Below are 53,894 nucleotides of genomic sequence, written 5' to 3' on the forward strand. Positions count from 1 at the left end.
CAAACCAGCCATGACATGAAGGCAAAAGGCCGCCAACTTCGTCTGCCTCACGGCCAAACCGGAAACAACCAAACCTTCAAAAACAAAACCCGCCGAAAAAATCGACGGGTTTGTCAGCGGTCTGAACCGGGCAAAGTGCCCGGTTTTTTCATGCCCGAACCAATCGCCTGGCCTCGAGAATGGTTCGCCATTGACCGGCCCGGCACGAATTCTTACTATCTGCCGATCGATGGAGGAAGGTAAGAATGGCAAGGGCAACCCTCTCCGCAAAATTCCAGATCTCCATTCCCAAGGAAGTGCGCGAACAGCAGCACTGGTCCGCCGGACAGGAATTCGTCTTCATACCCAAGGGAAAAGGCGTGCTCCTCATCCCTGTCCCTGAACTGACAGATCTCAAGGGCATGGCCAAAGGCGCGGACCCAAGCGACTACCGCGACCGGAAAGACCGGCTTTGATGCGTGTCGTCGATAGCACCGCCTGGATCGAATGGCTGACCCAGGGCCCCGCTGCCGAACGCCTTCAGGCCGAGATGCCCGACCGAGCCAACTGCATCGTCCCCACTATCGTCCAGCTCGAACTCGCCAAGTGGCTGGAACGCGAACACCGCGAAGAAGCCGTCGATTCCTTCTTCGCCTATACCACCACCTGCGTCGTAGTCCCTCTCAACACGACGCTTGCCCGCCGCGCCGCCGAAGTTTCCGCGAGGCGCAAACTCGCCCTCGCGGACGCCATTATCTATGCGACCTCCGAACTGCACGATGCCGACGTGCTGACACTCGACGCCCATTTCAAAGGTCTGGAGCGCGTGGTCTATCTCGAGAAGAACCCATGACAACCTCCTTCTACGACGACAATGCCGAGACCTACGCCACGCGCGACCGGAAACCACCAACGGCAAGGCTCGACTCCTTCCTCGCCGCCCTTCCCGAAGAGGCGCGCATTCTCGAACTCGGCTGCGGCGGCGGACAGGACTGCGCCTACATGCTGTCCAGGGGTTTCGACGTCACGCCGACAGACGGCTCGGCCGAGCTTGCCCGGCAGGCCGAGAAGCTGGTCGGCAGGCCGGTGAAGGTCATGCGCTTCGAGGAGCTTGCCGCGCGCGAGGAATTCGACGGGATCTGGGCCGAGGCGAGCCTGCTGCATGTGCCCCGCACCGATCTCCCCGCCATCCTCGCCCTCATCCGCAACGCCTTGAAGAAAGGCGGCATCTTCCACGCGAGCTTCAAGGCCGGCACCGCCGAAGGCCATGACGGTTTCGGGCGTTATTACAACTATCCTTCGAGCGAATGGCTGCAGGAACTGCTCGTTGCCGGCGGCTGGAGAAACGTCACCATCAACGAAGCCGATGGCGGCGGTTATGACAACAAGCCGACCCGCTGGCTGCATCTTGCCGCTCGTAAATGAAAAAGCCGGAGCTTTCGCGGCAACCTACACCACCACGATGATTAAGCCAGCCGCACTATCCCAGAGGCTCTTCAACGCGCCAAGGCAACCGCCGCAATTCTTCGATTTCATCCAGCAGACGGTCGATCTGCCATTGCTCTCCTGTAGGTATCGCCTCCACCAATTCGATCACTGCGTTTTCGACAGTGGTGCCGGTCACCCAATCAAGGACAAAACGGCGTTTTTCGGCTGCGATATCCTCCCAGAAACCGTTGCCTCGGTAGAGACCCTTTAGATCGGCGCGGGCAAGCTGCAGAAATGCATTCGGAGTCGGCTGCCGTACCCACAGGCCGAGGCAGGACTCAATTTGAAGATCGAGCCTTGCCATCGCCAGTATCCAATCCCAGGCCGACGGATCGAAATCCGGGTCCTGCAGTCTCTTGAAGGCCCAAGCCGCATAGACAACATTCGCGACCGCCGTCTGTTCGGCAACAGGCCACTGCTTCCAATCGCTTAGGGCAAGTTTTGAAGCGATAGCAGGCGGTTCGAAGCCGTAGGAGCAGGGAGAAATGACGGACAGATGAAGGATTCGGGGCAGGAAATGCTTGAATTCATCAGCCGAACCTACCGTGGTCATCGCACTTGCCGCGTATGGTCCGAGCGCTTCGGCGCTCAACTCCCGCAGGGGCGCCGATTTCAGGTCGGAGAGAATTTTCTCTGGGTCGCGCAGAGGCGAAGCATCCAGCGACTGCGGAAACGGATAGTTCTGAAACGCTGAATAGAGAGACCAGAGCCCCTCTTCCAGATCCTGCCTCGCAGACCTCACAATTGCTTCAAACACATCAACCCCATCGAAGTCCATCCTCAGACGGACACTCCAATAGCAAAAAGGCCGGAGCTTTCGCCCCGGCCTCTCGTAATCACGTCGTCAAAACCGCTTGGTTGACCGACTTGTCGACCAGCTCGTTCTTGCCGATTCCCCGCATCGCCGCAGGCGTGCAGCAAAGAGATGACGGGGGTCGGCAAGCCGCTTAGTTGACCGACTTGTCGACCAGCTTGTTCTTGCCGATCCACGGCATCATGCCGCGCAGCTTGGCGCCGACCTCTTCGATCTGGTGAGCGTCGTTGACGCGGCGGATACCCTTGAAGCGGGCCGCGCCCGACTTGTATTCCTGCATCCATTCGGAGGTGAACTTGCCGGTCTGGATGTCCTTCAGGACGCGCTTCATTTCGGCCTTGGTCTCGGCGGTAATGATGCGCGGACCGGAAACGTATTCGCCCCACTCGGCCGTGTTCGAGATCGAGTAGTTCATGTTGGCGATGCCGCCTTCATAGATCAGGTCGACGATCAGCTTCACTTCGTGCAGGCATTCGAAATAGGCCATTTCCGGTGCGTAACCGGCTTCGGTCAGCGTTTCGAAACCGGCGCGGATGAGCTCGACGAGACCGCCGCACAGAACGACCTGTTCGCCGAAGAGGTCGGTTTCGCACTCTTCGCGGAAGTTGGTTTCGATGATGCCCGAACGGCCGCCGCCGACGCCGCAGGCGTAGGAGAGAGCGAGCTCAAGCGCGTTGCCGGATGCGTTCTGGTGAACGGCAACGAGGCAGGGAACGCCGCCGCCCTTCTGGTATTCGCCGCGAACCGTGTGGCCCGGGCCCTTCGGGGCGATCATGACGACATCGACCGAAGCCTTCGGCTCGATGAGGCCGAAATGCACGTTGAGGCCGTGGGCGAAGGCGATCGCTGCGCCGTCGCGGATGTTCGGGGCGATGTCGGCCTTGTAGATATCGGCCTGCAACTCGTCCGGGGTTGCCATCATCATCAGGTCGGCCCAGGCGGCAGCTTCGGCAACCGTCTTGACCTGGAAGCCGTCGGCTTCGGCCTTCTTGACGGTCGGCGAACCGGCCTTGAGCGCGATGACGACGTTCTGGGCGCCGGAATCCTTGAGGTTCAGCGCGTGAGCGCGACCCTGCGAACCGTAGCCGATGACGGCGACCTTCTTCGACTTGATGAGGTTGAGATCGGCATCACGATCGTAATAGACGCGCATTGAAATTCCTTCCCTTTTGCTTGTCTTGTTCACTTCAAAAAACGGGTCAGCCGAGGATCGGCATCTCCGCCAGAACCTTGTCCGTGCCGTAGAGGCGCAGGAAGGCGGTCACCGCCTTCTCGGCCTGACGCGCGGTATCCTTGAGGCCGGGCTCGCCGAGCAGCATGCGCACATGCAGGTCGGAAACGATGAGGCCGTAAAGCGTATGATAGGCCTCGTCCGCATCGTGGAAACGCAGCAGCCCTGCCCTTTTGCCCGCGTCGATCAGCGCCATGGCGCGGCGGTCGATCTGCCGGCGGCCGCGCTCCAGCAGGAGCTTGCCGAGCTTGGAGCCGTCGCGATGCGCCTCATGTGCGCTGGCATGGCCGATCGCCAGCCGGTTCAGCGCCAGCGACACGTCGCCGGCCAGAACCTCCAGCAGGTCGCGCGCGAAGATGACGAGATGGTCGTGCAGGCTCGTATAGGTCAGCCGCTCGCCGCTGCGCTCGAAGGTGCGCACCTTGCTTGCCTGATAGGCGATCATCGCCGACAGCAGGCCGTCACGGTCGCCGAACCACTTGTAGAGGCTCTCCTTGGAGCAATTCGCGGCGCGCGCGACGCCCGAAGTCGTCAGCGCCTTCTCCCCGCCATCGACGAGAAGCTGCAGCGCCTGCTCCAGAACGGCGTTCTGGCGTGGCGAAAACTCGCTCGGCTCTGCGACATCGACTGACACGGTCTCAACTCCCCATTTACGTACCGTACGGTACGGTTCGTGGCGTTTATGCGCCAGATCGCAGGCTCCCGTCAAGAAGCATCCTGAGATTTTTTCATCTCATATGAAACAGCGGAATTCGGCTGTTCGAAGGCGGGCGGATAGGCCAGCATCGCCAGCAAGGAGAATCGCCCATGAAGAAATCCGCGCCCGCCGCCGCCCTGTCGCTTGCCCTCGCCTTTCCGGCGCTTGCCTTTCCGGCCCTTGCCGCCGAGACGCGCTGCGGCTGGATCCAGAACCCGACGCCTGCCAACTGGTGGCTGGACGACGCGCAGAACACCTGGACGATCATGACGCAGGGAAGCGACGACGAGCCCGAGGGCATGGACCTGATACCCGATATTTCCGAGCACGATTATGTGCGCACCAACGGCAATTACGGCTATGCCTGCGCCTGCATGAGCGTCGAGACGGACGGCAGGGAGCGCATTACGCGCATCCTCTCCTTCCGCCAGCTGACGCTTGCGAAATGCCGCAGCGACAAGGCCCTGAAATTTCCCGGCTGATTATTCCGCCGCAATCGCATCCCGCGCGCCGTCCACGTCGCGCGCCGGCGAGGCGCCGTAGAGGCGGCTATATTCGCGGCTGAACTGCGACGGGCTCTGGTAGCCGACGCGGTGGCCGGCCGTGCCCGCATCCAGCCGCTCCACCAGCATCAGCCTTCGCGCCTCGTGCAGGCGAAGCTGCTTCTGATACTGCATCGGCGTCATCGCCGTCACCGACTTGAAGTGATGGTGGAAGGAGGACACGCTCATGTTGACATGGTCGGCCAGTTCCTCGATGCGCAGCGGCCGGGCGAAATTCTCCTTCAGCCAGGCCACCGCCCGCGCGATCCTGTTGCTGTGGCTGTCGGCGGTGGCGATATTGATCAGCCGCTCCCCGTCGGGGCCGGTCAGGATCCGGTAGAGGATTTCCTGCTCGATCAGCGGCGCCATGGCCGGAATGTCTTTCGGACGATCGAGCAAGCGCAGGAGCCGCACGGCAGCATCCAGAAGCTCCGGCGGCGCGACGTTGACGGTCATGCCGCGCTGCCCGTCCGTATGGGCGGCGGGGCGCGGAATGTCGATTCTGCTCAGGAGTTCCAGCAGCTTTTCGGAATCGATCGCCAGCCCGAGACAGAGATGCGGCACCTCGGGGCTTGCCTCGGCGATGCGCCAGGCGACCGGCAGATCGAGCGAGGTCAGAAGATAGTCGCCGGTGCCGTAGCTGATTGTCTCCTCCCCGAGGCGAAGGCTCTTGGCGCCTTGCAGGACAAAGGCAAAGCAGGGCTTGTAGCTGCTGTGCAGCGGATCGCTGGGATTGGAGCGGCGGCTGATGTGAAGATTGCCGATCGATGTCCGGAATTCGCCGTCGCCGGGCGCAAAGCGCATCGCGATATCGACGATTTCCCGGTAGGGATTGAAAGGCAATGTCATGCGGCAACTCTTTCTGTCTGGCGTCAGCGATACCGCCTTTATTTAGAGGCGCTTTTCCGTTTCGCAAACAGGCGCCAGGCTCACATTTGCAGGATCGTGCAAAAAGCTGAGAGTATCGCTCTAACGCTGCGGCAGCGTTCGGCGCAATAGTCCGGCCATCCACTCGCCTCCCCAACTCCCACACATCGAAAAGGATGGTTCCCATGCCTATCGCTAGAGGCTACGCCGCGACTGACGCTTCCAAGCCGCTGACGCCCTTCACCTTCGAGCGCCGCAATCCGAACCCGGATGACGTCGTCATCGAAATCAAGTTTGCCGGCATCTGCCATTCGGACATCCACACCGTCCGCAACGAGTGGAAGAACGCCGTCTATCCCATCGTTCCGGGCCATGAAATCGCCGGCATCGTCACGGCTGTCGGTTCCGAAGTCACCAAGTTCAAGGTCGGCGACCGCGTCGGCGTCGGCTGCTTCGTCGATTCCTGCGTCGGCTGCGCCACCCGCGATCTCGACCGCGAACAGTACATGCCGGGTCTCGTCGGCACCTACAACGAGTTCGAAGCCGATGGCGTCACCCGCACCCAGGGCGGCTATTCCGACTCGATCGTCGTCAAGGAAGGTTACGTCATGTCCATCCCGGACAACCTTCCGCTCGACGCTTCCGCGCCCCTGCTCTGCGCCGGCATCACCCTCTATTCACCGCTGCGCCACTGGAATGCCGGCCCCGGCAAGAAGGTCGCGATCGTCGGCATGGGCGGCCTCGGCCATATGGGCGTCAAGCTCGGTGCGGCCATGGGTGCCGATATCACCGTGCTCTCGCAGACGCTCTCCAAGAAGGAAGACGGCCTGAAGCTCGGCGCCAAGGAATATTACGCCACCAACGACCCGGAAACCTTCACGAAGCTGCGCGGCGCCTTCGACCTCGTCATCTGCACCGTCAGCGCCGAGATCGACTGGAATGCCTATCTCGGCCTCGTGAAGGTGGACGGCGCCTTCGTGGTGGTCGGCGTTCCCGAAAACCCGATCCCGGTCCACGCCTTCTCGCTGGTTCCCGGCCGCAAGAGCATTTCCGGCTCGATGATCGGCTCGATCAAGGAAACCCAGGAAATGCTCGATTTCTGCGGCAAGCACAACATCGTCGCCGAGATCGAGACGATCAACATCCAGCAGGTCAACGAAGCCTATGAGCGCGTGCTGAAGAGCGACGTGCGCTACCGCTTCGTCATCGACATCGCCTCGCTGGCGGCCTGACGGAACAGGAAGGCGGCTTTCGGGCCGCCTTTTTCATGTATGGATAGGGCCTGACGGCGACGGCATCGTCAGCGCCGTTGACCCCGGCGCGGCCGAACAGGGGCGCCCCGCCCGGCCGCATGCGGCAGCCTGCAATCCCCCGCTCCACGCATTCCCGTGAGGGCTGCAGCGCAGGGCGGATCACTACCTGCTCCCCGCAGATAGCGAAATCGCCGAAGTGTATCCGGCACGCCCGACAAGTAACCAGCCGGATAAATATCCTGTTTGCGACTCAATATGTCGCTGAGACATATTTTGGCACCTCGAAGCCAATGTATGTTCACAAAACTTCATAAAGCAGTTCATAATATGCGGATGAAACCAAAGTATCCGTAGCAGCATCCGGCTCCGTTCGCGCGGCAGGCCGTCGATTTCGCATATCTGCACTTGAGGAAAACCGATGCCCGGAACGACGATCTGCGCGTCCGTCGTTCTTTTACTTTCCGGCGTGGCCTGCGGGGACATTGCCGCAACAGGCGCGACACCTGATGAAAAAGGGGACTTCATCATGAACATCTCGAAAAGCACCGGCGGTTTGATGCTTGCCATGGCCATGCTGGCCGCCGCAGGCTCCGGCCATGCGGATGTCGCGAAGATCGGCATCCTCTCCTGCGACGTCTCGAAGGGCGTCGGAGAGATCCTGAGCCGCAAGCAGTCGCTCAATTGCCAGTTCAAGCCCGATGGCGGACAGCCCGAAAATTATGCCGGCAGCATCGATGAATACGGCATCGAACTCGGCAAGGTCGATCAGGGCCATCTGATCTGGGCTGTCGCATCGGCAATGCGCGGCGTCCCGAAAGGCGCGCTTGCCGGCAAATATGTCGGTGTCGGCGCGGGCGCATCCGTGGGGGTCGGCGTCGGGGCCAATGCGCTCGTCGGCGGCAACAACCGGTCGTTTTCGCTGCAGCCGCTTTCCGTTGACGGCCAAACCGGCCTCAACATCGCAACCGGCGTGCTTCAAGTCACCCTGACCGCCGCCAGATAGCAACCGGGACGTCAACCTCATCCGCCATGGCGGGAGAAACGGCGGCTCCCGGCCCTTGCCTTCGATCAACGGCACACTGTCAATCCAGCAAGGATGTCATCGATGATACCAACGCAAAGATTCAGCCTGCTTCTGGCAGGCACGCTCGCATTGCTCGGCGGCAACGCTCTCGCGCAGGATGCAGCCGTCAGGCCGCATATTCCCCTCGAAAAGACCATCGGCGAGGTGAGCCGGCAGGGGCCGGCGGCATCGTTGCTGGTCGTGAACGCGGATGGCGCAAGGCTTGAAGGCAACACGCTGACCCTGACCGGCGTTTCCGCCAACGCCATCATCTTCGCCGATCGCCCCGTGCGGGCAGCGGGCCATCTGGCCACCGCCGAACTCGTCAGGCAGTGGGCCGAAGGTCCCGACAGTTTCGACAAGGATCCGCCGAACGCCACCATCTCCGTTCTCGGCGGCGGTTCCAGCATCGCGGATGCCGTCGTCACGCTGAAGTCTCCGAAACTCGACGGCACGACGCTGACGTTCGACGTGTCGGTGCTGGAGGGCAGCCTTGCCGGCGCATCCGGACCGGCTGCCGTCTTCATCGATCATTGGCACGGCTGGAACAATGCCGGCTGGTACGGCATGGGGCTTGCGACGGGCGCCGCCCTGGGCCTGGCCGCGACGCGACGCCCCGCCTATGCAGTGCCGGCCTATCCCCCGCCCTATTATCCGCCGGTCGCGGCAAACCCCTGCCCTCCCGGCTACTGGCTTGGCCCCTGGGGACATTGCCGCGACACGCCCTATCACGGGCGCCTGCCGAACGGCGAATGGCAGTAAGGGCGCGGATGGGGGCCGGAACGCCCAGGCAAAGGCCCTGCATCCGCGTCTGCATCTAGCCGTCGTCGCGCATCGTCTCGCGCTGGGTGATCAGCCGGGCGCTGTGCTGGCCGCTCATATAGATCCAGAGCCAGTTCCAGGCGACGGCGAAGCGCGAGCGCGTGCCGATCAGGAAGTAGATATGGGCAAGGCCCCAGATCCACCAGGCGAGCCAGCCCTTGAGCTTGAAACGGCCGAAATCGATGATCGCCGCGCTCTTGCCGATCGTCGCCAGGCTGCCCTGATGCCAGTATCTGAACGGCCCCGGCGCCGGCTTGCCGGAGATACGGGCGCGGATCACCTTCGCCGCATAGGCGCCCTGCTGCTTGGCGGCCGGCGCGATGCCCGGCACCGGCTTGCCGCTCTCCTGGGTGACGGAAGCCGTATCGCCGATCACGAAGACATCGGGCAGGCCGGGTGCCGTCAGATCCTTTTCGACGATGGCGCGCCCTGCCCGGTCGGCGGCCACGCCCAGCCAGCGCGCCGCATGCGATGCCTGCACGCCCGCCGCCCAGACGATGGTCCGGCTCGCAATGAACCTGTCGCCGACCGTCACGCCGTCGGCCGTGCATTGCGTCACCGGCGTTCCCGTCAGCACCTCGACGCCGAGCTTTTCCAGCGCCTTCTGCGCATAGGCCGAAAGCGCCTCGGCAAAGGCCGGCAGCACGCGCGGACCTGCCTCGATCAGCACGACGCGGGTCTTGCGCGTATCGATATTGCGGAATTCCTTGGGCAGCGTGAAATGCGCAAGCTCGGCGATGATACCGGCAAGCTCGACACCGGTCGGGCCGGCGCCGACAATGGAGAAGGTCAGCAGCGCATCACGCACGGCCGGATCGCTTTCCACTTCCGCCCGCTCGAAGGCAAGCAGCACGCGCCGGCGGATCGTCGTCGCGTCCTCCAGCGTCTTCAGGCCGGGCGCCACCGGCTCCCATTCGTCATGGCCGAAATAGGCGTGTGTGGCGCCGGTCGCCAGAACCAGCGTATCGTAGTTCAGCACCATGCCGCTGCGCAGCGAAACGGTCTTGGCGCGCGCATCGACGCCGTTGACCTCGCCAAGCAGGGTCGTCACCTCGGGCCGGTCGGCATAGAGATGGCGGATCGGCCAGGCGATCTCCGAGGTGGAAAGGATGGTCGTTGCCACCTGATAGAGAAGCGGCTGGAAGAGATGGTGGTTGCGCCGGTCGACGAGCGTGATCTTCACGCCCGCCCCTTTCAACCCCTTGACGAGCTGCAGCCCGCCGAAACCGCCGCCGACAACGACGACATGATGTTCGCTCATGACCCACCCCTTTCGCGCCATTTCGCTGCATCAAATGTCGCCTTTCGCAGGCAGGATTCAACCGCCGTTTCGGCATAGCACCCCACAATGTCAGGCATAGGAAACGGGAATGGACAGACCCTGTTTCAAAAGCTCCATGGAAATCGAGGCCGAGACGTCGAAAAGCTCGATCTTGCGCACGATCCGCTTGTAGATGACGTCGTAATGCTCGACGCGCGGCAGCACGATCTTCAGGATATAGTCGTAATTGCCCGTCAGCCGGTGCGCCTCGACGATCTCGGGAATATCGCTGATCGCCCGCCGAAAACTCTCGGTCCACTCGTCGGAATGATGCGCGGTCTTGACGAGCGCAAAGACGGTCGTCGGCACGCCCATGCGCTCGCGGTCGAGCACGACGATGCGCCGGGCGATGTATCCGGTCTCCTCCAGCCGCTGGATGCGCCGCGAGCAGGCCGAGACGGAGAGCGCCACCTGTTCTGCAAGGTCGGTCACGGAGATGCCTGCATCCTCCTGCAGGATATCCAGAATCCGCCTGTCGCGATCGTCGATCATATCCAGCCTGCGCCGAATTTTTGCGAGAAATAGAAAACCTATGCAAACCAATAGCACATTTTGACAGGAAAGCACAAACAACGCAAACACATTGCGCCCGATCTGCGGCATCATTCCCGCATTCGAAACTGTCAGGGGGGAGCGACCATCCATGAAAACCATCGGCCTGATCGGCGGCATGAGCTTTGAAAGCTCGGCGGTCTACTATCGTCTCATCAACGAAATGGTGCGCGAGCGGCTGGGCGGCCTCGCCTCTGCCGAGCTCACCATGCATTCGGTGAATTTCGAGGAGATCGTTGCCCTGCAGAAGGCCGGCGCCTGGGATATGGCTGCCTCGCGCCTTGGCGATGTCGCGCTGCGCCTGCAGATTTCCGGCGCCCATTGCATGCTGATCTGCACCAACACCATGCACCTGATCGCGCCCGAGGTTGCCGCCCGCATTTCCGTGCCGCTGATCCACATCATCGACGAAACGGCAAGGACCATCCATGAGGCCGGCTGCAAGCGCCCGCTTCTGCTCGCCACGCGCTACACGATGGAACACGGCTTCTATGCCGACCGCATGAAAAGCCTCGGCCTCGAGATCATGGTGCCGGAAGCGGCCGACCGCACGACCGTTCACGACATCATCTTCAGCGAACTCTGCGCCGGCAAGGTGCTCGACAGTTCGCGCCAGAAACTCATGGCCGTGATCGAGCGCGCCCGTGAAAAGGGCGCCGACAGCATCATTCTCGGTTGCACCGAGATCTGCCTGATCCTCGATCCCGATCGCCTTCCCCTGCCCGGCTTCGACACGACCGCGATCCATGCCCGCGCCGCCGTCGATTTCGCGCTGGAGGGAGAACTGACCAAGGTCAAGGAAGATGCAGCCTGAGTCATCAATTTAGTTGACTCAGTCAATCAAAAACGACAGAGTCTTGTTAGAACGCCATGCGTCCATTCTGACGCATGGCGTTCCAACTCTTTGAATCTGCGCATCAGGCTTACCGAAAATCGAAACCGATTCTCGGGCCGATGCTGTAGGAGACCCTGCCGTGACCGATCCTGCCCTCATCGAATCCGCCCGCGAATTCAACCGCTTCTACACGAACTTCCTCGGCCTGCTGAACAAGGCCTATCTCGATACGCCGTTTACGCTGACGGACGCGCGCGTGCTCTTCGAGATCGGCGCTCATGATGGCGTCAATGCCGGCGCGCTCGCCCGCGACCTGCAGCTCGACCCGGCCTATCTGAGCCGCATCCTCAAGCGTTTCCGCGAAGAAGAGCTCATCGAAGCCAGACCCGACCCCGCCGACCAGCGCAGCCAGATCCTTACTGTCACCGGCAAGGGACGCAGCCAGTTCGAGGAATTCGGCCACCGCGCCAATGCCCAGATCGCCGCCCGCTTCGACACGCTTGCCGATGGCGAGCCGGAAGCCGCCGTCGATGCCATGCGCACGATCCGGGCGATCCTCGATCCGCAGGCAAAACCGGCGGCCGCCGTCATCCGCCCGCATCGGGCCGGCGATATCGGCTGGATCGTCCAGAGCCAGGGCCGCTTCTATGCCGAGGAATACGGCTGGGATCTGCGCTTCGAGGGGCTGGTCGCCGAAGTTGCCGGAAAATTCCTCGCCAATTTCGACCCCGCGATGGAATATTGCTGGATCGCCGAGCGCGGCGGCATCAATCTCGGCTCGGTGCTGATCACCAATGGCGGCGACGGCATCGCCAAGCTCCGCCTTCTCTATGTCGACAAGGCCGCCCGCGGTCTCGGGCTCGGCAAACAGCTGGTCGACGAATGCATCGCCTTTTCCCGCCGCAAGGGATACAGGCAGATCTCGCTCTGGACGAACGACTTCCTCCACACCGCCCGCGCCATCTATCAGAAGGCCGGCTTCCGGCTTGTCTCCGAAGAGAGACATCGCATGTTCGGGCCGGAAGCCAACGGCCAGACCTGGGTGCTCGATCTCTGATCTTGCGGCGTCGCAGAAATTTTACTTGATTTGGAAATGGTCATTCCCTAATTAGGCGCCATGACCGTTGACGCCCTGACACCCGATGCAAAGACCCGCAGCCGCGGCCGCCCGCGCGAGTTCGATATGGACGCCGCCCTCGATGCGGCGTTGCGCGTCTTTTCCGAGCGCGGCTACCACGCCGCCTCGATCAGCGAGCTGACCGAGGCCATGGGCCTTGCCTCCGGCAGTGTCTACAAGGCCTTCAAGGACAAGAGCGGCATCTTCCTTGCCGCCTTCAAGCGCTATCGCCAGCTCGGCCGCGGCCGGCTGGAAGCAAGGGTCGCCGCTGCCGCGACCGGCCGCGACAAGGTCTTCCAGATGGTGATGTATTACGCCGAACTGTCCCACGGCGAGGCCGGCCTCAAGGGCTGTCTCGTCGTCGGCGGCGCAAACGATCTCTCGCTGCTGGACGAAGAAGCCGCGGCACATGTGGCCGCCGCCTTTTCCGCCGACGAGAAGCTGATGGCCGATCTCATCCGCATCGGCCAGGCCGACGGCACGATCCCGTCGACAGTGGATGCCGATGCCACCGCCCTTACCTTTCTCTGCCTGACCAAGGGCCTGCGCGTCATCGGGAGGACGGGACGCGGCGAGAAGGAGATGATCGCTGCGGCCGAGGCGGCCATGCGGCTCGTGACCTGACGAGCGAGATACCGTCATCCGGTCAGGGATCGGGCGGCGGCAGACGAATATTTGCATTCAATCCTCCCAATCATTGCCCTCTGGAGTTTCCGATGAGCGTTTCAGCCACCACGCCGGATACGGCCTTGCCCCGCGCCCTGTCCCCCTGGCTAACCTTCCTTTTTGCAGCCTCCTGCGGCTTCGTCGCCGCCAATCTCTATTACGGCCAGCCGCTGGCAGGCCCGATCAGCACCGATCTCGGCTTCACGCCGGCCGCAACCGGCCTCATCGTCACGCTGACGCAGATCGGCTATGGCCTCGGCCTGCTGCTGCTCGTGCCGCTGGCCGACCTCTTCGAAAACCGCCGCCTCATCCTGACGCTGATCGCAGCCTCCGCGCTGGCGCTGATCGGCGCCGCCTTCTCCTCGACGCCGGGCATGTTCCTGACAGCCTCGCTCTGCATCGGCCTCGCCTCGGTCGCAGCCCAGGTTCTCGTCCCCTTCGCCGCCAGCATGGCGCCGGATGCGACGCGCGGCCAGGTCGTCGGCAATGTCATGAGCGGCCTGCTTTGCGGCATCATGCTCGCCCGCCCCTTCGCGAGCCTCGTTGCCGAGGCCTCGTCCTGGCACATGGTCTACTACCTCACCGCCGCCGTCATGATCGCGCTCGGCATCGTGCTGCGCGCCAACCTGCCGGTCCGCGTCCCCCACACGAAGCTGCGTTACGGTGAACTGCTGGCCTCGATGGGCCATCTGGCGCTGAACTCGCGCGTGCTGCAGCGCCGCGCCCTCTATCAGGCCGGCATGTTCGGCGCTTTCAGCCTGTTCTGGACGACGGCGCCGCTGCTGCTCGCTAGCCCCGCCTTCGGCATGTCGCAGAACGGCATCGCGCTGTTTGCCCTTGCCGGTGCTGCCGGCGCCGTGGCCTCGCCGATCGCCGGCCGCCTCGCCGACCGCGGCATGACGAAGGTCGCCTCCACGCTTGCCATGCTGCTCGCCATGGGCTCCTTCCTCGTCAGCCATTTCGCCACCGACGGCTCGCTGACGGCGCTCGTTCTCCTGACGGCCGCCGCGATCCTGCTCGATTTCGGCGTGACGACCAACCTCGTCTGCGGCCAGCGCGCCATCTACGGGCTCAGCCCGGAACATCGCGGCCGCCTGAACGGCCTCTTCATGGCAACCTTCTTCACCGGCGGCGCCATCGGCTCCGCGCTCGGCGGCTGGGCCTATGCGACCGGCGGCTGGACGATGGCGGCCTGGATCGGCTTCTGCTTCCCGGCCCTCGCCTTCCTGTTCTTCCTGACGGAAGGCCGCGAGAAGTAACGCGCTCGGGATCAGGCGGCGTCCCGCCCGCCTGATCCTCTTCCCCGCTCTGCCCTATTGCTCCACGTCGAAACGCAGCCGCGCGGCGCGAACCTCGTCATGGTTGGCTTCCGCCCAGTTCAGAAGCTGCGACAGAACCGTGTAGAGCGAGCGGCCGAGATCGGTCATCCGGTATTCCACGCTCGGCGGCTTCGTCGGAAAAACCTCCCGCTCGATATAGCCGTCCCGCTGCAGGTCGCGCAGCGATTGCGTCAGCATGCGCTGGGAAATATCCGGGATCATCCGGCGCAATTCACCGAAACGGTAGGGCTGCTTGGCAAGCGCTTCGAGAAGCAGCGTCGACCACTTGCCGCCGATCTGCTGCAGCACGTCCCGCACCGGGCAATTGGTAAAATCCAGGCTCGCAAGGTCGATCTCGCGCCGCGCGCCCTGCGCTCTCGCTTTCAGAGTGACGATGGTTCCGGCCATGAGCTGGTTCCTTTTTGGTAACGAACTCCCGAAAAACTGCCTTCTTTACAGCCCCAGGTCAATTCCTATTCTAGCGTTAGTCTCTTTTTGAGACCACCTATCAACGCTAGAGGAAACCATGAGCGAAACCATTCTCGTCACCGGCGCCGCAGGCCAGCTCGGTCAGCGTGTCATCCATCACCTGATCGAAAGCTACAGGGTCGCCCCGGCAAACATCATTGCCGCAACCCGCAGCCCGGAGAAGCTCGCCACGCTCGCCGCCATTGGCGTCGTGACCCGCAAGGCGGATTTTGACGATGCCGCCGGTCTCGAAGCCGCCTTTGCCGGCGTCGATCGCCTGCTCATCATCAGCACGGATTCGCTCGATACGCCCGGCAAGCGCCTGGCCCAGCACAAGGCTGCCGTTGCCGCCGCCGTCAGGGCCAGGGTGAAGCACATCACCTACACGTCCATGCCCTCGCCCGACGATTCGCTCGTCACCTTCGCGCCCGACCATCTCGGCACCGAAAACGCCATCAGGGAAAGCGGCATCCCCTACACGATCGTGCGCGACGCCTGGTATCACGACAACTACCTGCACAGCATGCCGCACAATCTGCAGGCCGGAAAATGGTTCACCTCGGCCGGCGACGGCAAGATCTCGACCATCTCGCGTGACGATTGCGCGCTCGCCATCGCCTCGGTGCTGGCAGCGGGCATTGCCGAAAGCGCCACCTACACGCTGACCGGCAAACAGTCGCTGACGCCGAAGGAAATTGCCGCAATCGCCACCGAAGCCACCGGCAAGCCGCTCGAAGTCATCACCGTGACCGACGAGCAGCTCGGTCAGGGCATTCGCGGCGCCGGCCTGCCGGGCTTCGTCGCCGACATGCTGGTTTCGGCCGACGCCAATACGCGCGCCGGCAAGTTCGATATCGTCACCGACGATTTCGCCAGGCTGACCGGAAAGCAGCCGCAGTCGCTCAAGGATTATTTCGTCGCCAACAAGGCAGCACTCACCGCCTGAGCCTGCCGGAAGGCCCGCCCTCGCATCCACCGCGGGCGGGCCGTCTTTCAGATCTTCTGGCCGCAGGCCCGGCAGAAGCGGCGCACCGTTTCCGCCATGCCATATTCCAGCGCATCGGCCGTCAGCCCGTGGCCGATCGAAACTTCGGCGAGATCGGGAATGCGCTTCACCAGCGCCGGCAGGTTTGCCACCGTCAGGTCATGGCCGCCATTGACGGCAAGGCCGAGCGCGAGCGCGGCATCGGCCGTCCTGCCGAGCCCTTCGAGGATCGGCGCCGCCCTTTCCGGCGCGTCGTAGCAGCCGCCATAGGGGCCGGTGTAAAGTTCGATCCGGTCGGCCCCGGTCGCCTTTGCGGCCTTCACGGCTTCCGCGTCGCCATCGCCGTCGGCAAAGAGCGAGACGCGAAATCCCATCTTCTTCAGCCGTCCCACGACATCGGTCAGAAACGCCTGATGCTTGCGAAAATCCCAGCCGTGATCCGAGGTCGCCTGCGAAGGATCGTCCGGCACCAGCGTCACCTGCTCCGGCTGGGCCTTGGCGCAAAGCTCCAGGAATTCCTCGGTCGGATAGCCCTCGATATTGAATTCGGCATCCGGAAACTCGTCGTCGATCAGGTTGCGGATGACAGGCAGGTCGGAAAAGCGGATATGGCGCTGGTCCGGCCGCGGATGCACCGTCAGGCCCGAAGCGCCGGCGGCAAGCGCGATGCGCCCGAGCCCTTCCACGCTTGGCCAGGGCAGGTCGCGGCGGTTGCGCAGCATGGCAATGGCATTGAGGTTCACGGAGAGTTTGGCGGGCATGGCGCTATCCGGTCAGAGGTGGAGACTCGCCCCGCTTTTAAGCCAAGCGGCCCGCCAAGGCCAATGAGATTCGCAGATGCGTTCATGCCGGCCGGTGATGGCCCGTCCGGACAACGTTCTGACGTCATGCGCGTACCGCAGATAGTAATTCCCGTTCCGCCGGAAGTTCATTCGCCGGTAGCGGCAAACCATATGGTAGCTTTGTACCACACATCGCCAGCAAGAGGTGGATCGGGCCGCCCGAACATTGCTATCCCATTTAAAAACGGTTATTTTTAGCACTTACAAAAAAGACCGCCCGCGCATAAGCTGGGCGCTGCGTAACGAGTAAGTACGCCGAGTACTGCTTCTCCCAACGATAAGAACGCTTGAGGAAACCCCACTCGCCGCGCTCCGGAAGCAACTGGCAAACCGCATGAGGTGCAACTCTATGCCCCAGGAGGGTTCATGCCAGACGGTTCCAGACGTTTGTTTGCTGCCGCCGGTATCGCTTCGGAGGCCCGGTCGAAATACCGGTTCCTGCCTTCGGCCGCTTTGCCGCCGGATCTCCCGCAAGGTCCCGTTCCCATTGCCGACATGGCCAATGCTTTCGGCGTCACGCACAGGACTTTGCATTTCTATGAAGAAAAAGGCCTGATTTCCGCCAACCGCATCGGCCTGATGCGCGTCTACGATCAGGATGACGTCATGCGCATGGCGGTCATCACCGTCTGCCGCGAAACCGGCATGCCGATCGCCGTCATCCAGGAATTGATGGACGTGCTGCGCAGCGCCGCCTCCCAGGAAGAGGCCGAATCGATCTTCCGCGAGGCCCTGTCCCAGCGCAAGCGCGAGCTGACGGCCGAAATGTCGACGCTGCACCGCCAGCTTCAGCAGGTCAGCGACCTGCTCGATTACGACACCAGCCTCGACCTGCCGCCGATCAACGACAACAGGGACCGGGCAAGCCTGACCGATCAGGAGCGCCAGTGCCTGGAACTGATGGCCGAGGGCTATTCGACGCCGCGCATTGCCCGCGCCCTTGACCTCAAGCATGAGGAAGCGCGCGCGCTCGAAGCCGATATCATTCTGAAATTCCACGCCAACAATCGCTTCCAGGCGATCGCCAAGGCGGTCCTGCACGGCATCGTGCAGGCCTGATTCCCCCATCCCGGCTGCGGCCGCCACCGCATGCCCCCGCGGCAGCGAAAGCCGGATATCAGCGCACGATGGTCAGCGTCTCGGCCGCGCGGGTGATCGCGGTGTAGAGCCAGCGCTCGCGCGTATCGCGAAAGGCCCAGCTTTCGTCGAACAGCACGACATTGTTCCACTGCGAGCCCTGCGCCTTGTGCACCGTCAGCGCATAGCCGTAGTCGAATTCGTCATAGCGCTTGCGCGTGTTCCAGGGGATCTCGCCTTCGACATTCTCGAAGGCCTGCTTGAGCAGCTTGATCTTCGCCGCGCCCCGATCCATGTCGTCGTCCTCGGGGCGGACCAGCAGGTTGATGCCGGGCTTCGTCGTTTCCTTCGACGAGGTCATCACCTGCCACAGCGAGCCGTTGAGAAGGCCCTTGGCCGGGTCGTTGCGCAGGCAGACCAGCTTGTCGCCGGTCTGCGGATGTTCGGTCGTAAAGCCCTTCAATTCACGCAGGCGCTGGTTATAGCGCCGCCGCGTCTTGTTGGTGCCGACAAGCACCTGGTCGGCGTCGAGCACCAACGGCTGCGTCACCTCGTTCTTCGAGATCACCTGCGCCTTGCCGTAGTCGCCATGCATGATCTCCCTGCCCTCGCGCACCTGCATGGCAAGCTGGATGATCGGGTTGTCGCGCGCCTGCCGGTGAATGTCGGTCAGCAGGTAGTCCGGCTCCTGATTGGTGAAGAAGCCGCCGCCCGTCACCGGCGGCAGCTGGCCGGGATCGCCGAGCACCAGGATCGGCGTGCCGAAGCTCATCAGGTCCTTGCCCAGCGCCTCGTCCACCATCGAACACTCGTCGACGATGATGAGCGCCGCCTTGGCGACCGGGCTCTGGCGGTTGATGGAAAACATCGGCGCGATCGAGGTCTTGCCGGTTTCCTCGTCCTCCACCTCTTCCTCGCCGCGCGGCCGGTAGATCAGCGAATGGATGGTCTTGGCGTTCGATGCCCCGCGCGAGCGCAGCACCTGCGCCGCCTTGCCGGTAAAGGCCGCAAACAGCACGTCGCCATCCACATGCTCGGCAAAATGCTTCGCAAGCGTCGTCTTGCCCGTGCCGGCATAGCCGAACAGCCGAAAGAGCGGCGACCTGCCCTCCTTCAGCCAGTTCGAAACGGCCTTCAGGGCTTCATCCTGTTGCGGGGCGAATTGCATGGAAGCGACTTGGCAGGATTCGCCTCCCATAGGCAAGGCGGAAATTCCCGTCGGCGGCGCAAGCTCCGCGATCGCCGCCCAGAGCGTCCGCGCCGGCTGCGCAATACGGCAAGACTTGCAAGCCAGGCTTTATAGTCCTTCCACCAGATCGCGGATTATCAATTCGCCAAACCTGCCGCATCTTCCACGCTGGCGCCTGCCCGCGACGGGCGCGCGCTTCCGCCAGCAAGGACCATGCAGCATGTCTGACCTACCGATCGAGCGCAGCCGGGTTTTGCCCCTCTCCCGCACCAGCCTCCTCGCCGGGGCGGTTCTGGCGGCATTGACCGAGGCGATCGCCGGCACCGTGCTGTCGCTGGCAAGGCTCGATATCATGGGGGATACCTATGCCTCCTCGGACGAATTTGTCAGGCTCGATGTCGGCTATACCGCAGCCAAGCTCCTCGCCTTCGGGCTGGCGCCCTGGATTGCCGGCAGGTTCACCCTGCAGGGTGCGCTGAGCGCTGCCACGGCCGCAATGACGCTCGCCTGCGCCCTGTCCGTCTATTGCAGCGAACTGAATACTCTCTTCGCCCTCCGGGTCCTTCAGGGTTTTGCCGGCGGCGTTCTGCTGGTCAGCGCCCAGACGCTGCTCTTTCAGGTCTTTGCCGCAAGGCACCAGCCGATCATCCAGGCCGTTTTTGCCATCGGCGCCGTGGTTGCGCCGGCAACGCTGACGCCCTTCATGCACGGCTGGCTTCTCGACACGGTATCCTGGCAATGGATTTTCGCCGCGGTCATCCCGCTCGGGCTCGCCGCCCTCTGCCTGCTTGCCGGAAGCAGCAACGCAGATGCAGCGGAAGCACGGCGGCTGCGCTTCGACTGGCCGGGAACCGCGCTCTTTGCAGCGGCGGCGGTCTCGATCACCTACCTGCTGAACCAGGGAAACCGGCTGGACTGGCTGCGCAACGACAATGTCCTCCTCCTGGCTCTCGTCGCCGGCGCCAGCACCATCCTGCTCATCGCTCACAGCCTGCGCGGCAAACGCGACGCCACCCTTCTCGATCTCGGCATCTTCGGCAACGGCGGCTTCGCATTCGGCTTCATCGCCAGTTTCGTCGCCGGTTTTGCGCTTCTCGGCAGCAGCTATCTCATCCCGGCCTTTTCGATATCCATCCTGCGCATGACGCCGACTGCGGCAGGCACCCTGCTTCTGCCGAGCAGCCTGATGTTCGTGGCCACGCTGTTTCTGACCGCGCTGCTGATACGCCGCGTCGGCCTGCCGCCGGCGATAACGGTTCCCTTCGGCGTGCTGGGCCTGATGTGCGCCATGTGGATGCTGTCGGGCTCTTCGAGCGGCAGCGGCATTCCCGACATGCTTCCGGCCATCCTCGTTCGCGGCGCCGCCCTCGGCTTCCTCTTCCTGTCGATCACCCTCATCACCATGCTGAGCCTCGGCAGGACCGAGCTGGTCTATGGCATCGCCCTGTTCAACGTCGGGCGCCAGATCGGCGGCCTCATCGGCATCGCCTTCCTGCAGACCTTCATCGAGGATCAGACGGCGCAGAACCGCGCCGTCCTCGCCGCCCACATCACCCCCGGCAATATGGCGGTGATGGAACGCATCGCGCTCACAAGCCGCCGCCTCGCAGCCCACGGAATGGAGATGGGTGCCGCCACCAGGGCTTCGGCCGCGCTGATCGGCAAGCAGCTCATGGTCCAGGCAAGCACGATCGCCTTCAACACCGCCTTCTTTTCGGTCTTCCTGTTTTTCCTCGGCGCAGCCCCCTGCCTGATCCTGTCGAAGATCGTCATCGGCAAGCTCATCGCCCGCCGGAAGCTGGCCGCTGAAGCCTGAACGGTCCAGCTAATGTCGTCAACGGCGGCGCCGGCGTGGATATAATCAGCCACTCCACCTCGACATCCGCGATCAGCGTCAACCTCGCGACTGGTGTCAATACCGGCATTGCCGCCGGCGACATCTTTACCGCCGTTGAGATCGTCCAGGGTACCCTGGCGAGTGTCCAATGGCAGGCTCTCGAAGAGCACAGCGCATCGACTTGAACCTATCTCGCGGAAAGTTGTTTTCGGGCCTTCGGTTCTGCCCGGTCTATTCGTCGCCGTAGCCGGACGGAAGATGCCGTTCGAGTTCCATCGCATCGTAAAGCACGCGGCCGATCCCGATCAGGTCGGGACGGGCAAGGCGGAAGAGCAGCAGATGACGAGGTCGGCGGACGATCCCGTTTTCGTATCGCGCCCGGTCCCGGCTATGGCGTAGATGATAGCTGCGCACGCCTTCGCCAAGTTCAGGACGTTTGACGGTCCCGATCCGATCAGGATCAACCGCCAGATCGCCTAACGCGGTGACGAGCAAATGTTCATAGCGCGACCGCGCCGGTTCGCCGAAGCGTTCATGAGTGCGGGCGAGGAGCTCGACGATATCGGCTTGTGCTGCCGCAGAAATACGAAAATCGGCCATTGCCTCTAGATGCCGGCCTTGCGTGTCCGCTTTTCAGCTTCGCGCCCAAGTCCGGTAATGAAGCTTCCAAGCCGGTCGGCCGGCACGTCGACGAACCGCCCTTCATCCAGATCGGTAAAGCCGATGCGCGCTGCCTCCCGCAAGGCTTCCAATCTTGCTGCGTCGAGGGCCTCACGCTGTTCAATCAAGCGCAAGCCTTCGCGCATGACTTCACTTGCGTTCTGGTAGCGTCCGGATTTCACGAGCCGGTCGATAACCGCTTCGTGATGTTCGGTGAGAACGACATTGCGTGTCGACATGTTGAAATTTCCAATTGGCTGTCGCGATCTCAGACTGCCGCAGCTATGGCATAATATGCCAATAGCGAAACGGATTGCAAGCCGGGGACGCAGTTGCGGGCAACAGACCCGGTCGGAGCCGTCACCGGCACTGTCATCCGGCAAGCTGACAAGCATCGTAACGTTCGGTCTTATCCGGTCTTACCCTATATCCTGAGATAGCCGCCCTCCCTGATGTCGATTTAAGCCCCGAGCTTCGCCGAATTGTCTGCAAAGCGGTCAAGGATACGCTGCGCGTCCGCGCCGTACATGATTTCGGGGGCACGGCGCTGCTCCAGTGCTTCGCCAACAGCGAATTCCCAGGTGCTAGCGCGCCTCGCCGATCACCCGCTCGCGCAACAGGCCGGCGAGATAGAGCGATCCCGTCAGGATGACCCATGTGCCGGATGCGGCCGCCCGTTCGAGCGCCCGCCGGTAGGCCGCCTGGGGGTCCTCGATCACCTCGCTCGCAAGGCCGATCTCGCCGGCAAGCGCCTGCAGTTCGGCCGGCGAACGGAAACGGTTGGAAACCGAGGTAAAGATCGGCGAGACGCCGTATCGGCCGATGACGTCGAGAAGCCCCGCCGCATCCTTGTCCGCCGCAAGCGCGACGACCGCGATGCCCCGGCCGGAAAATCCGTGCATGCCGGAGAGATCGTCAAGCACCGCCTCGAGATTGAACGGCACATGCGCCCCGTCGAGCATGACGCAAACGCGCCGGCCGGCAACAGGCACCGTGAACCGTTCCAGCCGTCCCGGCAGCTGCGATTCCCGCTCGGCGTCCCTGTCGATCAGCCAGCCGCCGACCGCCCTGCCCTCGCGGGCCGTCACACCGCCTTCTCCGAGCACGTCGAGCGCCGCACCGGCGACCGCGACATTGCGTTCGGCAATCGTCTTCAGCCCGGAGAAATCCGGCCGGATCAGCCGTGCGTCAACCTCGGCCGCCCGCTTCGCGATCACCGCGCCGGCTTCGTCCTCCGCCTCAAGCGGGGTGACGACGGCCGAGTGCGGCTTGATGATGCCGGCCTTTTCGAAGGCGATGGCGGCGCGCGTCCTGCCGAGGATTTCCGTATGTTCGAGCCCGATATTGGTGATGACGGAAACGTCGCTGTCGACGATATTGGTCGAATCCAGCCGTCCGCCGAGCCCCGTCTCGACCACCGCCCATTCTATGCCGACATCCCGGAAGATCAGGAAGCCCGCGGCGGTCAGCAGGTCGAACCAGGTCGCCGCCTCCGCGGCCGTCGCTTCCGCCCGTGCCGCCCGCAGCGCATCGAGCGCAAGAAACAGCGCCTCGGCAAGCACGCCTTCCTCGACCGGCCTGCCGTTCACGCTGATGCGCTCGGAAATATGCTCCACATGCGGCGAGGCATAACGCCCGACGGAAATGCCGGCATGGCGCAGCCCCGCCTCGATCAGCGCGCAGGTCGAGCTCTTGCCCTTCGTGCCCGCCACATGGATGGAACGAAAGGCGCGGTGCGGATTGCCGAGCCGGGCGGAGAGATCGAGGATCGGCTCCAGCCCGACGCGCATTTCGCCGCGCGGGCGCTGTTCCCAGTTGGTGAGCTGGTCGAGTTGCGAAAGGGCTTCGATAAGGCGGGGATTCTGGTTTTGCATGGGCATGGCACACATTACGAAGGTTACTTTTGTGCCCAGGCGAGCGGCATCGGCAACCTGCGCTCCCCGATGGTTTTCCATCTGTCTCGCCAGTCACGCAGGCTGCGCGACACTAGAACCTTTCGGATCGTCTGCCTAGCCTGCGAAGCGCCATCGAGCGTGCCCGCCGCGACGCCGGCAGCAAACGGGCCTTCAAAAAAAGGGGGAATAAAACCGCGGCCTGCGGTGTCTCATCTCCGGTATCGCAAGAATGCGTGCCTAACCCGAGGAGAGAGACCATGAAGTCCGTGAAATTCCTGTCCGTGCTGGCAGTTGTCGCTGCCACCGCCGGCGCAGCCTTCGCCGCCCCCGCCGTCACCGAAGTCGAAACGGCCAAGGGCAAGGTTCTTGCCGGTGAAAAGGGCATGACGCTCTACACCTACAAGAAGGACGAAAAGGGCGTTACGAACTGCTACGACAAGTGCGCCGCCAACTGGCCGCCCTTCCTGGCCGCTTCCGATGCCAAGGCCGATGGTGCATACTCGCTCGTCGAACGCAAGGATGGAACCAAGCAGTGGGCCAAGGACGGCATGCCGCTCTATTACTGGGTGAAGGACACCAAGTCCGGCGACATTACCGGCGATGGCGTCGGCGGTGTCTGGGATCTCGCAAAGCCCTGATGAGGCAAGCGTGAAGACGCCCCCACCCGAAACGTTCGAGGGCCAGATCCTGGCCCTCCTTCCCTCGCTCCGCCGCTATTCCCGCAGCCTCACCCGCTCGGATGCCGAAGGCGAGGATCTGCTGCAGGATTGCGTGGAAAAGGTTCTGGCCCGGCGCGGCCAGTGGCGCGGCATCAACCTGCGCGGCTGGGTCCTGACGACGATGACCAACCTCTACCGCAACACCCGCCGCGCAAGCCCCCGCGACCGGCTGGTCGAACTCGACGCCGCCGAGGGCATGGCCGGTCCGGATGCCGAGGGCGACCCGCTGGAGCGCCTGCGGCTGGAACAGGCCCTGAACAGCCTGCCGGAAGACTACCGCGCCGTGCTGATGCTCGTCGTCATCGAGGGCTACAGCTACAGCGAAGTCGCCGCCATGCTGGACATTCCGATCGGCACTGTCATGTCGCGCCTGTCGCGCGCGCGCCAGCGCATGAGCGAACATATGAAAGCCGATAACGTGATTACGCTTCGGAGACCGAAATGAACGAGACCAACCCTGCCGTGACCGAAGCGGACCTGCACGCCTATGCGGACGGGCAATTGCCCGAGGCTGCCCGCGCCCGCGTGGAAGCCTACCTTGCCGAAAACCCCGAAAAGGCCGCCAAGGTCGCCGGCTGGCAGGCACAGAATGCCGGCATCAAATCGCTGTTTGCAGGCTATGAGAAGAGCCGCGAGACGGATCCCCGCATGGTGACACCGGCCAGGCAGCCGGCCTCCCGCTGGGCGATGCGCGCCACCTTCGCCGCCGCCGCCGTCACGCTCTTTGCGCTCGGCGCCCTCAGCGACCGTTTCGTCCCGCCGCTCTTCGAGCGCCCGCCGCTGCAGCTGGCCGAATCCGAGACCCTGCCGAAACAGGCCGAGACCGCCTTCCTCGTCTATGCGAGCGAGGTGCGCCACCCGGTCGAGGTCTTCGCCAACGAGGAGGCGCATCTGGCGACCTGGCTCGGCAAGCGCCTGGCGATCCCCGATCTCAAGGTGCCGGACCTGCAATCGCTCGGCTTCCACCTGGTCGGCGGCCGCCTGCTGCCGGTCGACGGCCGGCCCGGCGCCATGTTCATGTACGAGGACCAGGGCGGCGAACGGCTGACCGTCATCGTCGGCCGCAACAAGGAAAACAGGACGACGAGTTTCCGCTTCGCCTCCGCCAGCGATGTCGAGACCTTCTACTGGATCGACGGCGAACTCGGTTATGCGGTGACGGGCGAAATCTCCCGCGACATGCTGCGCAAGGTGGCCGAGGAATGTTACCGGCAGTTCCCGTCGTAAGACGGCAACCTCACCGCAGCGGATCGTTGGCAAGCTCGATCGGCCTGCCGTGCGGCGTCGCCTCCGCCGCCCGCTGCCAGCTCTTCTGCAGCTCGAGGATCACGTCGGCATCCGCCACGCCGCGGCTGACGAGCAGATCGCAAAGGGCCGCCACCCAGCAATCGAAATAGTCGCTGCCGTCTTCGGCCCGGCCGGGCCTGTGCAATTCCTTCGACAGGACCTGCGCCCATTCGCTCCAGGCAAACAGCCCCTTTTCGTGCAGATGCACGGTCATGGCGAAGGCTTCCGCCGCCCAGGGCTCCGGGAAGACGGGATCACCCTCCGGTGACTTCGGCAGGCCGGGCGATTGCGCCAGCTGGGAGGGCAGCTCACACACGCTCAAGATAGCTCTCCCATGCATCGATCGAGACCGTCAGCGACGGGTCGGCGCCCTCGCCCCAGATCTCGCTGCCGTCGAAGACGACCGTATAGAGCCATTGCGGGTTCTCGCCCTTGCCATGCGCATTGTCGTCGGGGAAGACGAAGGACCCCTGAACCGCCTCGATCGTGCCTGTCCTGGCGCGGGCGTAGCGCGGCAGTCGCGTATGCGTGGCCGGATTGAAATTCCTGGTCTTCACCGTCTCGCCGACCACGAAGAGCGGCGCCGTCTCCACTGGCCGGTCGCAGGGACCGCCCCTGGCGAGCACGCCCGCCACCATATCGGCCTTCAGCACCCGCTTCGGCACCGCGCCGTCCTGCAGCCTGTGGCCGGAGAGCAGCTCTTCCCGCGTCGCAAATCCGTGGCGCTCCAGAAGCATGTCGATGCCGCGAATCCAGATCTCGTAATAGCTCGCCGAGAGATAGTCGGCCGGCGGAATGCTTTCGCGCGCATGCCGGCTCTCGTCGATCGTCCAGGCGCCGAAGGCGCCGCAGGAGAGCGTGATGCCGAGCGCCCGCTTTTCCCATTCGGCATGGAAACAGGGCTCGTTTGCTTCAGGCGCGACAGGGCCGAAACCCATCTGCCCGCCGAGATCGTGCGGCCCGTTCATGACGCCTTCTCCGGCATATGGGCAACGGCAGTGCCGATCATCGCATCGCGGCTGACGAGATCGGCCAGCGCCTCCTCGTCCATGCCTTCGCTCCCCTCCGGCCGTTCGGGAATGACGAGATAGCGCAGCTCCGCCGTCGAATCCCAGACGCGCACCTTCTTGCCCTCCGGCAGCGTCAGCCCGAATTCCGCAAGCACGCCGCGCGGATCGATGACCGCGCGCGAGCGATAGGCCGGCGCCTTGTACCAGACCGGCGGCAGGCCGAGCACCGACCACGGATAGCAGGAGCAGAGCGTGCAGACGATGAGGTTATGCGTATCCGGTGTATTGAAGACGGCCCGCATATGCTCGCCCTGCCGGCCGGTAAACCCAAGGCTCGCGATCGCCGCCGTCGCGTCCCGCTTCAGCCATTCGGCAAAATCCGGATCGCTCCAGGCCTTCGCCACGACCCGCGCCCCGTTGCGCGGCCCGACCTTCGTCTCATAGGTCTCGACGATCGCATCGATCGCCGCCGGATCGATCAGCCCCTTCTCCGTCAGCAGCGTCTCCAGCGCTTTGACGCGCGCCTGCATGTCGGAATAGTGGTTGTCGTGGTGAGGATCATGGTGATCGTGGTCATGATCTGCGTGGTCGTCTGTCGGCCGCATGGCGCTCTCCAGGGTAGAGCGCTCGATCTTATGCGCCGATCGGAGGGCCGCCAAGCATATTTCTCGTCAGAAAATGCGTCAGTCGGCATCATCTGTAATTACAAAAGCAAAAACTAATTAAGCAAATCCTCACTCACGCCGCCATCCTAACCAAACGTTAACGGCTTCGTCTCAACATCGCACTCATGAAAGCTCCGACATTCGGCCGCAGCACCAAACCGCCCGGACCTCCATCCATCCCCTTGCGAGAGGAGATGGAAAGCCTTGCGGACGGCCCGACCTCTGCCGATCCGCGCCGGCGCGAGACCGAAGATACCTTGCAAAGCCCGGGGCTGGTCGCACGCGCCCTGCTCGACCACGTGACTGCGGAAATGGCGACGGACGGCGATGTTCGTTCGATCGATCTCTTCGCGGCCCTGGGATCGGTCGGTGGTTTTTCCTGCGTCCTCACCGCGTTTGACATCGCCTCCGCCGGCCAGCTCAGCGACGCCGCCGATCTCATTGCCATGGAAACCGAGGATGGCTCGCGTTACTATACCGGCAACCTGCCGAACGCCTTCCTGCTGGAAAGCCATGATTCCCTGCTCAACCTGACCTATAGCGCGGCAAGAAGGTCCGGAGCCCTGATCCCGCAAGAGACGGCGATGGAAACGCTTCGTTACGTGATCTCGACCATCGGCCATTCGCAGTTCGGAATACCGCGGCTGACGGACGAGCACCGTCCGGGCGATACGCCCCTTGCCTACGTGCGCCGCCTTTGGCCGAAGCTGGCCGATGCTCTCGATCGAAATCTCGTGCCCATCGGCAAGCGGCCCTTCGCCATCGGCCTGGCGTTGGAACTTGCCTTCTTCCACGTCAGGCCGCCGCTCGATCCATCCCTGGCGGCGCGGATCGTCACCGAATGCGCCGTTCCCATGGCGAAAATCGATCCCCGCCTCGTCGCTTGAACTATCCGAAATGAAAGCAAGGCCGTTCTTGCGCGCAAGACACGCGCGTTTTGCGACGCGCCCCCTGCCCGATATGCCGTTTTTCGGTAGTCTGCCGCCATGAACATCCTGATTCTCGGTGCCACAGGTTTCATCGGCTCGGCGGTCGCAGCGCGCTTGCTGGCCGACGGCTGCACCGTAACCGGGCTTGCCCGCAATCCCGACCGGGCACGCATCCGCCAGCCCGCCATCCGCTGGATCAGGGCCGATCTGGAGAAGATGACCGATGTGGGCGCCTGGGCCTGCGTGCTGCAAGGCCAGCACATGGTCGTCAACAGCGCCGGCGCCCTCCAGGACGGTCTTTCAGACAATCTCGCTGCCACGCAGCAACACGCCATGATCGCGCTCCAGCAAGCGGCGCGACTGGCCGGTGTCACACTCTTCGTCCAGATCTCCGCCCGAACGGACGGCGCCGGCGCCGACCTGCCCTTCCTCGCCACCAAACGCGCCGCCGATATCGCGCTTGCGGCGTCCGGCCTGCCTTACGTGATCCTGCGCCCGTCCCTCGTGCTCGGCCGCAACGCCCACGGCGGCACGGCCCTTCTGCGCGCGCTCGCATCCTTCCCGCTTGCCCTGCCGCTCCTCCATGCCGACAGCCCGGTTGAAACGGTCGCGGCCGAAGATATCGCCGCCGCGGTCTCGGCCGCGATATCGGGGGCGCTTGCCTCCGGCAGCGATATCGCACTGGCCGCCGAAGGACGGCACACGCTCGCAAGCCTTGTCAGGCTGCACCGCGCCTGGCTCGGCCTGCCGGACGCGCCGGTCATCGCCATCCCGCCGGCAATCGCCCGCCCGGTCTCATGGCTTGCCGATCTCGCCGGCCATCTCGGCTGGCGCTCGCCATTGCGCTCCACCGCCATGACCGTCATGTCCGAAGGCGTGCGCATGGACCGGCCGACACCTTCGGGCCTGCCGGCGCTTTCGGCTGCGGAGACGCTTGCCGCCAATCCTTCCGGCGTTCAGGACCTGTGGTTCGCCCGCCTCTATCTGCTGAAGGCGCCCGTCATGGCGGGCCTGTCGCTCTTCTGGCTGCTGTCGGGCCTCATCCCGCTTCTGGCCCCGGCACAGGCCGGCAACCATTTCCTGCCCTTCATGCCGCCGGCTGCCGCGATGGCGCTGACCATCCTCACCTGCCTGATCGACATGGCGCTCGGCGCCGCAGTGCTCGTGCGCCCCTTTGCCCGCCGCGCCCTCATCGGCATGCTCGTCGTTTCGCTCGCCTATCTCGCCGGCGCCACGGCCCTGGAGCCGGCGCTCTGGCTCGATCCGCTCGGCCCGCTCGTCAAGATATTGCCGTCGCTGCTGCTGACCCTTGCCGCCCTCGCCATCCTGGACGAACGCTGATGCTTGCCGAACTGCTGCTTCTTGCCCATGTGGTGGGTGCGACCGTGCTGTTCGGCACCGGCGCCGGCATCGCCTTCTTCATGGTCATGGCCCATCGCACCCGCGATCCCCGGCTCATCGCCCATGTCGCCAGCACCGTCGTCATCGCCGATACGATCTTTACGGCAACCGCCGCCATTCTCCAGCCGGTGACAGGCTATCTCCTTGCCCGCATCATCGGCTGGGATCTGACCGAAAGCTGGATTTTGCTGTCGCTGCTGCTCTATGTCGTGACCGGCATTTTCTGGCTGCCTGTCGTCTGGATCCAGATCAGGCTGCGCAATCTCGCCCGCGCCGCTGCCGCCTCGGGCACCGCGCTGCCGCCGGCCTATTTCGGCCTCTACCGCGTCTGGTTCGCCTTCGGCTTCCCGGCCTTCTTCGCCGTAACAGGCATTTTCTGGCTGATGCTGACCAAGCCGGCGCTATTTTAGCATCGGCCAGAGGCTGAGCACGAGCAGCACCGCCATGGTGATGTTGAACCATTTCAGCCGCACCGGATCGGACAGCCACTCCCGAAGCGCCGAGCCGAAGCCCGCCCAGGTGGAAACGGAGGGCACGTTGACCGCGGCAAAGGCAAGGCCGACCAGCAACACGCTGATGAGATAGAGCTGTTCATTCGTATAGGTCGCCATCGCCGTCACCGCCATCACCCAGGCCTTCGGATTGACCCACTGGAAAGCCGCGGCAGCGAAAAACGACATCGGCTTCACCCCGCTCTTGCCTTCGCTCAGCGATCGCGAGGTCGCGATCTTCCAGGCGATCCAGACGAGATAGGCCCCGCCGGCGAATTTCAGCGCGAGATACACCGCCGGCACCGTATGCAGCAGCGCGCCCAGCCCAAGCCCGACCCCCAGCAGCAGCGACAGGAAACCCGCCCCGATGCCGAACATATGCGGGACGGTGCGGCGGAAGCCGAAATTCACGCCCGAGGCAAACAGCATCATATTGTTCGGCCCCGGCGTGATCGAGGTCGTGAAAGCAAAGAGAAGCAGTGCCAGAAACGTATCCAGCGGCATGAAACCCTCCCCCGGCCGCGCATGTCGATACGTCGGCAGCCCATTGATTTAGGTCAGCATAACTGCCCTAAACCTCTGTCACCATAACATGATTGTCATGGTGACAGGATTGCCTGATAGTCTGCTGATCACCGAAGGACGAGAACTCAGATGGCCGACCCGATCCCCACCATCACCTTTCCCGGCGGCACCGAAGTCCCCGCACTCGGCCAGGGCACCTGGGGCATGGGCGAGGATGCCGGCCATGCGAAGCAGGAAATCGCGAGCCTGCAGGCCGGCCTCGATCTCGGCATGACGATGATCGACACCGCCGAAATGTACGGCGACGGCGGCGCCGAAGAAATCGTCGGGCAGGCGATCAAGGGTCGCCGCGACGAGACCTTCCTCGTCAGCAAGGTCTATCCGTGGAATGCCAACCGCAAGGGAACGATCACCGCCTGCGAAAACAGCCTGGAACGCCTGGGCACCGACCGCATCGATCTCTACCTCCTGCACTGGCGCGGCAACTATCCGCTCGCCGAGACCGTCGAAGCCTTCGAGACGTTGAAAGCCGCCGGAAAGATCCGCGCCTGGGGCGTCTCCAACTTCGATACCGACGATATGGAAGAGCTGCTGTCGGTTCCCGGCGGGCGAAACGTCGCCGCCAATCAGGTCCTCTACAATCTCGCCCGCCGCGGCATCGAATATGACCTCCTGCCCTGGTGCCAGAGCCGCGACATCCCGATCATGGCCTATTCGCCGATCGAACAGGGCCGCATCCTGCACCATCCTGACCTGATCCATATCGCCAAGGCCTATCAGGCCACCCCGGCGCAACTGGCCCTCGCCTTCCTGCTGGAGCGCGACGGCGTCTTTGCCATTCCGAAGACCTCCAGTATCGAGCGCGCCCGCGAAAACCGCGACTGCGTCTCGCTCGATATTACCGACGAGGACTGGGAAGCGCTCGATGAGGTCTTTCCGCCGCCGGCAAGGAAAACGCCGCTGGAAATGCTCTGATCTCCAGCGGCGGACTGTCTTTTCGAAACGAAGGGCCGGAATTACATGCCCTGCGCGCCGCGGTTCATCGCGGCAATGCCGGTGCGGCAGACTTCGATGAGGCCGAGCGGCTTCATGATTGCGATGAACTGGTCGATCTTCGAGGATTTGCCGGTGATCTCCAGAATGAAGTGATCGACCGTCGCATCCACCACCTTGGCGTGGAAGGCGTCGGCCAGCCGCAGCGTTTCCGCACGGGTCTCGCCGTTGCCGATCACCTTCAAGAGCGCCACCTCCCGCTCGATCGGCCGGTCCTGGCCGAGTTCGCGCGCACGCACCGTCAGGTCCACCACGCGATGAACGGGCACGATGCGCTCCAGCTGCGCCTTGATCTGCTCCAGCACCTGCGGCGTGCCGCGCGTGACGATCGTGATGCGCGACAGATGCGCCGCATGCTCCGTCTCCGAAACCGTGAGGCTTTCGATATTGTAGCCGCGGCCGGAAAACAGGCCGATGACGCGGGCGAGAACGCCCGGTTCGTTATCGACCAGCACCGAGAGCGTGTGGCTCTCGACGGCCGCCGTTTCCGGAGAGATGAAATAGGCAGAGCCGGTGGGTTGAAGATGTGCGTTCATGATCCTGGGTTCCTACCTATCTGTTTTTATACGAGCTGACGGCCCTTGGCGTCGATCGCGTTGGCGACCGCCTCGTCCGTGGCTTCGTCCGGCAGCAGCATTTCGTTATGGGCCTTGCCCGAGGGGATCATCGGGAAGCAGTTGGCGAGATTGGCGACGCGGCAATCGAAGATGACCGGCTTCTTGACGTCGATCATCTCCTGGATGGTCGCATCGAGATCCTCGGGCTTTTCGCAGCGCAGGCCGACGGCGCCATAGGCTTCGGCGAGCTTCACGAAATCAGGCATCGCCTCCGTATAGGAATTCGACAGGCGGTTGCCGTGCAACAGCTGCTGCCACTGGCGCACCATGCCCATGTACTGGTTGTTCATGATGAAAATCTTGATCGGCGCATTGTGCTGGATTGCCGCCGACATTTCCTGGATGCACATCTGGATCGAGGCATCGCCGGCAATATCGATGACGAGGCTTTCCGGATGGGCGATCTGCACGCCGAGGGCGGCCGGCAGGCCGTAGCCCATCGTGCCGAGGCCACCCGAGGTCATCCAGCGGTTCGGCTGCTCGAAGCCGTAGAACTGGGCTGCCCACATCTGGTGCTGGCCGACTTCGGTCGTGATGTAGGTGTCGCGATCCTTGGTCAGCTCGTAGAGACGCTCCAGTGCATATTGCGGCATGATGACGTCGTTGCTCTTGGTATAGGCGAAGGAATTGCGCGCGCGCCAGCGGGCAATATCACCCCACCATGCGTCCAGACGCCCCTTCTCCGGCTTCTTCGGCAACGCCCGCCACAGGCGGATCATGTCTTCGAGAATATGGCCGACATCGCCGCGGATGCCGAGATCGACGTGAACGTTCTTGTTGATCGAGGACGGGTCGATATCGATATGGATCTTCTTGGAATTCGGCGAGAAGGCATTCAGGCGGCCGGTGATGCGGTCGTCGAAGCGGGCGCCGATGCAGACCATGACGTCGCAATCGTGCATCGCCATGTTGGCTTCGTAGGAGCCGTGCATGCCGAGCATCTTCAGCCAGTTCTTGCCGGAAGCCGGATAGGCGCCGAGCCCCATCAGCGTCGAGGTGATCGGGAAATCGGTGAGTTCGACCAGTTCGCGCAGCATGCGCGAGGCTTCCGGGCCGGAATTGATGACGCCGCCGCCGGTATAGAAGATCGGCCGGCGCGCGTTCGCCATCATTTCGATGGCCGCGTGGATCTGGTTCAGATCGCCCTGCACCTTCGGCTGGTAGCTCTTCTGGATCGCATGATCGGCCGGCGGCGTGTAGGTGCCGGTGGCGAACTGCACGTCCTTCGGAATATCGACGACGACGGGACCGGGGCGGCCGGACTGCGCAATGCGGAAGGCTTCATGGATGACGGCGGCGAGCTCGTTGACATCCTTGACCAGCCAGTTGTGCTTGGTGCAGGGGCGCGTGATGCCGACGGTGTCGCATTCCTGGAAGGCGTCCGAACCGATGAGCGTGGTCGGAACCTGGCCGGAAAGGCAGACGAGCGGAACGGAATCCATCAGCGCATCCTGCAGCGGCGTCACCGCATTGGTGGCGCCGGGACCCGACGTGACCAGCATGACGCCGACCTTGCCGGTGGAGCGGGCATAACCCTCGGCCGCATGGCCGGCCCCCTGCTCGTGGCGCACGAGGATGTGCTTGATCTCGTCCTGCTGGAAGATCTCGTCGTAGATCGGCAGGACGGCACCGCCGGGATAGCCGAAAATGTGCTCCACGCCGTTGTCCTTCAGCGCGCGGAGAACGATTTCCGCTCCCGTCATCCGATTGCTGTCCGCTTGATTGTCCGTGCTCGCCATGTGTCTGTTCCGTTTGATGCTGGGGATTTGAGTTTGTGGCCGGAAGCCCTGATTTCGGGCATAAAAAAAGGCCCCCGAGGAGCCTTCGTCTAGCGCATGGGTGGCTGTCGCCGGATGGTTACACCATCCTGCCCATGCGCTTTCCCACCACGATAAGAACGTTCGAAATTGTCATGGGCGGAATTGATAGACAGAAAATTTCGCAGCGTCAACGCATTCCGCAATAAAAAATCGGACACGCGTCATCCGCCCCGGCCGCCCGGTTCCGCGGCTGAAGGATTTGTTAAAGGATCGGCTATATCCTGCGCTTTAATGCAGGGAGTAACCCTTTGCTCAACAACGACATGATGACGACAGGCAAAGCCGGCGAGCAGGACCGCCGCGACAGCCTTACGCCGGGGAACAGGTTCCTCGGGCGCGTCGTTGCGTGCAGCGGTTCACGCGCCACCATTGCCGCCGTGGCGGAAGACGGCGGCACCGACCTTACCGAATTGTGGTCCGTCGGCCGGCTGATTTCGATCAGCGTCGGCAGAAACCGCGTCGTCGCCCTCGTCTTTTCCATGAACACCGGCAACCAGGGCTGGGGCGAAGGCCAGGACAACGTCTTCCGCATCGAGACGGAACTGCTCGGCGAAGTGCGCGTCGACGAGGACGGCCGCGAGGAATTCTCGACCGGCATTTCGCGTTATCCCTATCTCGGCGCCATCGCCCACCGCATCCGCGCCGCCGACCTGATGCGCATCTACGATGCCGGCAAGGGCGCCACCGCCGTCATCGGCAACCTGACGCAGGATGAAAGCATCGACGCGGCGATCCACGTTCCCTCGATGCTGTCGAAGCATTTTGCCGTGGTCGGCTCCACCGGCGTCGGCAAGTCGACCGCCGTCTCGCTGCTCCTGCACAAGGCGATCGAGGCCGATCCGAAGCTGCGCGTGCTGATCCTCGATCCGCACAACGAATTTGCCGCCGCCTTCCCCAAACACGCCGTCACCATCGATACCGATACGCTCGATCTGCCCTTCTGGCTGATGCGGCTCGAGGAATTCGCCGAGGTCGTCTTCCGCGGCCGCCCGCCGGTGCCGGAAGAACTCGACATGCTGCGCGATATCCTGCCGGAGGCCAAACGCGCCTTCCGGGGCAGCGACAGCTCGCTGGTGCGCCGCACGACGGAAAAGAGCTCGATCACCGCCGACACGCCGGTCCCCTACCGCATCGCCGACCTGCTCGCCTTGATCGACGAACGGATCGGCAGGCTGGAAGGCCGCGCCGAAAAACCCTTCCTGCGCGCGCTGAAGATGCGCATCATCGCCGCGATCAACGATCCGCGCTACCGCTTCATGTTCTCCAGCAACACGATCAGCGACACGATCACGGAGACCATCGCGCAGATCTTCCGCATCCCCGGCGACAACAGGCCGATCTGCACGTTCCAGCTTGCCGGCATCCCCTCGGAAGTCGTCAATTCCGTCGCCTCGGTGCTCTGCCGCATGGCCTTCGAAATCGCGCTCTGGAGCGACGGCGCCATCCACATGCTGGTCGTCTGCGAGGAAGCGCACCGCTACATCCCGTCCGACCCGAATCTCGGCTTCGTCCCGACGCGCCAGGCGATTGCCCGCATCGCCAAGGAAGGCCGCAAATACGGCGTGTCGCTCGGCATCATCACCCAGCGCCCCGGCGAACTCGACCAGACGATCCTGTCGCAGTGCTCGACGCTCTTTGCCATGCGCCTTGCCAACGACCGCGACCAGGAAATCATCCGCTCGGCCATTCCCAATTCCTCCATCTCGACGACGAGCTTCATCTCCTCGATCGGTAACGGCGAGGCGATCGCCTTCGGCGAGGCGATCCGCGTGCCGATGCGCATGCGCTTCCTGCGCGTCGACGAAAGCCTGCTGCCGAAGGCGCACAGCGCCACCAGCAAACATGCCGAGGAAGATCCCGACACCGTCGACCTGCGCCGCATCGTGACCCGCATGCGGGCGATCACGTCAGGCCCGGATATTTCCAGCTTCCAGCAGAGCTACAGCGCCGCAATGGCGGATTACGAGCCGGAAGACGATTTCGCCGACGACGGTTTCGACCAGCCCTATGCCGCCCCGCCGGCTCCGGAGGTCCCGCTCGAACCCTATCGTCCCGCCCTGCTGCCGCAGGCCCGCGCTCCGCAGCCGGAATCCCCGCCTCTCTCGCCGCAGACCTCCATCGACGCACGCCTGGAAGCGCTGCGTCGCGAAATGCGCCGCGACGAGCAGCCCAAGCCCGCCTTCGGCGAACAGGCGGCACCCCGCCGCGAAGGCGGCATGTCTCTGCGCGAAAGCATCCTGAAGAAGCCGCTGAGCAGCCTCTACAACAAGGACTGAGGGCGGATTACGAACGCTGCTGGCGCGCACTGCGAGAAAACCTCCCTTTCAGCGATCGCTATCGCAAAATCGAAAAGCAGACGCCGCCGCGAGTGTCTTCTCCCCTGGGGGAGAAGATGCCGGCAGGCAGATGAGGGGGCTCCAGGCTCTGGACTTGCCGATTGCGAAGCAAAGGTAGAAATTAAGGATGTGTCGTGTAGCCCCCTCATCCGACCCTTCGGGCCACCTTCTCCCCGATGGGGCGAAGGGGGAGCCAACAGCGAGGCTCGCGATCAACTCTGAGCACCCCTGCATATGCAGCCTGGAAAATCTCTCCAACCTAAACCGCCAACCTCTCCCAGCTTTCGTCCATCTGGTTGCGGAACCAGGTCATCTGCCGCTTGGCATATTGCCGTGTCGCAGCCGCCCCGCGCTCGACAACCTCGTCACGGCCCATCTCGCCGCGCAGCATGGCCGCAATCTGCGACACGCCGATCGCCTTCATGACCGGCATTTCCGATGAAAGACCGAGCGCCAGCAGCGCCTTCACCTCGCCTTCCGCCCCCTGCTCCAGCATCTTGGCGAAACGCCCGTTGATGCGCTGGTGCAGCACGGCGCGATCCGGCAGCACGACGATCTTGCGCGCCGTGTCGGGATCGACGATCACTGGTCCCGCCTGCCCCTGGAAATCGGCGATCGACTGGCCCGTCGCCTCGAAGACTTCAAGCGCCCGCACGATCCTCTGCCCGTCCTGCACGTTCAGGCTTGCCGCAACGGCAGGATCGGCTCCGGTCAGCTCAGCGTGCAACCCCTCCGGCCCCTCTTCCAGAAGCCGCGCGCGCAGCCGCTGCCTTATCTCCTCGGGAATGGCGGGCATTTGCGAAAGCCCGCCCGTCAGCGCCTTGAAATAGAGCCCCGTGCCGCCGACGAAGACCGGCAGCTTGCCCTCGGCGCGGATGCGCGGCAGAAGCGCCGTCACGTCCCGCAGCCAGGCGCCCGTCGAATAGGCTGCTCCCGCCGGCACATGGCCGTAGAGATGATGCGGCACGCCTTCCATGTCCTCGTCCGAGGGCCGTGCCGTCAGCACCCGCAATGTGTCGTAGACCTGCATGCTGTCGGCATTGATCACCACGCCGCCATGCTGTTTGGCCAATTCCACGGCGAGCGCGGACTTGCCGCTGGCGGTCGGCCCGGTTATCAGGATCGCGTTCATAGCGCTCAGAAGGTTTTCCATCATGGCCCTCGTTGCCACGCTTGTTGCCAATCCGTCAAACCCCGTTCTTTCGCCCGCGATCGCCGAACGTGCGGCAGATGCCGTCAAGGCATCCGGGCTCTACTGGCTGGCGGATGGCATTGCCTGCGATATCGTGCTCGCAGACGGCACCGGCAGACAGGCAGCCGAGGCCGATCTGCTCGCCGTCATCGGCAGTGCGGCGATCGACCTCGTCGTCCAGGAACAGGAAACCCGCCGCAAGAAGCTGCTGATCGCCGACATGGATTCGACCATGATCGGCCAGGAATGCATCGACGAACTCGCCGCCGAAGTCGGCCTCAAGGAAAAGGTCGCGGCGATCACCGCCCGCGCCATGAACGGCGAAATCGCCTTCGAGCCCGCCTTGCGTGAACGCGTCGCCCTCCTGAAAGGCCTGCCGATTTCCGTCGTCGACGAGGTGATCGCCAGGCGCATCACCCTGACCCCGGGCGGCCCGGAACTCATCGCCACCATGAAATCGAAGGGCTATTACACCGCCCTCGTCTCCGGCGGCTTCACGGTGTTCACGAGCCGCATCGCAGCAACTCTCGGCTTCGACGAAAACCGCGCCAATATCCTGCTCGAAGAAGGCGGCTTCCTCTCCGGCCAGGTCGCCGAACCCATCCTCGGCAAGCAGGCCAAGGTCGATGCCCTGGAAGACATCGCCGCCCGCCTCGGCATCACGCCGAAAGACGCTATCGCGGTCGGCGACGGCGCCAACGACCTCGGCATGCTGCACCTTGCCGGCTCCGGCGTCGCGCTGCACGCCAAACCCGCCGTCGCCGCCGAAGCCGATATGCGCATCAACCACGGCGACCTGACGGCGCTGCTTTATATCCAGGGCTATCGCAAGACGGATTTTGTTACGGTTTGAGGTCTTGAATTTTACAGATTTGTACATACAATTTTGTAGAGCTTTCGATGCCGAAATTTCAATGGGATGCGGATAAAAACCGGGCGAACAAGGCCAAGCACGGCATCTCGTTCGAGACCGCATCCCTCATATGGGACGATCCGGATTACCTGGTCTTTCCGGATGCCATTTATGACGGTGAAGAAAGATGGCTTGCTGTTGGAACCGTCGGACTGACGACAGTACTTGTCGCGGTGCATACCATTCGCGACAGCAGCGGAATTGAATTGGTCCGTATCATCAGCGCTCGAAAAGCGACATCGCATGAGAGAAGACGATATGAGCAAGCGGCCTTTGACTGAAGAACAACTGGCGGAGCTTCGCGCTTTGGAAGCGCTTGAAGACAAGGACATCGATACCAGCGATATCCCCGAAATTACTGATGACCGTTGGCTTCTCGCGCGGAAGGGCAATCTCTACAAGCCGGTCAAGCAGCCCGTTACTATCCGCCTCGACGCAGATATTATCGAATGGTTCAAGGAACATTCGAATGGTCGCGGCTACCAGACAGAGATCAACACGGCTCTACGCCGTTATGTCATGGAACAAGAAAAAAGGAGCGGCTGAGCGCTCCTTTTGCTTTTAGGTCTGTGCTCGACCCTATTCCATCGGCACCGCGATAAACCGCAGGTCGCCATTGGCGGACGCGACCATCATCTGCGCATTGCGCCGGCCTTCCTGCTTCAGCGACTGCACCTTGTTCGCCACGGCATCCGGTGATTTCATGAATTCCTGTGCCACTTCGACGATCACATCACCGGCCTTCAGCCCCTTTTCGGCAGCGGCAGAGCCCGGCGCGACCTCGGTCACGACAACGCCGTCGACGCTTTCGGCAATGCCGAAGGCCTTGCGGGTTTCAGGGCTGAGCAGCGAGAGCGACAGGCCGAGCACATGCTTGGGCGCGGTCTGGCCGGGTGTTGCCTGATCCTGGCCGGGGGGCTGGCTCTGGCCCTGCTGGTCCGGGCCTTGTCCCTGCTGCGGATCCTGTCCGTCAGGTGCGGTCTGGTTATCGCCGCCCTGATCCGGCTCGTCCATATCGTTATTCTCGCCGGGATCGGGATTGATGACCCCGTCGTCGCTGGAATTGTCGCCGGCGGCGGCCTGGTCGCTGTCTTCGAGACGGCCGAGCGTCACCTTCACGGTCTGCTCCTTGCCGTCGCGCAGCACGACGACGTCGACCTGCTTGCCGACGGGGCTTTCGGCCACGACGCGCGGCAGGTCGCGCATCTCGGTGACGGCCTTGCCGTCGAATTTCAGGATGACGTCGCCGGCCTTGATCGAGCCGTCGTCGACCGGCCCGCCCTTGATGACGCCGGCAACCAGCGCGCCCTTGGCGCTGTCGAGGCCGAGGCTGTCGGCCACTTCGTCGGTGACGGGCTGGATGCGCACGCCGAGCCAGCCGCGCCGCGTCTCGCCATATTCGCGAAGCTGGTCGACCACGCCGGATGCAAGTTCCGACGGCACCGAGAAGCCGATGCCGATCGAGCCGCCCGACGGAGAGATGATCGCCGTGTTGATGCCGATCACCTCGCCCTTCATGTTGAAGAGCGGACCGCCCGAATTGCCCTTGTTGATCGCTGCATCCGTCTGGATGAAATTGTCGTAGGGGCCGGCGTTGATGTTGCGCCCGCGCCCGGAAATGATGCCGACCGTCACCGATCCGCCGAAGCCGAACGGGTTGCCGATCGCCATCACCCAGTCGCCGATGCGCATGACGCTGGAATCGCCGAACTTGACGGATTTCAGCGGCTGCTTCGGCTCGACCTTGAGCACCGAAAGATCGGTCTTGGTGTCCGTGCCGATCAGCTTGGCCTTGAGCTTGGTGCCGTTGGCGAAATTGACCTCGATATCGTCGGCGCCCTCGATCACGTGGTTGTTGGTGACGATGTAGCCCGAGGGGTCGATGACGAAGCCGGAGCCGAGCGAGCTGACATTGTGGTTCGAACCGCGATTGCCCTGCTGCTTGTTGAAGAAATCGTTGAAGAATTCCTGGAAGGGCGAGCCGTCGGGCGCGCGCGGCGCAGGACCGACGCCCTCGTCGTCCTTCACGTTCTGCGAGGTCGAAATATTGACCACGGCATCGAGCAGCCCCTCGGCCAGATCGGCCACGGAAGCCGGCCCGTTGGCCGGGGCCGTCATCTGCATCGGCGGCGCTGCCGGCGCGACCGCGGTGGGCGAAACCGGCGCCGCTTGAGGAGCGGCCGGGGCCGGTGCTGCCTGTTCAGGCGCCGCAGGAGCCGGAGCGGTCTGCGCATGCGCAATACCGCTTGCACCGACATGTGCCAGAAGGGCAGTGCCGGCCAGGAGCGCGAGCGTTCGTCTGAAGGGCGAGCGTGTCGTGGGGGCCATCAAGCTTCCTCGTCTGGGGTAAAGGCGCACATACATCATCAGCATAAGGCGGAATGATGGAGGGCGAAATCACCTTTTCGAGAAATCCCCGTGCGAATGTGATCGAGAGCCTTTCCTGGTTGGATTGCAGCATTCTAACCAGAAAAGGCTCTAGCCTCGTAAAAGCCAGACGAGACCCACGCCAAGCGCCATCGCGGCCAGCCCGAAAGCCCTGAGATGCCGCTCCGGAATCGTGGGAAGCAGCCGTGCCATCTCGACCAAAAAACGAGGGGCCAGCGCATAGGCCAGCCCCTCGATGATGAGGAAGAATGCAAGTCCCGTCAGAAAGTCCTGCATTCAATCCGTCGTTCAGTTCGCCGGCTGGGCCGGAGCTTCGGGCGCTGCCGGCGGCACGAGGCCGCCGGTCTGTCCGGGGGCCGGCGCCTGATTGCCGTTCGCACTGTCGAAATAGCGGAAGAACTCCGACGTCGGCGACAGGACCAGCATCGTATCCTGCGAGGACAGAGCCGAGGAATAGGCCGACATCGAGCGGTAGAACTCGAAGAAGGCCGGATCCTTGCCGAAGGATTCGGCGAAGATGCGGTTGCGTTCCGCGTCGCCTTGACCACGCAGGATTTCGGAATCGCGCTGCGCATCGGCGGTGATCTCGACGACCTGGCGGTCGGCGACGGCGCGGCGGCGCTGGCCCTCTTCGTTACCCTCGGCGCGGATGCGCTCGGCCTCGGCCAGACGCTCGGAGCGCATGGCGTTGTAGGTGTTCGGCGCCACTTCCGGCGAAAGGTCCGTGCGGCGGATACGCACGTCGTCGATATGCAGGCCGAGGTTTTCGGCATCGACGCGCAGGTCGTCGCGGATCTCGAGCATCATCGCCACACGCTCTTCGGAGAGCGCCGCATTATAGTCCCTGAGACCGTAGACGCGGCGAAGCGAGGAATCGAGCTGCGCGCGCAGCCGTGCCTCGGCAGCGTCGCGGTCACCCGACACGGTTTCGCGGAAACGGCGCACGTCGGCGATATTGTAGATCACGAAGGCGTCGACATCGAAGGTCTGGCCGTCCTGGACCTGAACGCGGATATTGTCGAGGTCGAGCCTCAGCGCCCGCTTTTCGACATATTGCACGCGGTCGGCATCCATGAAGCCGAAGGGCAGCTTGAAATAGATGCCCGGCTCGCTCTTGACCGACTGGATCTGGCCGAAGCGCACGACGATCGCCTGCTCACGCGCGTTGACCACAAAGATCGACGAATAGAGGATGACAAGCACGACCGCGACCGCGATCAGGATGGCGGGAAGTCTGTTCGATACCATGGTTCAACCTCCCTATCGTGCCGGTGCCGTTGTCGTCGGTCTGGTGATCTCGTTGAGCGGCAGGTAGGGCACGACGCCCTGCTTGTCGTCGATCACGACCTTCTTGGAGTTCTTCAGGACCTGCTCCATCGTTTCCAGGAACAGGCGCTTGCGCGTCACGTCGGGAGCTTTCGAATATTCGTCGTTGATGGCGGTAAAGCGCTGGGCCTCGCCTTCCGCTTCCTTGACGACGCGATCCTTGTAAGCGGCTGCGTCTTCGCGGATACGGGCGGCGTCGCCTCGTGCCTGACCGAGCTTCTGGTTCGTATAGCGGTTTGCGTCCTCGATCGTGCTGTCGCGGTCGCGGCCGGCACGCTGCACTTCTTCGAAGGCATCGGCGACCTCGCGCGGCGGCGCCACGTTCTGGATCGTCACGCCGGTGACGGTAATGCCGGCGCCGTAACGGTTCATCGTATCCTGGACGATGTTGAGCACCTGCGTCTCGATCGGCTGGCGGTTGCTGCGGAAAGCGTCCTGCGCCGGACGGCGGCCGACGATCTCGCGCATGGCGCTGTCGGAAACCTGCTGCAGCGTTTCGGCCGGGTTCTCGACGCCGAAGAGATAGGCCTTCGGGTCGCTGATCGTATAGAAGACGGCAAACTGCACGTTGATGACGCTTCTGTCACCCGACAGCATCAGCCCGCTGGAGGAGCCGGCCGTCGTCGCGCCGATATTCTGCTGCTGCACCGTCACCTTGACCGTCTCGACGGTCTCGAACGGCCAGAAATGGAAATGCAGGCCCGGCATGGAAATCTCTTCCTTGGGCTTGCCGAAGCGCAGTTCCACGCCGCGCTCGTCCGGCTGGACGACGTAGATGCACTGGAAAAGCCAGAAGATCGCGATGACTGCGACGATGATCGCAACGACACCGCCGTTGAAACCGCCGGGCACGATGCCCCGCAGCTGGTCCTGTCCGCGACGGATAATGTCTTCCAGATCAGGCGGACCGCCCTTGCCGCCGCCACCGCGCGGACGGTTCGGCCCCTGCCCCCATGGTCCCTGATTGTTACCGCCGCCGCCCCAAGGGCCGCCGCCGCCATTCTGATTGCTCCAGGGCATCAAAACCTCGTTGTTCGTTAACTCCCACACATCCGACCGCCGTGGGGGCTGCCGGCGGATGCGATGGGACCGTTATAGGTATCGCCGCATAAGCTTTCAACGCGGCGTCAGAAACTTGGTCAATTTAATTGGAAAATAGTTCCTTTTCAGGCATCTCGACGTTCATAAACGACGAAACGGGTCGGATAGGTGTCCTTTTCCCCGGCCGGAACATCAAGGCTTTCCGTCGCCACCCAGACGGCGGGGTCGATGGGCGGAAAAGCGGTATCGCCATCCACGTCGGCCTCCACATGCGTGATGCACATGCGGTCGGCAATCTCCATCGCCTGCGCGTAGATCTGGCCGCCGCCGAGAATGGAAATCTCGCTCTCGCCCTGCTTGCGCGCCAGGTCCTGCGCCATGCCGATCGCCTCGCCCAGCGAACGGGCCATATGCACGTCGGGATGATCGATATCGGCATTGCGCGAGATCACCACGTGCTGGCGCCCCGGCAGCGGCCTGCCGCCGAAGCTTTCGAAGGTCTTGCGGCCGACGACGACAGGCTTTCCAACCGTCATCGCCTTGAACCGCTTGAGATCGGTCGAAAGTCGCCAGGGCATGTCGCCGTCGCGTCCGATGATGCCGTTGCGCGCAACGGCGACGAAGATGGTCTTGCGGATATCGGAAGCCTTCACGCGCTCACTTCCACCGTCCATAGAGTTCTCCGAGCCTGGGCAGTTCGCGCCAATAATCATCTGCATCCCCTGAACCCGGCGAGACGACAGACAAACTGTAGAACGGCCAGAAGGATAGCACAGCATCCCGAAACTTCCGGCGCGCCGTCACTTCGTCGACGGCCTGCGATCGCTTGGTTTGAATATGCCTTGGTTCCAGACAGTAACTTCAGCGTCATAGTCGAGCGCCTCCTGAAGGGCGTAGGCAACAGGCAAGCCCTCCGTCGATGAGCCCACGAAAATTCGCGGCTGAACCGTCTTCGATTTCATTTTGCAACCGGCGCCTTGATATGCGCTTCGGGCTCATAGCCGACGAGCTGGAAATCCTCGTAGACGAAATCGAAGATGTCCTTGACGTCGCGCTTGATCGCCATGCGCGGCAGAGCACGCGGCTGGCGCGTCAGCTGCAGCTTCGCCTGGTCGAAATGGTTGTGGTAGAGATGCGCGTCGCCGAGCGTGTGGACGAACTCGCCATATTTCAGGCCCGTCACCTGCGCCACCATCATCGTCAGCAGCGCGTAGGAAGCGATGTTGAAGGGCACGCCGAGGAAAATATCGGCCGAGCGCTGGTAGAGCTGGCAGGAAAGCCTGCCGTCGGCCACGTAGAACTGGAACAGGCAGTGGCAGGGCGGCAGCGCCATATTGTCCACTTCCGCCGGGTTCCAGGCCGAGACGATGTGGCGGCGCGAATTCGGGTTCCGGACGATGCCCTTCACCAGATTGTCGATCTGGTCGATATGGCCGCCGTCGGGTGCCGGCCAGGAGCGCCACTGCGCGCCGTAGACGGGGCCGAGGTCGCCGTTCTCGTCGGCCCATTCGTCCCAGATGCTGACGCCGTGTTCGTGCAGGTAGCGGATATTGGTCTCGCCCTTGAGGAACCACAGAAGCTCGTGGATGATCGAGCGCAGGTGCAGCTTCTTCGTCGTCAGCACCGGAAAACCGGCTTCGAGATCGAAGCGCATCTGATGGCCGAAGACCGAGCGCGTGCCCGTACCCGTGCGGTCGCCGCGGTCGGTGCCGTTTTCCATCACATGGCTCAGGAGGTCGAGATATTGCTTCATGGTGTCAGCCGATTCCTTTTGCCGTCAATTTAAGGGCAAAGCGGCTCAAAACCAATGCTGCCGGCTGAATATCCAAGCAAAATCGCTGCCGGACACGACGCTTTTGTGACGTATCCCCTTCCCTTGCCGCGACAAAAACACTATATCACCCATGCCGGCTTTCGGGCCGGCTATGGCGATAAACGGGCGGTGGAATAAACCTATTGGACCCGGGGGCGGTACCCGGCGCCTCCACCAAAAGCAGGCGGCTATCCTTTGGGAGAAGGGCCTGTTTTTGATGGGGGCGAAACAGGATCGACAAGGGTGTAAAGATCGACTTTTCGCTCGGCATGATACCGCCGTTATCGGGTCACAAGTGTAGTTGCAAACGACAACAACGCTAAGGAATACGCTCTCGCTGCCTAATGGCGGTGCGGGAATTCCGCTCTAAGTCCTTACGGCTAGCCCCGTAAGGCGGGGTCCGAAGGCACCTGGCAACAGAAGCCTTCACCTTTCTCCCCTTTTTCAGCGAAATCATGTATGCTCGGCGGACGCATGAATCGGCTTGGCGCTTTCCCAAAGCGCCGGGACGTGCCATATAAGTTCGTGAAAAGACTTCCAAACCGACGAAAGACAGGAAAAGCATGGGGCAGGATCATATCCGCTACGACATTCTGGCACAGGACGCGCTGCGCGGCGTCATCCGCAAGGTCTTGGCCGAAGTCGCAACGACGGGCCGACTGCCCGGCGACCATCACTTCTTCATCACGTTTCTCACGGGCGCTCCCGGCGTGCGCATCTCGCAGCACCTGAAGTCGAAATATCCCGAGCAGATGACCATCGTCATCCAGCACCAGTTCTGGGACCTGAAGATCACCGAATCCCATTTCGAGATCGGCCTGTCCTTCTCCGACGTGCCGGAAAAGCTCGTTATCCCCTTCAACGCCATCAGAGGTTTCTACGACCCCTCGGTCAATTTCGAGCTGGAGTTCGACGTGCCGCTGAGCGATGGCGAGGAACTGCCCGCTGCCGAGATCACCGCCTATCCGGTTGACGCAGCCAAGGCCGATGATACGGCCGCAAAGCCCGCCGCAGAAGGCGAGGAAAAGAAACCGGGCTCCGTCGTATCGCTCGATTCGTTCCGCAAGAAGCAGTAATGCCGAGGGAGGCGAAAGCCTCCCTTTTTCTTTCATGACGGAGGCAACCGCATGAGCGCCGAAATCGTCAATTTGCGCCAGTTCCGCAAGCAGCAGGCTCGCTCCGAAAAGGAGAAGCAGGCAGAGCAGAACCGTATCTCCCACGGCCGCACCAAGGCCGAAAAGCAATTGACCCGCGCCCTTAACGAGAAGGCCGAAAAGGCGCTCGATCAGGGCCGGATCGAAGACGACAAGAGCTGATCGCCGGCAGGTGAAAAGCCTGAGCGATCAACCAGATGCGATTCCTGACTGAATCGCTTTCTCAACGAAGACGAAGCAGGCCGATGATCCGCAAACATTCGGCGACATTGCACGGGCACCGCACCAGTTTCTCGCTGGAAGACGAATTCTGGACCGAGTTGAAGGCGATTGCCGCAAGTCGCTCCGTGCCGCTCGCGGCACTGATATCGGAAATAGACGACAGCCGCGCGCCTGACAGCAACCTCTCCTCGGCGCTGCGCCTGCACGTCCTGTACTGGCTGAAAAACGGCGCCGCGAGCGCCTGACCGGCCGGCCCACGCAGGCGCCTGCTACTGGGCCTGAACGCCCGGCAGCTGGTCGAAATTGAGCTGGCCGGGCGGCAGGGGCTGTTCGGCCCGACGCGCGGCCTCGGCCTCAGACGCAGCCTTTGCCTTCGCTTCCGCCTCGGCCCTGGCACGCGCCTCCGCTTCGGCCTTGCGCTGGGCCGCCTCCTGGGCCAGGACGCGCAGCCGCTGCTCTTCCGCCTGCCGCTGCCGCTCGATTTCGGCAGCAGCAACCCGCTGGGCGTCGTTGAAGCGATAGAGCGCCACCTCGCGCCGCAGCCGCTGTTTTTCCAGCACGTTGGCCTGCAGCCGTTCGACCCGCCGCCGCTCGCGCTCGAAGGCGCGCAGCGAGAGATAGCTGGTGATGTCGGTCACATCCATCGTCTTGCCCGGCGAGGCCAGCAGGCCGGAAAAATTCAGCCGGATGCCGGGCTCCGCGCCGGAAAGCGCCTCCGCTCCGGGATTGAAGCCGATGGCGAGCGTGGCGCTGATGCGCTCCTGCGGCAGTTCGATCTGCGCATCGCCGGTCAGGTGCGCCAGATCGTTGGCGACGCTGACATTCTGGATCCGCAGCGTTCCGTCGGTCACGTTAAAGGGAATGCCGAGCGGCGGCAGCTTCGCCTCGCCGTTGTTGAGCAGCGTCTCGACGATCGGATGCACCTTGCCGGCATTGATCTGGTCCTGCATCGGATCGGTCGCCGCCAGAAGCGGCGCCAGGATCGCAAGGTTGAGCCCGCGGACGCTCGTCTCGCCGAGCCGGATTTCCCCCGAGCCGTTCAGCGAGCTTGCAATCTCGGAAACGGACTTGCCGGAGGCTTCGAGCGCCAGCGACATGCCGAACTTGCCGTTGGCGACGGGCGCCCCGTCGCGCGGCCAGATGACGCCGGCAAGATCGGAATCGGCCAGCGCCAGCCGCGACTGCAGGAAGCCCGTGCCGTTGGCATTGGTGAAGAGCAGGTTGCCGGAGAGCCTCCCGCCCTCCCAGCCGCCGGCCATGTCGTTGAGCTGCAGCTCGTCGCCCTTGTAGGTAACGTTCGAGGTGAAATCGTTGACCGCCGTGTTGAAAAGCCCCGGCCAGAACTGCTTGGCGGCGAGCTTCAGGTTGACGTCGATATCCCGGAAGAGCGGCAGGCCGAGCGCCGCCGTCGTCAGCTGGCCGTTGGCGGGGTCGCGGATCTGCCCGAACACGGCCTCGCCGAGCCAGCCGAGATCGGCCTTGGCAAGCGTAAGCGCGCCGCTGGCACTCGTCTTTGCCGCCTTGCGGTCGAAGGTCAGCGCGCCCGAAAAATCATTGTCGGCCGCATGGCCGTTGAGATCGGCAAGCACAATCTTGTCGGCGTCGATCGTCGCATTGGTCTGCAATTTGAAGGGCAGCCCGGTGCCGAGTTCCGGCAGGGCGATGCCGTTCATGACCAGGTAGGGGTCGAGATCCGCGCTTTCGAGCGAAACGGCGACATTGCCGTTCATGAACGTATCGGGCCGCACATCGACCTTGCCGTTTGCCGTAAACGAGGTCCGGTCGGTGGCAAAGGTCAGCGCCGCATCGGCCGGATCGTTGTCGCTTGCCGTCACCTTCAGCGTCAGGCGCCCGTTGGCGCCGGCATCGACCGGCAGCGGATCGAGGCCCGCCTGCCCGAAGAGGATCGACGGCACGGCATTGTCGAGCGTCGCTTCAAGCGTCGTCGTGCCGTTGCCGGTCAGCGCCAGGAGGTCGGACATACGGTAGTCGAGATTGACGCGGCTGCCATTGGTGACACCCGCCAGCGTCACCGCCAGCGCGTTGCCGTCATCGCCGCCGAGCGTCAGCGCGCCGCGCAGCGCCGTGTTGCCGTACCAGCCCGCGTTGCGCACCAGCCGGTCCATGACCGGGTGATGCGGCAGGTGCTCGCGCAGCATGGCGAAGAAGGGGCCGGGATCGGCGGCCTTGAAGGTGATCTCGCCGGTGCCCTTGTAGTCGAGCAGCGATCCCTCGGCCTTGCCCGTCGCCGTCAGTTCCGCGCCCGCAAGGTTCTTGATCGAAAGCCGGTCGACGGAAAGCGCGCCGTCAGCGAGCGTAAACGTGGTCTCGACATTCTCGGCCTGCACGCCGAAGGCGGTGAATTTGTCGGCCTTGAGCTGCGCGGCAATCCGGTGGTCGAGCACGTTGTCGCCGGCATCCTGGCCGGTAAAGAGCCCGGTCAGCGCCCGCAGCGCATCGAGGTCGAGCGCATCGCCGTTCAGCGCCACCGAAAGCGACGGCGTCTGGCCCTCGGTCGCCTGCCGCTCCAGCCGGCCTTTCAGCGTCGCGGCGCCGATCGCGATTTCCAGATTCTCGAAGCGCTGCAGATCGTGCGTCAGGCTGACATTGGCGGAAAAGCCCGCCTGCCGCAGCTGCCGGATGGCCGGGTCGACCGAGCCCGCCAGCCAGGAGGCGAGCCCCGTCGGCTGGCTGGAGGCAACCACCATCTGGCCGTTGAAGGAGGGATCGCCCGTCAGCGTCAGCTTGCCCTTGCCTTCCACCTGCGTGCGGCCGGGCAGCGTGCCGACGGCACTGTCGATCATCCAGCCGTTGCCGGCGGGCTCTAGTTCCAGCGCCACGTCGCGGATCGTCGTATCGCCGGCCACGATGGCCGGCAGGCGCACCGTCGCCTTGCCCGGCACCTGCGGGATCGGCACCTGGCCGACAATGTCGAGCAGCGAGCTCAGCCGCTGGCGCGCCGAAACGGCCGGGTCGCGATTGGTCTTGCCGGCCGCGCCCTGATTGCCGATGCGGTTGACGTCGATCTGCTGGCCGTCGGCGGTCAGCAGGAATTCCGGCGCACTGCCGGTATCGAGCGTCGCCTCGCCGGTGATCACGTAGGGGTCGCTGGTCGAGCCGACTTCCATGCGGTATTCGGGAATGCGGATGCGATCGTTGGTAAGCTCGAAACGCCCCTTGAGGCGCGGCGGCGCCTCCCCCTTCTCGGTCTTGCCCTCGCGGCTTTCGATCGCGGCAGAGAGCGTGCCCTGATAGTTCGGCCGGCTGTCGACCAGCTTCAGCTCGCCGTCGAGATCGACCGTGACGGGATGCTTGTCCGGCGCAAGCCGGGTGCGCACGCGCAGCACGCCCCTCTCGTCCGGCTGATTGCTGGAAACGGAGAAACTGCCATGTTCGCCGTCGAGCGAGCCGTCGCCCTCGATACGCCATGGACCGGCGAGCGATTTCGCCGACATTTCGGCGTTCAGTCCCGTCACGCGGCGCGAACGGCCGGACTGGTCGTCGACGAACTCGATCTCGCCGCCGTTGACATGCACGTTTTCCAGAACGACGGTCTTGGCCGGGATTTCCGGCTGGCTGCCACGCATCCAGTCCAGCGAGCCGTCCTTCAGAAGCCGCAGCCGCACCTTGGGGTTGACGACGCGCATGTCGAAGATCAGCGCTTCGCCGGACAGGAACGGCGCAAGCTCGGCATCCATGGAGAACTGCTCGACCTGCACGACCGGCGTGCCGTCTTCCTCCTGGCCGACGCGCACGTCATGCAGCGTCACGGACGGAAAGGGCAGAAGCCGCGCATCGACCGTGCCGTGAACCGTCACCTTCTTGCCGATGATGCGGCTTGCCTGATCCTCGAAATTCTTGCGGAAGTCCGTCCAGTCGATGAACAGCGGTGCCAGCAGCGCCACGAAGAGCACTACGACGATCACTCCTCCTAGAAAGACGAGGAACCGGCCTACCAAGTCAGGGATTCTCCATTCGGGATTCTGTTGCCGACACTAGCGCTATTCATGCCGGGAGCAAGGGCCAAGATCATGAGATTGTTCCATTTTCAGCCCAGATAAAAAATCTTGCCGGGATTGAGGATATTGTCGGGATCGAGCGACCGCTTGATCTGGCGCATCAGATCCACGCTCCCCCCGAGCTCCTGCTCCAGAAACGCCATTTTCCCCTGCCCGATCCCGTGTTCGCCCGTGCATGTTCCGTCCATCGCCAGCGCCCGCGCGTTCAGCCGGGCAACGAATTCCTCGGCCGTGGCAATACCCGCCGCACTCTTGTCGTCGAACAGAAGCTGCACATGGAAGTTCCCGTCGCCCGCATGGCCGACGATCGGCGCCAGCAAACCGTTTGCCTCGATATCGGCCTGCGTTTCGGCAACGCAATCCGCAAGCCGCGATATCGGAACACAAACATCGGTCGAAAGTACGGCAAGCCCCGGCGCCAGCGCCCGCACCGACCAATAGGCGTCGTGACGCGCCTTCCAGAGCCTGGTCCGCTCCTCCGGGCTCGCCGCCCATTTGAATTCGCCGCCGCCGCATTCGGCGGCGATCTCGGCAAAGGCGGCCGATTGCAGCGCCACCGTCTCCTCCGTGCCGTGGAATTCGAGGAAGAGCGCCGGGCTTTCCTCATAGGGAAGCTTGGCATAGGCGATGCTGGCGCGCATCTGCAGCGCATCGACAAGCTCGATGCGCGCGACCGGAATACCCATCTGGATCGTCATGATGACGGCGTCGCAGGCCGCCTTGACGCTCGGGAAGGCGCAGACGCCGCCGGCGATCTTCTGCGGAATACCGTGCAGGCGCAGCGTCACCGAGGTCAGGATGCCGAGCGTACCCTCCGCCCCCACGAAAAGCCGCGTCAGGTCGTAGCCGGCGGACGACTTGCGGGCGCGCCGCGCCGTGCGGATTTCCTCGCCGGATGCGGTGACTGCCGTAACGGCAAGCACATTGTCCTTCATCGTTCCGTAACGTACGGCATTGGTGCCGGAGGCCCGCGTCGAGGTCATGCCGCCGATCGAGGCGTTGGCGCCGGGATCGATCGGAAAAAACAGGCCGGTATCGCGCAGATGGAGGTTCAGGGCCTCGCGCGTGACGCCCGGTTCGACCGTGCAGTCGAGATCCTCGGGATTGACTTCGAGCACCCGGTTCATCCGGCTGAAATCGATGGAAATGCCCCCGTTCGGCGCATTGACCTGCCCCTCGAGCGAGGAGCCGGTGCCGAAGCCGATCACCGGCACCTTATGGTCGGCGCAGGCCCTGACGACGGTCTTCACATCGTCGGCGGTCTCGGCAAACATCACGCCGTCGGGCAATTGGGCGGGAATATAGGTGGTCGTGTGCGCATGTTGGGCGCGAAAAGCCTGGCCGGTCTGGAAGCGCTCTCCGAAGCGCTGTTTCAGAATGCCGGTGACGGCCTCGATGCCCGCCTCGTTTCGCACCCCGGCCTTTGCGTCGCGCAGTGCCATGCCCTTGATCTCCCTGCATTCCACAGCCTGCTACAGCATCTGTAGCAGGCCGGGTATGAGGCAAGTCAAAGCGGCTGTCCAGCCAAGATTCGGGAAGATGTCATCAGGGCTTTGTTATAGGAACCGCAGGCGGGTTGAGCCGCGCGAAGCCCTCCTGCCGATAATAGGGAAAATAGGGATAGGGCGGCGTCACGGCACTGACTGCATCCAGCCGCCCGATCTGCTCCGGCGTCAGCCGCCAGCCGACGGCACCGAGATTTTGCCGGAGCTGTTCCTCGTTGCGCGCGCCGATGATGACGCTTGCAACCGTCGGCCGGCCGATCAGCCAGTTGATGGCGATCTGCGGCACCGTCCTGCCGGTCTCGGCAGCGATCGCGTCCAGCACATCGACAATATCGAAAAGCCTCTCGTCGTCGACAGGCGGGCCATAACCCGCCGTCCGGTGCAGGCGGCTTGCCTCGGGAAGCGCCGCACCGCGCCGGATCTTTCCGGTCAGCCGCCCCCAGGCGAGCGGGCTCCAGACCAGCGCCCCCACCTGCTGGTCGGCGGCAAGCGGCATCAGCTCCCACTCATAGTCGCGGCCCGCCAGCGAATAATAGACCTGGTGGGCGACATGACGCGGGTAGCCGTATTTTTCGGAAAGCCCGAGCGATTTCATCAGCTGCCAGCCGGAAAAATTGGATGCGCCGACATAACGCACCTTGCCCGAGGCAACCAGCCGGTCGAGCGCCGAAAGCACCTCCTCGACCGGCGTCGAGGCATCGAAGGCGTGAAGCTGCAGAAGGTCGATATAGTCGGTGCCGAGCCGGCGCAGCGCATCCTCGGTCGCGCGCATCAGCCGCGCCCGCGACGTGCCCCAGTCGTTCGGCCCCTCGCCCATCGGCAGCGCCGTCTTGGTCGAGATCAGCACCGCATCGCGCCTTCCCGAAATCGCCTGCCCCAGCACCTCCTCGGAAGCACCGGCCGAATAGACGTCGGCCGTATCGAACAGGGTGACACCCGCCTCCAGGCAGATATCCACCATCCGCCGCGCCTCCTGCGCGTCCGTCGTGCCCCAGGCGCCGAAAAGCGGCCCGCTGCCGCCGAAAGTGCCGGCCCCGAAGCTCAGCACCGGCACCTTCAGGCCCGATGCGCCGAGATTTCTGTATTCCATGATCCGATCTCCTGTTTCGTGAAGAGATAGACCCGGTCGGCTCGATGATATAGATTGCCTTGAAGCATATCATCTGTGATTTCAATTCATCATGAGCCGTCAGGACATCAATCGATCCGGCGAAATGGAAGTCTTCGTCAGCGTCGTCGAACGCGGCGGCTTTTCTGCTGCCGCAGAGGCGCGACGCATGACGCCGTCGGCCGTCAGCAAGCTGGTCGCCCGGCTGGAAGCAAGGCTCGGCGCCCGCCTCGTCAACCGCTCGACGCGCAAGCTGCAGCTGACGCCGGAAGGCTGCGCCTTCTACGAGCGCAGCGTGGCGATCCTCGCCAACATATCGGAGGCCGAGCGTTTCGCCTCGACCGGCGAACAGGCGGCCGGCCGCATCGCCATCAATACCAGCGGCTCCTTCGGCAATCATGTTCTCGCGCCGCTGATCCCGGCCTTCATGGCCGGGCATCCGGGCGTGACGCTCGACATTACCCATACCGACAGGATCGTCGATCTCTTGGAAGAGCGCGCCGATGTGGCGATCCGCACCGGGCCGCTGAAGACGTCGAGCCTGATTGCCCGCAAGCTCGGCTCGGCCAGAAAGACCGTCGTCGCCTCGCCCGACTATCTCAAGCGGCATGGCGAGCCGCGCTCGGTCGCAGAGCTGCACGCCCATCGCCGCATCGGCTTTTCCTATGCCCGGGCGCTGGAAGGCTGGTCGCTCATGGACAATGGCGAGACAGTCACCGTCCCGCTCACGCCCGGCCTGCAGGTCGGCGATGGCGAGGCCATGCGCTATCTGGCCCTCGCGGGCGCCGGCCTTGCCCGCCTCGCCGATTTCACCGTTCGCGCCGACATCGCCGCCGGCCGG

60 protein-coding genes, 1 other RNA gene and 1 riboswitch (1 of these 62 running past the window's edge) are annotated in these 53,894 nt (G+C 63.5%); of the genes, 32 read left to right on the top strand and 29 right to left on the bottom strand.

Translation table 11 applies throughout. The features are described 5' to 3' along the window. From ACFPWW_RS09035 to ACFPWW_RS09050, 4 genes are all read left to right on the top strand, one after another. Positions 1-243, top strand: a 243-nt coding sequence (locus tag ACFPWW_RS09035; protein ID WP_377311437.1) for a hypothetical protein, incomplete at its 5' end; no start/stop codon positions are given. A 2-nt stretch (positions 244-245) separates the two neighbouring features. Beyond that, on the top strand, positions 246-455 hold the full coding sequence (locus ACFPWW_RS09040) for an AbrB/MazE/SpoVT family DNA-binding domain-containing protein (RefSeq protein ID WP_112703239.1): 210 nt from the start codon (positions 246-248) through the stop codon (positions 453-455). Next, positions 455-832: a type II toxin-antitoxin system VapC family toxin gene (locus ACFPWW_RS09045; RefSeq protein WP_377311438.1), complete on the top strand. Its 378-nt coding sequence runs from the start codon at positions 455-457 to the stop codon at positions 830-832. The genes ACFPWW_RS09040 and ACFPWW_RS09045 overlap by 1 nt, the downstream gene beginning before the upstream one ends. Beyond that, positions 829-1,404, top strand: coding sequence for a class I SAM-dependent methyltransferase (locus tag ACFPWW_RS09050; RefSeq protein ID WP_377311439.1), 576 nt, complete (start codon positions 829-831; stop codon positions 1,402-1,404). Before ACFPWW_RS09045 ends, ACFPWW_RS09050 begins: the two co-directional genes overlap by 4 nt. A 55-nt stretch (positions 1,405-1,459) precedes the next feature. On the opposite strand, the gene ACFPWW_RS09055 is transcribed toward ACFPWW_RS09050, so the two are convergent. The 3 genes from ACFPWW_RS09055 to ACFPWW_RS09065 form a co-directional block, all read right to left on the bottom strand. Continuing rightward, a complete protein-coding gene (locus ACFPWW_RS09055; RefSeq protein WP_377311440.1) occupies positions 1,460-2,245 on the bottom strand; it encodes a hypothetical protein in 786 nt (261 codons plus the stop codon). Positions 2,246-2,414: 169 nt separating this feature from the next. Further along, positions 2,415-3,434 carry a ketol-acid reductoisomerase gene (ilvC, locus tag ACFPWW_RS09060; RefSeq protein WP_112569583.1) on the bottom strand — a complete coding sequence of 340 codons (1,020 nt, stop codon included), beginning with the start codon at positions 3,432-3,434 and terminating at the stop codon, positions 2,415-2,417. Positions 3,435-3,480: 46 nt separating this feature from the next. Beyond that, on the bottom strand, positions 3,481-4,146 hold the full coding sequence (locus tag ACFPWW_RS09065) for a TetR/AcrR family transcriptional regulator C-terminal domain-containing protein (protein WP_112569581.1): 666 nt from the start codon (positions 4,144-4,146) through the stop codon (positions 3,481-3,483). A gap of 173 nt (positions 4,147-4,319) precedes the next feature. Between ACFPWW_RS09065 and ACFPWW_RS09070 the strand changes: the two genes are divergently transcribed. Continuing rightward, positions 4,320-4,691 carry a DUF4087 domain-containing protein gene (locus tag ACFPWW_RS09070; RefSeq protein ID WP_377311441.1) on the top strand — a complete coding sequence of 124 codons (372 nt, stop codon included), beginning with the start codon at positions 4,320-4,322 and terminating at the stop codon, positions 4,689-4,691. On the opposite strand, the gene ACFPWW_RS09075 is transcribed toward ACFPWW_RS09070, so the two are convergent. Next, a complete protein-coding gene (locus ACFPWW_RS09075; RefSeq protein WP_112569577.1) occupies positions 4,692-5,600 on the bottom strand; it encodes an AraC family transcriptional regulator in 909 nt (302 codons plus the stop codon). It lies immediately after the preceding gene. A 203-nt stretch (positions 5,601-5,803) separates the two neighbouring features. Between ACFPWW_RS09075 and ACFPWW_RS09080 the strand changes: the two genes are divergently transcribed. Continuing rightward, entirely contained in the window at positions 5,804-6,850 is a 1,047-nt protein-coding gene (locus ACFPWW_RS09080) for an NAD(P)-dependent alcohol dehydrogenase (RefSeq protein WP_112703332.1), read from the top strand. A 183-nt stretch (positions 6,851-7,033) separates the two neighbouring features. Here the strand turns inward: ACFPWW_RS09080 and ACFPWW_RS09085 are convergent, their stop codons facing one another. Then, positions 7,034-7,399 carry a hypothetical protein gene (locus tag ACFPWW_RS09085; protein WP_377311442.1) on the bottom strand — a complete coding sequence of 122 codons (366 nt, stop codon included), beginning with the start codon at positions 7,397-7,399 and terminating at the stop codon, positions 7,034-7,036. Here ACFPWW_RS09085 and ACFPWW_RS09090 point away from each other — a divergent pair. Next, positions 7,398-7,874 carry a DUF992 domain-containing protein gene (locus ACFPWW_RS09090; protein ID WP_377311443.1) on the top strand — a complete coding sequence of 159 codons (477 nt, stop codon included), beginning with the start codon at positions 7,398-7,400 and terminating at the stop codon, positions 7,872-7,874. The two genes, ACFPWW_RS09085 and ACFPWW_RS09090, sit on opposite strands and share 2 nt — an antisense overlap. Before the next feature lie 102 nt (positions 7,875-7,976). Continuing rightward, positions 7,977-8,696 (top strand): hypothetical protein, encoded by a 720-nt coding sequence (locus ACFPWW_RS09095; protein WP_113499474.1) that lies wholly within the window; start codon positions 7,977-7,979, stop codon positions 8,694-8,696. Positions 8,697-8,751: 55 nt separating this feature from the next. Here the strand turns inward: ACFPWW_RS09095 and ACFPWW_RS09100 are convergent, their stop codons facing one another. Beyond that, positions 8,752-10,017, bottom strand: coding sequence for an NAD(P)/FAD-dependent oxidoreductase (locus ACFPWW_RS09100; RefSeq protein WP_377311444.1), 1,266 nt, complete (start codon positions 10,015-10,017; stop codon positions 8,752-8,754). Between the two features lie 90 nt (positions 10,018-10,107). Further along, the gene (locus ACFPWW_RS09105) at positions 10,108-10,569 is read right to left on the bottom strand and encodes an Lrp/AsnC family transcriptional regulator (RefSeq protein ID WP_112569569.1); all 462 of its coding nucleotides are present in this window, start codon (positions 10,567-10,569) and stop codon (positions 10,108-10,110) included. 151 nt (positions 10,570-10,720) lie between these two features. Here ACFPWW_RS09105 and ACFPWW_RS09110 point away from each other — a divergent pair, with 151 nt between their 5' ends. The 4 genes from ACFPWW_RS09110 to ACFPWW_RS09125 all read left to right on the top strand — a co-directional run bounded on the left by ACFPWW_RS09110 (position 10,721) and on the right by ACFPWW_RS09125 (position 14,506). Beyond that, a complete protein-coding gene (locus ACFPWW_RS09110) occupies positions 10,721-11,443 on the top strand; it encodes an aspartate/glutamate racemase family protein (RefSeq protein WP_113414214.1) in 723 nt (240 codons plus the stop codon). 160 nt (positions 11,444-11,603) lie between these two features. After that, positions 11,604-12,521, top strand: coding sequence for a bifunctional helix-turn-helix transcriptional regulator/GNAT family N-acetyltransferase (locus ACFPWW_RS09115; protein WP_112569565.1), 918 nt, complete (start codon positions 11,604-11,606; stop codon positions 12,519-12,521). A gap of 60 nt (positions 12,522-12,581) precedes the next feature. After that, complete coding sequence (locus ACFPWW_RS09120; protein WP_112569563.1) at positions 12,582-13,205, top strand: TetR/AcrR family transcriptional regulator; 624 nt, start codon at positions 12,582-12,584, stop codon at positions 13,203-13,205. A 92-nt stretch (positions 13,206-13,297) separates the two neighbouring features. Beyond that, positions 13,298-14,506: an MFS transporter gene (locus ACFPWW_RS09125; protein ID WP_377311445.1), complete on the top strand. Its 1,209-nt coding sequence runs from the start codon at positions 13,298-13,300 to the stop codon at positions 14,504-14,506. Positions 14,507-14,560: 54 nt separating this feature from the next. On the opposite strand, the gene ACFPWW_RS09130 is transcribed toward ACFPWW_RS09125, so the two are convergent. Then, positions 14,561-14,974: a winged helix-turn-helix transcriptional regulator gene (locus tag ACFPWW_RS09130; protein WP_112703228.1), complete on the bottom strand. Its 414-nt coding sequence runs from the start codon at positions 14,972-14,974 to the stop codon at positions 14,561-14,563. A gap of 118 nt (positions 14,975-15,092) precedes the next feature. Between ACFPWW_RS09130 and ACFPWW_RS09135 the strand changes: the two genes are divergently transcribed. Next, entirely contained in the window at positions 15,093-15,980 is an 888-nt protein-coding gene (locus ACFPWW_RS09135; RefSeq protein WP_377311446.1) for an SDR family oxidoreductase, read from the top strand. A gap of 47 nt (positions 15,981-16,027) precedes the next feature. Here the strand turns inward: ACFPWW_RS09135 and ACFPWW_RS09140 are convergent, their stop codons facing one another. Continuing rightward, complete coding sequence (locus ACFPWW_RS09140) at positions 16,028-16,780, bottom strand: pyridoxine 5'-phosphate synthase (protein ID WP_112703226.1); 753 nt, start codon at positions 16,778-16,780, stop codon at positions 16,028-16,030. Between the two features lie 447 nt (positions 16,781-17,227). Here ACFPWW_RS09140 and ACFPWW_RS09145 point away from each other — a divergent pair, with 447 nt between their 5' ends. Beyond that, positions 17,228-17,920 carry a MerR family transcriptional regulator gene (locus tag ACFPWW_RS09145; RefSeq protein WP_112569553.1) on the top strand — a complete coding sequence of 231 codons (693 nt, stop codon included), beginning with the start codon at positions 17,228-17,230 and terminating at the stop codon, positions 17,918-17,920. A 58-nt stretch (positions 17,921-17,978) separates the two neighbouring features. Here the strand turns inward: ACFPWW_RS09145 and ACFPWW_RS09150 are convergent, their stop codons facing one another. Next, positions 17,979-19,106: an ATP-dependent DNA helicase gene (locus ACFPWW_RS09150; RefSeq protein ID WP_112569550.1), complete on the bottom strand. Its 1,128-nt coding sequence runs from the start codon at positions 19,104-19,106 to the stop codon at positions 17,979-17,981. A 241-nt stretch (positions 19,107-19,347) separates the two neighbouring features. On the opposite strand from ACFPWW_RS09150, the gene ACFPWW_RS09155 reads away from it, so the two are divergent. Both ACFPWW_RS09155 and ACFPWW_RS09160 read left to right on the top strand, forming a co-directional pair. Further along, complete coding sequence (locus ACFPWW_RS09155) at positions 19,348-20,943, top strand: MFS transporter (RefSeq protein WP_377311447.1); 1,596 nt, start codon at positions 19,348-19,350, stop codon at positions 20,941-20,943. Between the two features lie 35 nt (positions 20,944-20,978). Further along, the gene (locus tag ACFPWW_RS09160) at positions 20,979-21,149 is read left to right on the top strand and encodes a hypothetical protein (protein WP_377311448.1); all 171 of its coding nucleotides are present in this window, start codon (positions 20,979-20,981) and stop codon (positions 21,147-21,149) included. Positions 21,150-21,195: 46 nt separating this feature from the next. On the opposite strand, the gene ACFPWW_RS09165 is transcribed toward ACFPWW_RS09160, so the two are convergent. From ACFPWW_RS09165 to ACFPWW_RS09175, 3 genes are all read right to left on the bottom strand, one after another. Continuing rightward, positions 21,196-21,564, bottom strand: coding sequence for a type II toxin-antitoxin system RelE/ParE family toxin (locus ACFPWW_RS09165; RefSeq protein ID WP_377311449.1), 369 nt, complete (start codon positions 21,562-21,564; stop codon positions 21,196-21,198). Between the two features lie 5 nt (positions 21,565-21,569). After that, on the bottom strand, positions 21,570-21,863 hold the full coding sequence (locus tag ACFPWW_RS09170) for a type II toxin-antitoxin system ParD family antitoxin (RefSeq protein WP_377311450.1): 294 nt from the start codon (positions 21,861-21,863) through the stop codon (positions 21,570-21,572). A gap of 345 nt (positions 21,864-22,208) precedes the next feature. Next, positions 22,209-23,498, bottom strand: a complete 1,290-nt coding sequence (locus ACFPWW_RS09175) for a bifunctional folylpolyglutamate synthase/dihydrofolate synthase (protein WP_377311451.1) — start codon at positions 23,496-23,498, stop codon at positions 22,209-22,211. A gap of 26 nt (positions 23,499-23,524) precedes the next feature. Next, positions 23,525-23,605, bottom strand: a riboswitch (ZMP/ZTP riboswitch). A 171-nt stretch (positions 23,606-23,776) separates the two neighbouring features. On the opposite strand from ACFPWW_RS09175, the gene ACFPWW_RS09180 reads away from it, so the two are divergent. The 3 genes from ACFPWW_RS09180 to ACFPWW_RS09190 are packed head-to-tail and all read left to right on the top strand — an operon-like array spanning position 23,777 to position 25,465. After that, a complete protein-coding gene (locus tag ACFPWW_RS09180; RefSeq protein WP_112569541.1) occupies positions 23,777-24,157 on the top strand; it encodes a hypothetical protein in 381 nt (126 codons plus the stop codon). Between the two features lie 10 nt (positions 24,158-24,167). Continuing rightward, a complete protein-coding gene (locus ACFPWW_RS09185; RefSeq protein ID WP_112703221.1) occupies positions 24,168-24,683 on the top strand; it encodes an RNA polymerase sigma factor in 516 nt (171 codons plus the stop codon). Next, entirely contained in the window at positions 24,680-25,465 is a 786-nt protein-coding gene (locus ACFPWW_RS09190; protein WP_377311452.1) for an anti-sigma factor family protein, read from the top strand. Before ACFPWW_RS09185 ends, ACFPWW_RS09190 begins: the two co-directional genes overlap by 4 nt. Before the next feature lie 10 nt (positions 25,466-25,475). Here ACFPWW_RS09190 and ACFPWW_RS09195 read toward each other — a convergent pair whose 3' ends face one another. Genes ACFPWW_RS09195 through nthA form a run of 3 tightly spaced genes read right to left on the bottom strand, consistent with a single transcriptional unit; the run spans position 25,476 to position 27,140 of the window. After that, positions 25,476-25,847 (bottom strand): nitrile hydratase accessory protein, encoded by a 372-nt coding sequence (locus tag ACFPWW_RS09195; protein ID WP_112757306.1) that lies wholly within the window; start codon positions 25,845-25,847, stop codon positions 25,476-25,478. Further along, positions 25,834-26,493 (bottom strand): nitrile hydratase subunit beta, encoded by a 660-nt coding sequence (nthB, locus tag ACFPWW_RS09200; RefSeq protein ID WP_112569533.1) that lies wholly within the window; start codon positions 26,491-26,493, stop codon positions 25,834-25,836. The genes ACFPWW_RS09195 and nthB overlap by 14 nt, the downstream gene beginning before the upstream one ends. After that, the gene (gene nthA, locus ACFPWW_RS09205; RefSeq protein ID WP_112753350.1) at positions 26,490-27,140 is read right to left on the bottom strand and encodes a nitrile hydratase subunit alpha; all 651 of its coding nucleotides are present in this window, start codon (positions 27,138-27,140) and stop codon (positions 26,490-26,492) included. The genes nthB and nthA overlap by 4 nt, the downstream gene beginning before the upstream one ends. Positions 27,141-27,394: 254 nt before the next feature. Here nthA and ACFPWW_RS09210 point away from each other — a divergent pair, with 254 nt between their 5' ends. The 3 genes from ACFPWW_RS09210 (at position 27,395) to ACFPWW_RS09220 (ending at position 29,940) form a co-directional block, all read left to right on the top strand. After that, positions 27,395-28,087 carry a hypothetical protein gene (locus tag ACFPWW_RS09210; RefSeq protein WP_377311453.1) on the top strand — a complete coding sequence of 231 codons (693 nt, stop codon included), beginning with the start codon at positions 27,395-27,397 and terminating at the stop codon, positions 28,085-28,087. 99 nt (positions 28,088-28,186) lie between these two features. Beyond that, positions 28,187-29,470 carry an SDR family oxidoreductase gene (locus tag ACFPWW_RS09215; RefSeq protein ID WP_377311454.1) on the top strand — a complete coding sequence of 428 codons (1,284 nt, stop codon included), beginning with the start codon at positions 28,187-28,189 and terminating at the stop codon, positions 29,468-29,470. Beyond that, positions 29,470-29,940, top strand: coding sequence for a DUF2269 family protein (locus ACFPWW_RS09220; RefSeq protein WP_377311455.1), 471 nt, complete (start codon positions 29,470-29,472; stop codon positions 29,938-29,940). Before ACFPWW_RS09215 ends, ACFPWW_RS09220 begins: the two co-directional genes overlap by 1 nt. Here the strand turns inward: ACFPWW_RS09220 and ACFPWW_RS09225 are convergent. After that, positions 29,932-30,525 carry a LysE family translocator gene (locus tag ACFPWW_RS09225; RefSeq protein ID WP_377311456.1) on the bottom strand — a complete coding sequence of 198 codons (594 nt, stop codon included), beginning with the start codon at positions 30,523-30,525 and terminating at the stop codon, positions 29,932-29,934. The two genes, ACFPWW_RS09220 and ACFPWW_RS09225, sit on opposite strands and share 9 nt — an antisense overlap. A 150-nt stretch (positions 30,526-30,675) precedes the next feature. Between ACFPWW_RS09225 and ACFPWW_RS09230 the strand changes: the two genes are divergently transcribed. Then, positions 30,676-31,521 carry an aldo/keto reductase gene (locus tag ACFPWW_RS09230; protein ID WP_377311457.1) on the top strand — a complete coding sequence of 282 codons (846 nt, stop codon included), beginning with the start codon at positions 30,676-30,678 and terminating at the stop codon, positions 31,519-31,521. A 41-nt stretch (positions 31,522-31,562) separates the two neighbouring features. On the opposite strand, the gene ilvN is transcribed toward ACFPWW_RS09230, so the two are convergent. Beyond that, positions 31,563-32,135, bottom strand: a complete 573-nt coding sequence (ilvN, locus tag ACFPWW_RS09235) for an acetolactate synthase small subunit (RefSeq protein ID WP_112569519.1) — start codon at positions 32,133-32,135, stop codon at positions 31,563-31,565. 26 nt (positions 32,136-32,161) lie between these two features. Further along, entirely contained in the window at positions 32,162-33,955 is a 1,794-nt protein-coding gene (locus ACFPWW_RS09240; protein ID WP_112753345.1) for an acetolactate synthase 3 large subunit, read from the bottom strand. Positions 33,956-34,284: 329 nt separating this feature from the next. Between ACFPWW_RS09240 and ACFPWW_RS09245 the strand changes: the two genes are divergently transcribed. Further along, the gene (locus tag ACFPWW_RS09245; protein ID WP_377311458.1) at positions 34,285-36,312 is read left to right on the top strand and encodes an ATP-binding protein; all 2,028 of its coding nucleotides are present in this window, start codon (positions 34,285-34,287) and stop codon (positions 36,310-36,312) included. A gap of 319 nt (positions 36,313-36,631) precedes the next feature. Here the strand turns inward: ACFPWW_RS09245 and miaA are convergent, their stop codons facing one another. Continuing rightward, the gene (gene miaA / locus ACFPWW_RS09250; RefSeq protein WP_377311459.1) at positions 36,632-37,528 is read right to left on the bottom strand and encodes a tRNA (adenosine(37)-N6)-dimethylallyltransferase MiaA; all 897 of its coding nucleotides are present in this window, start codon (positions 37,526-37,528) and stop codon (positions 36,632-36,634) included. On the opposite strand from miaA, the gene serB reads away from it, so the two are divergent. The 3 genes from serB to ACFPWW_RS09265 are packed head-to-tail and all read left to right on the top strand — an operon-like array spanning position 37,527 to position 39,023. Beyond that, entirely contained in the window at positions 37,527-38,417 is an 891-nt protein-coding gene (gene serB, locus ACFPWW_RS09255) for a phosphoserine phosphatase SerB (RefSeq protein WP_112703210.1), read from the top strand. The genes miaA and serB overlap by 2 nt on opposite strands. A 47-nt stretch (positions 38,418-38,464) precedes the next feature. Next, positions 38,465-38,758 (top strand): BrnT family toxin, encoded by a 294-nt coding sequence (locus ACFPWW_RS09260; protein WP_112703209.1) that lies wholly within the window; start codon positions 38,465-38,467, stop codon positions 38,756-38,758. Then, positions 38,721-39,023: a BrnA antitoxin family protein gene (locus tag ACFPWW_RS09265; RefSeq protein ID WP_377311460.1), complete on the top strand. Its 303-nt coding sequence runs from the start codon at positions 38,721-38,723 to the stop codon at positions 39,021-39,023. The genes ACFPWW_RS09260 and ACFPWW_RS09265 overlap by 38 nt, the downstream gene beginning before the upstream one ends. Positions 39,024-39,056: 33 nt before the next feature. On the opposite strand, the gene ACFPWW_RS09270 is transcribed toward ACFPWW_RS09265, so the two are convergent. From ACFPWW_RS09270 to ACFPWW_RS09295, 6 genes are all read right to left on the bottom strand, one after another. Further along, positions 39,057-40,805, bottom strand: coding sequence for a Do family serine endopeptidase (locus ACFPWW_RS09270; protein ID WP_112757325.1), 1,749 nt, complete (start codon positions 40,803-40,805; stop codon positions 39,057-39,059). A gap of 150 nt (positions 40,806-40,955) precedes the next feature. Further along, positions 40,956-41,141, bottom strand: a complete 186-nt coding sequence (locus ACFPWW_RS09275; RefSeq protein WP_112569056.1) for a DUF2065 domain-containing protein — start codon at positions 41,139-41,141, stop codon at positions 40,956-40,958. 12 nt (positions 41,142-41,153) lie between these two features. Then, positions 41,154-42,113, bottom strand: a complete 960-nt coding sequence (gene hflC, locus ACFPWW_RS09280; RefSeq protein ID WP_377311461.1) for a protease modulator HflC — start codon at positions 42,111-42,113, stop codon at positions 41,154-41,156. Positions 42,114-42,125: 12 nt separating this feature from the next. Continuing rightward, positions 42,126-43,211, bottom strand: coding sequence for an FtsH protease activity modulator HflK (hflK, locus tag ACFPWW_RS09285; protein ID WP_112569052.1), 1,086 nt, complete (start codon positions 43,209-43,211; stop codon positions 42,126-42,128). A 146-nt stretch (positions 43,212-43,357) separates the two neighbouring features. Next, positions 43,358-43,906, bottom strand: coding sequence for a dihydrofolate reductase (locus tag ACFPWW_RS09290; RefSeq protein WP_112753340.1), 549 nt, complete (start codon positions 43,904-43,906; stop codon positions 43,358-43,360). A 284-nt stretch (positions 43,907-44,190) separates the two neighbouring features. Next, positions 44,191-44,985, bottom strand: a complete 795-nt coding sequence (locus tag ACFPWW_RS09295; protein WP_112703204.1) for a thymidylate synthase — start codon at positions 44,983-44,985, stop codon at positions 44,191-44,193. Between the two features lie 114 nt (positions 44,986-45,099). On the opposite strand from ACFPWW_RS09295, the gene ssrA reads away from it, so the two are divergent. The 4 genes from ssrA to ACFPWW_RS09315 all read left to right on the top strand — a co-directional run bounded on the left by ssrA (position 45,100) and on the right by ACFPWW_RS09315 (position 46,666). Continuing rightward, positions 45,100-45,476: a transfer-messenger RNA gene (gene ssrA / locus ACFPWW_RS09300) on the top strand. A 132-nt stretch (positions 45,477-45,608) separates the two neighbouring features. Then, the gene (locus ACFPWW_RS09305) at positions 45,609-46,121 is read left to right on the top strand and encodes an SspB family protein (RefSeq protein WP_112569046.1); all 513 of its coding nucleotides are present in this window, start codon (positions 45,609-45,611) and stop codon (positions 46,119-46,121) included. Between the two features lie 51 nt (positions 46,122-46,172). Next, positions 46,173-46,361, top strand: a complete 189-nt coding sequence (locus ACFPWW_RS09310; RefSeq protein WP_112569044.1) for a DUF4169 family protein — start codon at positions 46,173-46,175, stop codon at positions 46,359-46,361. Between the two features lie 83 nt (positions 46,362-46,444). After that, positions 46,445-46,666: a ribbon-helix-helix domain-containing protein gene (locus ACFPWW_RS09315; protein ID WP_377311462.1), complete on the top strand. Its 222-nt coding sequence runs from the start codon at positions 46,445-46,447 to the stop codon at positions 46,664-46,666. Positions 46,667-46,690: 24 nt separating this feature from the next. On the opposite strand, the gene ACFPWW_RS09320 is transcribed toward ACFPWW_RS09315, so the two are convergent. The 3 genes from ACFPWW_RS09320 to ACFPWW_RS09330 all read right to left on the bottom strand — a co-directional run bounded on the left by ACFPWW_RS09320 (position 46,691) and on the right by ACFPWW_RS09330 (position 53,035). After that, a complete protein-coding gene (locus tag ACFPWW_RS09320) occupies positions 46,691-50,380 on the bottom strand; it encodes an AsmA family protein (RefSeq protein WP_377311463.1) in 3,690 nt (1,229 codons plus the stop codon). A gap of 89 nt (positions 50,381-50,469) precedes the next feature. Continuing rightward, a complete protein-coding gene (locus ACFPWW_RS09325) occupies positions 50,470-51,882 on the bottom strand; it encodes an FAD-binding oxidoreductase (RefSeq protein WP_112569038.1) in 1,413 nt (470 codons plus the stop codon). A 103-nt stretch (positions 51,883-51,985) separates the two neighbouring features. Beyond that, positions 51,986-53,035, bottom strand: coding sequence for an aldo/keto reductase (locus tag ACFPWW_RS09330; RefSeq protein ID WP_377311464.1), 1,050 nt, complete (start codon positions 53,033-53,035; stop codon positions 51,986-51,988). Between the two features lie 91 nt (positions 53,036-53,126). Here ACFPWW_RS09330 and ACFPWW_RS09335 point away from each other — a divergent pair, with 91 nt between their 5' ends. After that, positions 53,127-53,894, top strand: the 5' portion of a protein-coding gene (locus ACFPWW_RS09335) for a LysR family transcriptional regulator (protein ID WP_377311465.1). The gene runs 135 nt beyond the window's last position; only the first 768 of its 903 coding nucleotides appear in the window; the start codon lies at positions 53,127-53,129; the stop codon falls past the right edge of the window.

Source organism: Rhizobium sp. GCM10022189 (assembly GCF_042656325.1).
In the GTDB taxonomy this organism is placed as follows: Bacteria; Pseudomonadota; Alphaproteobacteria; order Rhizobiales; family Rhizobiaceae; genus Rhizobium.

Bases quoted from the DNA above. Each gene is read 5' to 3' on its own strand.
- ACFPWW_RS09040 (WP_112703239.1), top strand. From the start codon at position 246: ATGGCAAGGGCAACCCTCTCCGCAAAATTCCAGATCTCCATTCCCAAG.
- ACFPWW_RS09045 (WP_377311438.1), top strand. From the start codon at position 455: ATGCGTGTCGTCGATAGCACCGCCTGGATCGAATGGCTGACCCAGGGC.
- ACFPWW_RS09050 (WP_377311439.1), top strand. From the start codon at position 829: ATGACAACCTCCTTCTACGACGACAATGCCGAGACCTACGCCACGCGC.
- ACFPWW_RS09055 (WP_377311440.1), bottom strand. From the start codon at position 2,245: ATGGACTTCGATGGGGTTGATGTGTTTGAAGCAATTGTGAGGTCTGCG.
- ilvC (WP_112569583.1), bottom strand. From the start codon at position 3,434: ATGCGCGTCTATTACGATCGTGATGCCGATCTCAACCTCATCAAGTCG.
- ACFPWW_RS09070 (WP_377311441.1), top strand. From the start codon at position 4,320: ATGAAGAAATCCGCGCCCGCCGCCGCCCTGTCGCTTGCCCTCGCCTTT.
- ACFPWW_RS09075 (WP_112569577.1), bottom strand. From the start codon at position 5,600: ATGACATTGCCTTTCAATCCCTACCGGGAAATCGTCGATATCGCGATG.
- ACFPWW_RS09080 (WP_112703332.1), top strand. From the start codon at position 5,804: ATGCCTATCGCTAGAGGCTACGCCGCGACTGACGCTTCCAAGCCGCTG.
- ACFPWW_RS09090 (WP_377311443.1), top strand. From the start codon at position 7,398: ATGAACATCTCGAAAAGCACCGGCGGTTTGATGCTTGCCATGGCCATG.
- ACFPWW_RS09085 (WP_377311442.1), bottom strand. From the start codon at position 7,399: ATGATGAAGTCCCCTTTTTCATCAGGTGTCGCGCCTGTTGCGGCAATG.
- ACFPWW_RS09095 (WP_113499474.1), top strand. From the start codon at position 7,977: ATGATACCAACGCAAAGATTCAGCCTGCTTCTGGCAGGCACGCTCGCA.
- ACFPWW_RS09100 (WP_377311444.1), bottom strand. From the start codon at position 10,017: ATGAGCGAACATCATGTCGTCGTTGTCGGCGGCGGTTTCGGCGGGCTG.
- ACFPWW_RS09105 (WP_112569569.1), bottom strand. From the start codon at position 10,569: ATGATCGACGATCGCGACAGGCGGATTCTGGATATCCTGCAGGAGGAT.
- ACFPWW_RS09110 (WP_113414214.1), top strand. From the start codon at position 10,721: ATGAAAACCATCGGCCTGATCGGCGGCATGAGCTTTGAAAGCTCGGCG.
- ACFPWW_RS09120 (WP_112569563.1), top strand. From the start codon at position 12,582: ATGACCGTTGACGCCCTGACACCCGATGCAAAGACCCGCAGCCGCGGC.
- ACFPWW_RS09125 (WP_377311445.1), top strand. From the start codon at position 13,298: ATGAGCGTTTCAGCCACCACGCCGGATACGGCCTTGCCCCGCGCCCTG.
- ACFPWW_RS09130 (WP_112703228.1), bottom strand. From the start codon at position 14,974: ATGGCCGGAACCATCGTCACTCTGAAAGCGAGAGCGCAGGGCGCGCGG.
- ACFPWW_RS09135 (WP_377311446.1), top strand. From the start codon at position 15,093: ATGAGCGAAACCATTCTCGTCACCGGCGCCGCAGGCCAGCTCGGTCAG.
- ACFPWW_RS09140 (WP_112703226.1), bottom strand. From the start codon at position 16,780: ATGCCCGCCAAACTCTCCGTGAACCTCAATGCCATTGCCATGCTGCGC.
- ACFPWW_RS09145 (WP_112569553.1), top strand. From the start codon at position 17,228: ATGCCAGACGGTTCCAGACGTTTGTTTGCTGCCGCCGGTATCGCTTCG.
- ACFPWW_RS09150 (WP_112569550.1), bottom strand. From the start codon at position 19,106: ATGCAATTCGCCCCGCAACAGGATGAAGCCCTGAAGGCCGTTTCGAAC.
- ACFPWW_RS09155 (WP_377311447.1), top strand. From the start codon at position 19,348: ATGTCTGACCTACCGATCGAGCGCAGCCGGGTTTTGCCCCTCTCCCGC.
- ACFPWW_RS09165 (WP_377311449.1), bottom strand. From the start codon at position 21,564: ATGGCCGATTTTCGTATTTCTGCGGCAGCACAAGCCGATATCGTCGAG.
- ACFPWW_RS09170 (WP_377311450.1), bottom strand. From the start codon at position 21,863: ATGTCGACACGCAATGTCGTTCTCACCGAACATCACGAAGCGGTTATC.
- ACFPWW_RS09175 (WP_377311451.1), bottom strand. From the start codon at position 23,498: ATGCAAAACCAGAATCCCCGCCTTATCGAAGCCCTTTCGCAACTCGAC.
- ACFPWW_RS09180 (WP_112569541.1), top strand. From the start codon at position 23,777: ATGAAGTCCGTGAAATTCCTGTCCGTGCTGGCAGTTGTCGCTGCCACC.
- ACFPWW_RS09190 (WP_377311452.1), top strand. From the start codon at position 24,680: ATGAACGAGACCAACCCTGCCGTGACCGAAGCGGACCTGCACGCCTAT.
- nthB (WP_112569533.1), bottom strand. From the start codon at position 26,493: ATGAACGGGCCGCACGATCTCGGCGGGCAGATGGGTTTCGGCCCTGTC.
- nthA (WP_112753350.1), bottom strand. From the start codon at position 27,140: ATGCGGCCGACAGACGACCACGCAGATCATGACCACGATCACCATGAT.
- ACFPWW_RS09210 (WP_377311453.1), top strand. From the start codon at position 27,395: ATGGAAAGCCTTGCGGACGGCCCGACCTCTGCCGATCCGCGCCGGCGC.
- ACFPWW_RS09215 (WP_377311454.1), top strand. From the start codon at position 28,187: ATGAACATCCTGATTCTCGGTGCCACAGGTTTCATCGGCTCGGCGGTC.
- ACFPWW_RS09220 (WP_377311455.1), top strand. From the start codon at position 29,470: ATGCTTGCCGAACTGCTGCTTCTTGCCCATGTGGTGGGTGCGACCGTG.
- ACFPWW_RS09225 (WP_377311456.1), bottom strand. From the start codon at position 30,525: ATGCCGCTGGATACGTTTCTGGCACTGCTTCTCTTTGCTTTCACGACC.
- ACFPWW_RS09230 (WP_377311457.1), top strand. From the start codon at position 30,676: ATGGCCGACCCGATCCCCACCATCACCTTTCCCGGCGGCACCGAAGTC.
- ilvN (WP_112569519.1), bottom strand. From the start codon at position 32,135: ATGAACGCACATCTTCAACCCACCGGCTCTGCCTATTTCATCTCTCCG.
- ACFPWW_RS09240 (WP_112753345.1), bottom strand. From the start codon at position 33,955: ATGGCGAGCACGGACAATCAAGCGGACAGCAATCGGATGACGGGAGCG.
- serB (WP_112703210.1), top strand. From the start codon at position 37,527: ATGGCCCTCGTTGCCACGCTTGTTGCCAATCCGTCAAACCCCGTTCTT.
- miaA (WP_377311459.1), bottom strand. From the start codon at position 37,528: ATGATGGAAAACCTTCTGAGCGCTATGAACGCGATCCTGATAACCGGG.
- ACFPWW_RS09260 (WP_112703209.1), top strand. From the start codon at position 38,465: ATGCCGAAATTTCAATGGGATGCGGATAAAAACCGGGCGAACAAGGCC.
- ACFPWW_RS09265 (WP_377311460.1), top strand. From the start codon at position 38,721: ATGAGAGAAGACGATATGAGCAAGCGGCCTTTGACTGAAGAACAACTG.
- ACFPWW_RS09270 (WP_112757325.1), bottom strand. From the start codon at position 40,805: ATGGCCCCCACGACACGCTCGCCCTTCAGACGAACGCTCGCGCTCCTG.
- ACFPWW_RS09275 (WP_112569056.1), bottom strand. From the start codon at position 41,141: ATGCAGGACTTTCTGACGGGACTTGCATTCTTCCTCATCATCGAGGGG.
- hflC (WP_377311461.1), bottom strand. From the start codon at position 42,113: ATGGTATCGAACAGACTTCCCGCCATCCTGATCGCGGTCGCGGTCGTG.
- hflK (WP_112569052.1), bottom strand. From the start codon at position 43,211: ATGCCCTGGAGCAATCAGAATGGCGGCGGCGGCCCTTGGGGCGGCGGC.
- ACFPWW_RS09290 (WP_112753340.1), bottom strand. From the start codon at position 43,906: ATGGACGGTGGAAGTGAGCGCGTGAAGGCTTCCGATATCCGCAAGACC.
- ACFPWW_RS09295 (WP_112703204.1), bottom strand. From the start codon at position 44,985: ATGAAGCAATATCTCGACCTCCTGAGCCATGTGATGGAAAACGGCACC.
- ACFPWW_RS09305 (WP_112569046.1), top strand. From the start codon at position 45,609: ATGGGGCAGGATCATATCCGCTACGACATTCTGGCACAGGACGCGCTG.
- ACFPWW_RS09310 (WP_112569044.1), top strand. From the start codon at position 46,173: ATGAGCGCCGAAATCGTCAATTTGCGCCAGTTCCGCAAGCAGCAGGCT.
- ACFPWW_RS09315 (WP_377311462.1), top strand. From the start codon at position 46,445: ATGATCCGCAAACATTCGGCGACATTGCACGGGCACCGCACCAGTTTC.
- ACFPWW_RS09325 (WP_112569038.1), bottom strand. From the start codon at position 51,882: ATGGCACTGCGCGACGCAAAGGCCGGGGTGCGAAACGAGGCGGGCATC.
- ACFPWW_RS09330 (WP_377311464.1), bottom strand. From the start codon at position 53,035: ATGGAATACAGAAATCTCGGCGCATCGGGCCTGAAGGTGCCGGTGCTG.